General features: G+C 66.1%; 61 protein-coding genes (2 of these 61 cut by a window edge). 30 read left to right on the top strand and 31 right to left on the bottom strand.

The annotated features are described in order from the left end of the window. The 5 genes from GFY24_RS23365 to GFY24_RS23385 form a co-directional block, all read left to right on the top strand. Positions 1-894 carry the 3' portion of an enoyl-CoA hydratase gene (locus GFY24_RS23365; protein ID WP_309231231.1) on the top strand. It extends 6 nt beyond the left edge of the window, so 894 of the gene's 900 nt are visible here — the last part of the coding sequence; its start codon lies off the left edge, out of view; its stop codon occupies positions 892-894. Further along, a complete protein-coding gene (locus tag GFY24_RS23370) occupies positions 895-2,025 on the top strand; it encodes an acyl-CoA dehydrogenase family protein (RefSeq protein WP_309231232.1) in 1,131 nt (376 codons plus the stop codon). A gap of 17 nt (positions 2,026-2,042) precedes the next feature. Then, on the top strand, positions 2,043-3,089 hold the full coding sequence (locus GFY24_RS23375; protein WP_153807226.1) for an acyl-CoA dehydrogenase family protein: 1,047 nt from the start codon (positions 2,043-2,045) through the stop codon (positions 3,087-3,089). 49 nt (positions 3,090-3,138) lie between these two features. Beyond that, entirely contained in the window at positions 3,139-4,182 is a 1,044-nt protein-coding gene (locus GFY24_RS23380) for an acyl-CoA dehydrogenase family protein (protein ID WP_153807227.1), read from the top strand. A 174-nt stretch (positions 4,183-4,356) separates the two neighbouring features. Further along, positions 4,357-5,595, top strand: coding sequence for an MFS transporter (locus tag GFY24_RS23385; RefSeq protein ID WP_153807353.1), 1,239 nt, complete (start codon positions 4,357-4,359; stop codon positions 5,593-5,595). On the opposite strand, the gene GFY24_RS23390 is transcribed toward GFY24_RS23385, so the two are convergent. Then, the gene (locus GFY24_RS23390; RefSeq protein WP_153807228.1) at positions 5,581-6,108 is read right to left on the bottom strand and encodes an SRPBCC domain-containing protein; all 528 of its coding nucleotides are present in this window, start codon (positions 6,106-6,108) and stop codon (positions 5,581-5,583) included. The genes GFY24_RS23385 and GFY24_RS23390 overlap by 15 nt on opposite strands. A gap of 229 nt (positions 6,109-6,337) precedes the next feature. Between GFY24_RS23390 and GFY24_RS23395 the strand changes: the two genes are divergently transcribed. Further along, positions 6,338-6,661: a heavy metal-binding domain-containing protein gene (locus GFY24_RS23395; RefSeq protein ID WP_309231268.1), complete on the top strand. Its 324-nt coding sequence runs from the start codon at positions 6,338-6,340 to the stop codon at positions 6,659-6,661. 15 nt (positions 6,662-6,676) lie between these two features. Here GFY24_RS23395 and GFY24_RS23400 read toward each other — a convergent pair whose 3' ends face one another. Beyond that, positions 6,677-8,074 carry an amino acid permease gene (locus tag GFY24_RS23400; protein WP_228566587.1) on the bottom strand — a complete coding sequence of 466 codons (1,398 nt, stop codon included), beginning with the start codon at positions 8,072-8,074 and terminating at the stop codon, positions 6,677-6,679. Positions 8,075-8,163: 89 nt separating this feature from the next. Between GFY24_RS23400 and GFY24_RS23405 the strand changes: the two genes are divergently transcribed. Continuing rightward, positions 8,164-8,916: a DUF427 domain-containing protein gene (locus GFY24_RS23405; protein WP_153807230.1), complete on the top strand. Its 753-nt coding sequence runs from the start codon at positions 8,164-8,166 to the stop codon at positions 8,914-8,916. Next, on the top strand, positions 8,916-9,326 hold the full coding sequence (locus GFY24_RS23410) for a cupin domain-containing protein (RefSeq protein ID WP_153807231.1): 411 nt from the start codon (positions 8,916-8,918) through the stop codon (positions 9,324-9,326). Before GFY24_RS23405 ends, GFY24_RS23410 begins: the two co-directional genes overlap by 1 nt. A 48-nt stretch (positions 9,327-9,374) precedes the next feature. Here the strand turns inward: GFY24_RS23410 and GFY24_RS23415 are convergent, their stop codons facing one another. Then, a complete protein-coding gene (locus tag GFY24_RS23415) occupies positions 9,375-9,704 on the bottom strand; it encodes a hypothetical protein (protein ID WP_153807232.1) in 330 nt (109 codons plus the stop codon). Further along, positions 9,704-10,906 carry a Rieske 2Fe-2S domain-containing protein gene (locus tag GFY24_RS23420; protein WP_153807233.1) on the bottom strand — a complete coding sequence of 401 codons (1,203 nt, stop codon included), beginning with the start codon at positions 10,904-10,906 and terminating at the stop codon, positions 9,704-9,706. Before GFY24_RS23420 ends, GFY24_RS23415 begins: the two co-directional genes overlap by 1 nt. 214 nt (positions 10,907-11,120) lie before the next feature. On the opposite strand from GFY24_RS23420, the gene hsaA reads away from it, so the two are divergent. The 4 genes from hsaA to hsaB are packed head-to-tail and all read left to right on the top strand — an operon-like array spanning position 11,121 to position 14,711. Continuing rightward, positions 11,121-12,290 (top strand): 3-hydroxy-9,10-secoandrosta-1,3,5(10)-triene-9,17-dione monooxygenase oxygenase subunit, encoded by a 1,170-nt coding sequence (hsaA, locus tag GFY24_RS23425; RefSeq protein WP_153807234.1) that lies wholly within the window; start codon positions 11,121-11,123, stop codon positions 12,288-12,290. Between the two features lie 3 nt (positions 12,291-12,293). Beyond that, positions 12,294-13,196 carry a 4,5:9,10-diseco-3-hydroxy-5,9,17-trioxoandrosta-1(10),2-diene-4-oate hydrolase gene (gene hsaD, locus GFY24_RS23430; RefSeq protein WP_153807235.1) on the top strand — a complete coding sequence of 301 codons (903 nt, stop codon included), beginning with the start codon at positions 12,294-12,296 and terminating at the stop codon, positions 13,194-13,196. A 2-nt stretch (positions 13,197-13,198) separates the two neighbouring features. Beyond that, positions 13,199-14,098 (top strand): iron-dependent extradiol dioxygenase HsaC, encoded by a 900-nt coding sequence (gene hsaC, locus GFY24_RS23435; protein WP_153807236.1) that lies wholly within the window; start codon positions 13,199-13,201, stop codon positions 14,096-14,098. 34 nt (positions 14,099-14,132) lie between these two features. Further along, positions 14,133-14,711 carry a 3-hydroxy-9,10-secoandrosta-1,3,5(10)-triene-9,17-dione monooxygenase reductase subunit gene (gene hsaB, locus GFY24_RS23440; RefSeq protein WP_153807237.1) on the top strand — a complete coding sequence of 193 codons (579 nt, stop codon included), beginning with the start codon at positions 14,133-14,135 and terminating at the stop codon, positions 14,709-14,711. Between the two features lie 94 nt (positions 14,712-14,805). On the opposite strand, the gene GFY24_RS43390 is transcribed toward hsaB, so the two are convergent. From GFY24_RS43390 to GFY24_RS23455, 3 genes are all read right to left on the bottom strand, one after another. Next, positions 14,806-15,738 carry an AraC family transcriptional regulator gene (locus GFY24_RS43390; RefSeq protein ID WP_309231233.1) on the bottom strand — a complete coding sequence of 311 codons (933 nt, stop codon included), beginning with the start codon at positions 15,736-15,738 and terminating at the stop codon, positions 14,806-14,808. Between the two features lie 60 nt (positions 15,739-15,798). Next, positions 15,799-16,725, bottom strand: coding sequence for an NADP-dependent oxidoreductase (locus tag GFY24_RS23450; protein WP_153807238.1), 927 nt, complete (start codon positions 16,723-16,725; stop codon positions 15,799-15,801). 144 nt (positions 16,726-16,869) lie between these two features. Continuing rightward, a complete protein-coding gene (locus GFY24_RS23455) occupies positions 16,870-17,538 on the bottom strand; it encodes a hypothetical protein (protein ID WP_153807239.1) in 669 nt (222 codons plus the stop codon). Positions 17,539-17,635: 97 nt separating this feature from the next. Between GFY24_RS23455 and GFY24_RS23460 the strand changes: the two genes are divergently transcribed. The 4 genes from GFY24_RS23460 (at position 17,636) to GFY24_RS23475 (ending at position 20,621) form a co-directional block, all read left to right on the top strand. After that, positions 17,636-18,817 carry an acyl-CoA dehydrogenase family protein gene (locus GFY24_RS23460; protein WP_153807240.1) on the top strand — a complete coding sequence of 394 codons (1,182 nt, stop codon included), beginning with the start codon at positions 17,636-17,638 and terminating at the stop codon, positions 18,815-18,817. Between the two features lie 38 nt (positions 18,818-18,855). After that, positions 18,856-19,992 (top strand): acyl-CoA dehydrogenase family protein, encoded by a 1,137-nt coding sequence (locus GFY24_RS23465; RefSeq protein ID WP_153807241.1) that lies wholly within the window; start codon positions 18,856-18,858, stop codon positions 19,990-19,992. A gap of 49 nt (positions 19,993-20,041) precedes the next feature. Then, entirely contained in the window at positions 20,042-20,275 is a 234-nt protein-coding gene (locus GFY24_RS23470; RefSeq protein ID WP_153807242.1) for a DUF433 domain-containing protein, read from the top strand. A 76-nt stretch (positions 20,276-20,351) separates the two neighbouring features. Further along, positions 20,352-20,621 carry a hypothetical protein gene (locus tag GFY24_RS23475; RefSeq protein WP_153807243.1) on the top strand — a complete coding sequence of 90 codons (270 nt, stop codon included), beginning with the start codon at positions 20,352-20,354 and terminating at the stop codon, positions 20,619-20,621. Between the two features lie 20 nt (positions 20,622-20,641). On the opposite strand, the gene GFY24_RS23480 is transcribed toward GFY24_RS23475, so the two are convergent. Together GFY24_RS23480 and GFY24_RS23485 are read right to left on the bottom strand one after the other, a co-directional pair. Then, positions 20,642-20,809 carry a hypothetical protein gene (locus GFY24_RS23480; RefSeq protein ID WP_153807244.1) on the bottom strand — a complete coding sequence of 56 codons (168 nt, stop codon included), beginning with the start codon at positions 20,807-20,809 and terminating at the stop codon, positions 20,642-20,644. A gap of 31 nt (positions 20,810-20,840) precedes the next feature. Further along, positions 20,841-21,080 (bottom strand): glutaredoxin family protein, encoded by a 240-nt coding sequence (locus GFY24_RS23485; protein ID WP_153807245.1) that lies wholly within the window; start codon positions 21,078-21,080, stop codon positions 20,841-20,843. Between the two features lie 107 nt (positions 21,081-21,187). On the opposite strand from GFY24_RS23485, the gene GFY24_RS23490 reads away from it, so the two are divergent. Further along, entirely contained in the window at positions 21,188-21,397 is a 210-nt protein-coding gene (locus tag GFY24_RS23490) for a DUF433 domain-containing protein (protein WP_153807246.1), read from the top strand. A gap of 90 nt (positions 21,398-21,487) precedes the next feature. Here GFY24_RS23490 and dmpG read toward each other — a convergent pair whose 3' ends face one another. Genes dmpG through GFY24_RS23505 form a run of 3 tightly spaced genes read right to left on the bottom strand, consistent with a single transcriptional unit; the run spans position 21,488 to position 24,266 of the window. Continuing rightward, on the bottom strand, positions 21,488-22,540 hold the full coding sequence (gene dmpG, locus GFY24_RS23495) for a 4-hydroxy-2-oxovalerate aldolase (protein ID WP_153807247.1): 1,053 nt from the start codon (positions 22,538-22,540) through the stop codon (positions 21,488-21,490). Positions 22,541-22,552: 12 nt separating this feature from the next. Further along, complete coding sequence (locus tag GFY24_RS23500) at positions 22,553-23,458, bottom strand: acetaldehyde dehydrogenase (acetylating) (RefSeq protein WP_309231234.1); 906 nt, start codon at positions 23,456-23,458, stop codon at positions 22,553-22,555. Positions 23,459-23,480: 22 nt separating this feature from the next. Beyond that, positions 23,481-24,266 (bottom strand): 2-keto-4-pentenoate hydratase, encoded by a 786-nt coding sequence (locus tag GFY24_RS23505; protein ID WP_309231235.1) that lies wholly within the window; start codon positions 24,264-24,266, stop codon positions 23,481-23,483. Between the two features lie 151 nt (positions 24,267-24,417). Between GFY24_RS23505 and kstD the strand changes: the two genes are divergently transcribed. Both kstD and GFY24_RS23515 read left to right on the top strand, forming a co-directional pair. After that, positions 24,418-26,124 (top strand): 3-oxosteroid 1-dehydrogenase, encoded by a 1,707-nt coding sequence (gene kstD, locus GFY24_RS23510; RefSeq protein ID WP_153807249.1) that lies wholly within the window; start codon positions 24,418-24,420, stop codon positions 26,122-26,124. Positions 26,125-26,469: 345 nt separating this feature from the next. After that, a complete protein-coding gene (locus tag GFY24_RS23515; protein ID WP_153807250.1) occupies positions 26,470-27,333 on the top strand; it encodes a MaoC/PaaZ C-terminal domain-containing protein in 864 nt (287 codons plus the stop codon). Positions 27,334-27,466: 133 nt separating this feature from the next. On the opposite strand, the gene GFY24_RS23520 is transcribed toward GFY24_RS23515, so the two are convergent. Continuing rightward, positions 27,467-28,504, bottom strand: a complete 1,038-nt coding sequence (locus tag GFY24_RS23520) for an AraC family transcriptional regulator (RefSeq protein ID WP_153807251.1) — start codon at positions 28,502-28,504, stop codon at positions 27,467-27,469. A gap of 192 nt (positions 28,505-28,696) precedes the next feature. Between GFY24_RS23520 and GFY24_RS23525 the strand changes: the two genes are divergently transcribed. Continuing rightward, positions 28,697-29,044: a hypothetical protein gene (locus GFY24_RS23525; protein WP_153807252.1), complete on the top strand. Its 348-nt coding sequence runs from the start codon at positions 28,697-28,699 to the stop codon at positions 29,042-29,044. Positions 29,045-29,047: 3 nt separating this feature from the next. On the opposite strand, the gene GFY24_RS23530 is transcribed toward GFY24_RS23525, so the two are convergent. The 10 genes from GFY24_RS23530 to GFY24_RS23575 all read right to left on the bottom strand — a co-directional run bounded on the left by GFY24_RS23530 (position 29,048) and on the right by GFY24_RS23575 (position 37,977). Beyond that, complete coding sequence (locus GFY24_RS23530; protein WP_153807253.1) at positions 29,048-29,479, bottom strand: hypothetical protein; 432 nt, start codon at positions 29,477-29,479, stop codon at positions 29,048-29,050. Then, positions 29,476-30,750: a DUF58 domain-containing protein gene (locus tag GFY24_RS23535; protein WP_153807254.1), complete on the bottom strand. Its 1,275-nt coding sequence runs from the start codon at positions 30,748-30,750 to the stop codon at positions 29,476-29,478. Before GFY24_RS23535 ends, GFY24_RS23530 begins: the two co-directional genes overlap by 4 nt. Before the next feature lie 7 nt (positions 30,751-30,757). Beyond that, positions 30,758-31,708 (bottom strand): AAA family ATPase, encoded by a 951-nt coding sequence (locus GFY24_RS23540; protein ID WP_375336086.1) that lies wholly within the window; start codon positions 31,706-31,708, stop codon positions 30,758-30,760. Between the two features lie 39 nt (positions 31,709-31,747). Beyond that, entirely contained in the window at positions 31,748-32,251 is a 504-nt protein-coding gene (locus GFY24_RS23545) for a hypothetical protein (RefSeq protein WP_153807256.1), read from the bottom strand. After that, positions 32,248-33,192 (bottom strand): DUF4129 domain-containing protein, encoded by a 945-nt coding sequence (locus tag GFY24_RS23550; RefSeq protein WP_309231236.1) that lies wholly within the window; start codon positions 33,190-33,192, stop codon positions 32,248-32,250. Before GFY24_RS23550 ends, GFY24_RS23545 begins: the two co-directional genes overlap by 4 nt. Before the next feature lie 184 nt (positions 33,193-33,376). Continuing rightward, positions 33,377-34,849: a UDP-glucose/GDP-mannose dehydrogenase family protein gene (locus GFY24_RS23555; RefSeq protein WP_228566597.1), complete on the bottom strand. Its 1,473-nt coding sequence runs from the start codon at positions 34,847-34,849 to the stop codon at positions 33,377-33,379. Between the two features lie 2 nt (positions 34,850-34,851). After that, positions 34,852-36,066: a glycosyltransferase family 1 protein gene (locus GFY24_RS23560; RefSeq protein WP_153807257.1), complete on the bottom strand. Its 1,215-nt coding sequence runs from the start codon at positions 36,064-36,066 to the stop codon at positions 34,852-34,854. Between the two features lie 176 nt (positions 36,067-36,242). After that, a complete protein-coding gene (gene zapE / locus GFY24_RS23565) occupies positions 36,243-37,187 on the bottom strand; it encodes a cell division protein ZapE (protein ID WP_309231237.1) in 945 nt (314 codons plus the stop codon). A gap of 92 nt (positions 37,188-37,279) precedes the next feature. Next, the gene (locus GFY24_RS23570; RefSeq protein ID WP_309231238.1) at positions 37,280-37,588 is read right to left on the bottom strand and encodes a hypothetical protein; all 309 of its coding nucleotides are present in this window, start codon (positions 37,586-37,588) and stop codon (positions 37,280-37,282) included. 35 nt (positions 37,589-37,623) lie between these two features. After that, complete coding sequence (locus tag GFY24_RS23575; RefSeq protein ID WP_153807259.1) at positions 37,624-37,977, bottom strand: DoxX family protein; 354 nt, start codon at positions 37,975-37,977, stop codon at positions 37,624-37,626. Positions 37,978-38,204: 227 nt separating this feature from the next. Between GFY24_RS23575 and GFY24_RS23580 the strand changes: the two genes are divergently transcribed. The 3 genes from GFY24_RS23580 to GFY24_RS23590 all read left to right on the top strand — a co-directional run bounded on the left by GFY24_RS23580 (position 38,205) and on the right by GFY24_RS23590 (position 39,084). After that, positions 38,205-38,363, top strand: coding sequence for a hypothetical protein (locus GFY24_RS23580; protein WP_153807260.1), 159 nt, complete (start codon positions 38,205-38,207; stop codon positions 38,361-38,363). A gap of 89 nt (positions 38,364-38,452) precedes the next feature. After that, positions 38,453-38,653 (top strand): type II toxin-antitoxin system VapB family antitoxin, encoded by a 201-nt coding sequence (locus tag GFY24_RS43395; protein ID WP_375336092.1) that lies wholly within the window; start codon positions 38,453-38,455, stop codon positions 38,651-38,653. Then, complete coding sequence (locus GFY24_RS23590) at positions 38,650-39,084, top strand: PIN domain-containing protein (protein WP_153807262.1); 435 nt, start codon at positions 38,650-38,652, stop codon at positions 39,082-39,084. The genes GFY24_RS43395 and GFY24_RS23590 overlap by 4 nt, the downstream gene beginning before the upstream one ends. A gap of 59 nt (positions 39,085-39,143) precedes the next feature. On the opposite strand, the gene GFY24_RS23595 is transcribed toward GFY24_RS23590, so the two are convergent. Genes GFY24_RS23595 through GFY24_RS23620 form a run of 6 tightly spaced genes read right to left on the bottom strand, consistent with a single transcriptional unit; the run spans position 39,144 to position 46,105 of the window. After that, complete coding sequence (locus GFY24_RS23595; RefSeq protein ID WP_309231239.1) at positions 39,144-40,316, bottom strand: lipid-transfer protein; 1,173 nt, start codon at positions 40,314-40,316, stop codon at positions 39,144-39,146. Next, positions 40,313-40,732 (bottom strand): MaoC family dehydratase, encoded by a 420-nt coding sequence (locus tag GFY24_RS23600; protein ID WP_153807263.1) that lies wholly within the window; start codon positions 40,730-40,732, stop codon positions 40,313-40,315. The genes GFY24_RS23595 and GFY24_RS23600 overlap by 4 nt, the downstream gene beginning before the upstream one ends. Beyond that, positions 40,729-41,679: an OB-fold domain-containing protein gene (locus tag GFY24_RS23605; RefSeq protein ID WP_309231240.1), complete on the bottom strand. Its 951-nt coding sequence runs from the start codon at positions 41,677-41,679 to the stop codon at positions 40,729-40,731. Before GFY24_RS23605 ends, GFY24_RS23600 begins: the two co-directional genes overlap by 4 nt. A 12-nt stretch (positions 41,680-41,691) precedes the next feature. Then, a complete protein-coding gene (locus GFY24_RS23610) occupies positions 41,692-42,861 on the bottom strand; it encodes an acyl-CoA dehydrogenase family protein (RefSeq protein ID WP_153807264.1) in 1,170 nt (389 codons plus the stop codon). Next, positions 42,846-43,913, bottom strand: coding sequence for an acyl-CoA dehydrogenase family protein (locus GFY24_RS23615; protein WP_153807265.1), 1,068 nt, complete (start codon positions 43,911-43,913; stop codon positions 42,846-42,848). The genes GFY24_RS23610 and GFY24_RS23615 overlap by 16 nt, the downstream gene beginning before the upstream one ends. A gap of 26 nt (positions 43,914-43,939) precedes the next feature. Beyond that, the gene (locus tag GFY24_RS23620; protein ID WP_309231241.1) at positions 43,940-46,105 is read right to left on the bottom strand and encodes an acyl-CoA dehydrogenase family protein; all 2,166 of its coding nucleotides are present in this window, start codon (positions 46,103-46,105) and stop codon (positions 43,940-43,942) included. A gap of 160 nt (positions 46,106-46,265) precedes the next feature. Between GFY24_RS23620 and kstR the strand changes: the two genes are divergently transcribed. The 5 genes from kstR to GFY24_RS23645 all read left to right on the top strand — a co-directional run bounded on the left by kstR (position 46,266) and on the right by GFY24_RS23645 (position 52,715). Then, on the top strand, positions 46,266-46,919 hold the full coding sequence (gene kstR, locus GFY24_RS23625) for a cholesterol catabolism transcriptional regulator KstR (protein ID WP_153807266.1): 654 nt from the start codon (positions 46,266-46,268) through the stop codon (positions 46,917-46,919). Positions 46,920-47,181: 262 nt separating this feature from the next. Further along, a complete protein-coding gene (gene otsB / locus GFY24_RS23630; protein WP_309231242.1) occupies positions 47,182-49,752 on the top strand; it encodes a trehalose-phosphatase in 2,571 nt (856 codons plus the stop codon). A 193-nt stretch (positions 49,753-49,945) separates the two neighbouring features. Beyond that, positions 49,946-50,878 (top strand): metal ABC transporter solute-binding protein, Zn/Mn family, encoded by a 933-nt coding sequence (locus GFY24_RS23635; RefSeq protein ID WP_309231243.1) that lies wholly within the window; start codon positions 49,946-49,948, stop codon positions 50,876-50,878. 23 nt (positions 50,879-50,901) lie between these two features. Continuing rightward, positions 50,902-51,840: a metal ABC transporter ATP-binding protein gene (locus tag GFY24_RS23640; protein ID WP_153807268.1), complete on the top strand. Its 939-nt coding sequence runs from the start codon at positions 50,902-50,904 to the stop codon at positions 51,838-51,840. Further along, positions 51,837-52,715, top strand: coding sequence for a metal ABC transporter permease (locus tag GFY24_RS23645; protein ID WP_153807269.1), 879 nt, complete (start codon positions 51,837-51,839; stop codon positions 52,713-52,715). The genes GFY24_RS23640 and GFY24_RS23645 overlap by 4 nt, the downstream gene beginning before the upstream one ends. A 104-nt stretch (positions 52,716-52,819) precedes the next feature. Here GFY24_RS23645 and GFY24_RS23650 read toward each other — a convergent pair whose 3' ends face one another. Next, the gene (locus GFY24_RS23650) at positions 52,820-53,695 is read right to left on the bottom strand and encodes an A/G-specific adenine glycosylase (RefSeq protein WP_153807270.1); all 876 of its coding nucleotides are present in this window, start codon (positions 53,693-53,695) and stop codon (positions 52,820-52,822) included. Positions 53,696-53,807: 112 nt separating this feature from the next. Here GFY24_RS23650 and GFY24_RS23655 point away from each other — a divergent pair, with 112 nt between their 5' ends. Together GFY24_RS23655 and GFY24_RS23660 are read left to right on the top strand one after the other, a co-directional pair. Continuing rightward, a complete protein-coding gene (locus GFY24_RS23655; RefSeq protein ID WP_153807271.1) occupies positions 53,808-54,431 on the top strand; it encodes a carbonic anhydrase in 624 nt (207 codons plus the stop codon). A gap of 175 nt (positions 54,432-54,606) precedes the next feature. Further along, positions 54,607-55,287 (top strand): hypothetical protein, encoded by a 681-nt coding sequence (locus GFY24_RS23660; RefSeq protein ID WP_309231244.1) that lies wholly within the window; start codon positions 54,607-54,609, stop codon positions 55,285-55,287. A 101-nt stretch (positions 55,288-55,388) separates the two neighbouring features. On the opposite strand, the gene radA is transcribed toward GFY24_RS23660, so the two are convergent. Further along, positions 55,389-55,604 carry the 3' end of a DNA repair protein RadA gene (radA, locus tag GFY24_RS23665; RefSeq protein WP_309231245.1) on the bottom strand. Its footprint extends 1,188 nt past the window's final position, so 216 of the gene's 1,404 nt are visible here — the last part of the coding sequence; the start codon falls outside the window, past its right edge; its stop codon occupies positions 55,389-55,391.

The raw sequence follows: 55,604 nt of genomic DNA on the forward strand, positions 1-55,604 counted from the left end.
CAGGAACTGGGGCCGATCCCCGATGAGGGCGATGTCGTTCTCTACGAGAAGCGGGGACCGATCGCGGTCGTCACGCTGAACCGGCCGGACTACCGCAACGCACAGAACTCGGTCATGACCTACGCGCTCGACGCCGCCTTCGTGCGGGCCGTCGAGGACGCCGAGGTCAAGGTGATCGTATTGGCCGGGGCCGGCAAGCATTTCAGCGCCGGACACGATATCGGTACGCCGGGGCGCGACCATCACATCAAGTACGAGAACCAGGCCGCGCTGTGGTGGGACCACACCGACCGGCCGGGCGGTGACCAGCGGTTCGCGCGCGAGACCGAGGTCTACCTGAACATGTGCCGGCGCTGGCGGGAGATCCCCAAGCCGACCATCGCCATGGTGCAGGGCGCGTGCATCGCGGGCGCGCTGATGCTCGCGTGGTCGTGCGACATGATCGTCGCCTCCGAGGACGCGTTCTTCTCCGATCCCGTTGTGCGCATGGGTATTCCGGGTGTCGAGTACTTCGCGCACCCGTGGGTGCTGGGTCCGCGCCGCGCCAAGGAGATCCTGTTCACCGGTGACCGCTTCACCGCCGCACAGGCTTACGAGTGGGGCATGGTGAATCGCGTTGTGGAGCGCGAGAACCTGGAGACCGAGACCTTCGCGCTGGCCGAGAAGATCTCGGCCATGCCGCAATTCGGGTTGGCGCTGACCAAGAAGGCCGTCAACCAGTGCGAGGACCTCATGGGTATGCGCGCGGGTATGGATTCGGTGTTCGGGCTGCATCATTTCGCGCACGCACACAATGCCGAGATCGGCGCGGACTCGCTCGGCGGGATGAACGCCAAGTCCATGAAAGCCACCGCAACCACCACAGATGCCGCAGAGAAGAACGGGGCGAAGTAAGTGGATCTCGAATTCGACGCCAAGACAGAGGAATTCCGCCGCGAGGTGCGCGAGTTCCTGGCCGCCAATGTCCCCGCGACTCCGCTGCCGTCCATGGATACCGAGGAAGGCTTCGAGGCGCACCGGGCCTGGGAGGCCAAGCTGGCCGAGGCCCGCCTGTCCTGTGTCGCCTGGCCCGCCGAGTACGGCGGCCGCGATGCCTCGATGATCGAATGGGTCATCTTCGAGGAGGAGTACTACGCCGCCGGAGCCCCCGGCCGCGTCTCGCAGAACGGCATCTTCCTGCTCGCGCCGACGCTCTTCGAGCACGGTTCGCCCGAGCAGCTGGCCCGCATCATGCCGAGAATGGCTCGCGCCGATGACATTTGGGCACAGGCGTGGTCGGAGCCGGAGGCCGGTAGCGATCTCGCCGGTATCCGCTCCACCGCCAAGCGCACCGAGGGCGGCTGGCTGCTCAACGGCCAGAAGACCTGGAGTTCGCGGGCCTCGTACGCGGATTGGGGCTTCGGCCTGTTCCGCAGCGATCCGGAAGCCCAGCGGCACAAGGGACTCACCTACCTGATGTTCCCGCTCACCGCGGAAGGCATTACGGTGCGGCCGATTCCGCAGCTGGACGGCGAGCCCGGGTTCGCGGAGATCTTCCTCGACAATGTGTTCGTGCCGGACGCCGATGTGATCGGTGAGGCGCACAACGGCTGGAAGGTCGCCATGGCGACCTCCAGCAATGAGCGTGGCCTGTCGCTGCGTTCGCCGGGCCGGTTCAATGCCACCGCCGACAAGCTCATCGAGCTGTGGCAAGACGCTGCCGCCGAGACCGATACCGCGCTGCGGGAACGCGTGGTCGACGCCTGGGTCGGTGCCGAGGCGTACCGCCTGAACACCTGGGCCACCGTCACCCGGCTCGCCGACGGCGGTCAACTGGGCGCGGAATCGTCTGTGAACAAGGTGTTCTGGTCCGACCTGGATATCGCCATGCACGAGACCGCCCTGGATCTGCACGGTGCCGCCGCCGAACAGGAATCCGCCTGGACCGACGGTTACCTGTTCTCGCTGGCGGGCCCGATCTACGCCGGTACCAATGAGATCCAGCGCAATATCATCGCCGAACGCCTGCTCGGGCTGCCGCGCTAGTCACCCGGAGGACGAACATGCGATTCGCATTGACCGCAGAACAAATCGATTTCGCCGCCAGCCTGCGCAAGATGGGCGAGGCCGCCAAGACGCCCGGCGTCGTACGGGCCTGGGGCGCGGGCGATTCCACCGCAGGTAAGGCACTGCTCGGCCAACTGGCCGAGGCCGGTGCACTGGGCCTGACCATTACCGAGGAGAACGGCGGCTTCGGCGCGGGCCCGGTCGAGATGATCGTGGCCTTCACCGAGATCGGCCGCGCCGCCGCGCCCGGACCGCTGGTGGAGACCGCCGCCGCGATTCCCGCACTGCTGCAGGCACTTCCGGACTCCGCCGCGGCCGCCGAATGGCTGCCGCAGCTGGCCGAGGGAGCCAAACTGGGCACGCTCGCCGTGGCCGGTCCGGGTCGCGCCAGTGCGCTTTCCGCATCCGGCGCGCCGGTCGCCCTGGACGCCGATATCGCCGATCTGATCCTGCTCGCCGAGGGTGATCGGGTCTCCATCGCCACCGCGGGCGAGCAGGCCAAGTCCATCGACGCCGCCCGCCGCCTCTTCCCGCTGACCGCCGCTGCCGTCCTCGCCGAGGGCGAAGGCGTCAGCGCCGCAATCGATCTCGCCTTCGACACCGCGGCGCTCGCGGCGGCCGCCCAGCTGCTCGGCGCGGGCCGCGCCCTGCTGGACACCAGCGTCGAGTACGTGAAGCAGCGCCAGCAGTTCGGCAAGCCGATCGGCCAGTACCAGGCGATCAAGCATCACCTGGCCAATGTCCTCATCGATCTCGAGATGGCGCAGCCGCTGCTCTACCGCGCCGCACTCACATTGCAGGACGACAGCGATGCGACCATCCGTGCCCGCGATATCTCCGCGGCCAAGCTGGCCTGCGGTGAAGCGGCGTACCGGGCGGCCCGCATCGCCCTACAGGTGCACGGTGCGATCGGCTACACCGCCGAATGCGACCTGTCCCTCTGGCTGACCAAGGTCACCGCCCTGCGTTCCGCCTGGGGCACCCCGGATCTGCACCGCGCCCGCATCGCCGCCGCGCTGCGCACCGCGGGGACCGCCGCGTGAAAACGGTTGCACCCCTTCACCACCAGCTCGACCCGATGGGAGCCGACGCATGAGCATCACGGCCGATCAGCAGGAACTCGTCACCACCGTGCGCGCGGTGCTGGCCAAGCACGGCGACAGCGCGGCCATGCGGCGCGGGCTGGCAGCCGAGCGCGGCTATGACGAGCAGCTGTGGAGACTATTGTGCGAGCAGGTAGGCGTTGCGGCGCTTGCCATTCCGGAGGAGTTCGGCGGCGTCGGCGTCGGCCTGGTCGAATCCCTGCTCGTGGTGGAGGAACTCGGCCGCACCCTGGCCGCTCCGCCCATGCTCGGCTCGGCCGTGCTGGGTGTGCAGGCGCTGCTGCTCGCGGGCGATGCCGAGGCCAATGAGCGGCTACTGCCCGAGGTCGCCGAGGGTGTGCGCACGCTCGCGGTCTGCTGGGCCGGTCCACAGGGCTGGGACAGCTTCGGTGTGCGCGCCGAGGGCGAAACCGTCTCCGGCACCGCGCATTACGTCCTGGACGGCTCGCACGCGGACACCCTGCTGGTGCTCACCGCCGACGGTCTCTACGAGGTCGACGGTGCGGCCGCGGGCGTCACCCGCACCGTGGTGCCGACCATGGATCCGACTCGGCGACTGACGACGATCGAGTTCGCCTCGGCACCGGCCCGCGCACTGGGTGCGGTCGATATCGCGGCGCTGCGTGAAATCGCTTGGGCCGCAGTCACTGCCGAGCAGCTCGGGGCGGCCGAGCAGTGCCTGGACATGACGGTCGAATACAGCAAGTCCCGCGTACAGTTCGGCCGGCCCATCGGCAGCTTCCAGGCCCTCAAGCACCGGATGGCCGATATGTACGTGCTGGTCGAGTCGACCCGTTCGGTCGCCTACCTCGCCATCGCGGGACTGGCAGACGGCTCCGTCGAAGCCATCGATGTGGCCGCGGCGCGTATTCAGGCCACCACCACCCTCAATTCGGTGGTCTCGGAGACGGTCCAGATGCACGGCGGTATCGCCATCACCTGGGAGCACGACGCGCATCTGTTCTTCAAGCGCGCCCACGGTGACGCCCAGCTGTTCGGCACTCCGGCGCGGCCGCTGGCCCGCCCGGCATAGTCGGCATTCACTCGGCACAGGCCGGGATCGGCGCATAAGCGCTGGTCCCGGCCTGTGTTGTATTTCACCGCGGAAATATTGTTAGCAAAGGTAATTATATAGTTAGCTTATGCAACAATCGATGGGCATGCGCAATCAACCGCACTCCCAGATGAGGAACTGACCTTGAGCACAATGTCGGTTACGCGGCCCGCCATCGACGGACCTGCCAGCACCAAACAACCAAAATCCGTATGGGCCGTTGCCTTCGCCTCGGTCATCGCCTTCATGGGAATCGGCCTGGTCGACCCCATTCTGAAGCCGATCGGCGAGCAGCTGCATGCCTCACCCTCACAGGTGACGCTGCTGTTCACCAGCTATATGCTGGTCACCGGCATTGCCATGCTCATCACCGGCGTCGTCTCCAGCCGGTTCGGCGCGAAGAAGACACTGCTCGCCGGGCTCGCCATTATCGTCGTATTCGCCGCTCTCGCAGGCGCTTCCGGCACCGTCGGCCAGATTGACGGCTTCCGCGCGGGCTGGGGTCTGGGCAATGCCCTCTTCATCGCGACGGCGCTGGCCACCATTGTCGGCGCGGCCAGCGGCGGCACCGCCCGAGCCATCATCCTCTACGAGGCGGCCCTCGGTATCGGCATTGCCACCGGCCCGCTGGTCGGCGGCTTCCTCGGCCACTTCAGTTGGCGCGCACCATTCTTCGGCGTCTCGGTGCTGATGGCCATCGCGATCATCGCCCTGGTGTTCCTACTCCCCGAGGCCCCGAAACCCGCCAAGCCGACCTCCATCACCGCCCCCTTCAAGGCGCTGGCCTACCCCGGCCTGCTCCTGGTGAGCATCACCGCCCTGCTCTACAACTACGGCTTCTTCACCCTGCTCGCCTACACCCCATTCCCCCTGAACATGGGCACCTATTCCATCGGCTTCATCTTCTTCGGCTGGGGCCTGCTCCTGGCCTTCTCCTCGGTCTTCCTCGCACCAAAATTGCAGCGCGCCTTCGGAACCGTCCGAATGATGGCCCTGGCCCTGGCCTTGTTCGCCGTCGACCTGGCGGTTATGGCCCTGTTCGCCGACCACAAGCCCGTCCTGGTAATCGGCACGGTCATCTCGGGCCTATTCCTGGGCGTGAACAACACCCTCATCACCGAGGCCGTCATGGAATCCGCCCCGGTAGAACGAGCCACCGCCTCCGCCGCCTACAGCTTCGTCCGCTTCGCCGGCGGCGCCGCCGCCCCCTACCTGGCAGGCAAACTGGGCGAACACCACATGTCCCTCCCCTTCTGGGTAGGCGCAGCCTGCACCGCCGCCGCCGTAGCCGTCCTACTCTCCGGCCGAAAGCTGTTGGCCCACATGGACGATCACGCCCCAGCCACCCACTCCCCCGCCGAAGCCCAAGCCATCACCCTAGGCGACGACTGAACGATCTACTTCCATTGCGAGAGTGGAGGATTCCGCGGCGGTCTTCAGCATCGCCAGCATGGCGTCGTGGCCGGCGCGGAGTTTTTCGGAAGTGAAGAACAGGGGCAGCAGCGGGCCGGCGAGGGATTCCTCCATGGTTACACGGGTGCGGTTTGCGGATTCGGGGACGAGCAGGAGGCGGTCGATGGCTTTCATGATGCCCATGGAGACGCCGGTCCAGGCGAGTTCGCGTTCCGGGGTGACGGTGGCGAAGACGGCCTTGATTTTCGAACTGTGCAGCTTCCAGACGAAGGGGGCGTCGACTCGGATTTCGCCGAGTTCGAGGACCTCGGCGTCGGTGCGCCAGTTCGGCCAGTTGCGCATATCGGTGAGTAGGTGCCAGATGGTGGCGGCTGGGGCGTCGATGACAACCGTTGAGGCGGAGCGGACCTGGGCGTTCTCGTCCAGTCGGCCCTTTTTGGAGTAGTTCTCGTGCAGGTCGGCGGTGGAGGGTCCGGTGTACAGCAGGTTCATGATGCGCTCCGCGTGATTGGCGTTCCGTAACGAGATCAATGCTCTCTTTTTGGGCCGCCATTTGTCAAGAGCGGTGCTCTCGTTTCGAATTGGGTGCCCACCGACTTGGGCGTCGTACTATCCGGGCATGAATCAGCCCATGCCGCCGCAGCAGTTCCCGCCTCCGCAGCAAGGTCAGCCGCCTTATCAGCAGGGGATGCAGCAACAGCAACCGCCGCAGCAGTTTCCGATTCTGGTTTCGACCATGAACGATGTGCCGGGGAGCAAGGTGGTGCGGGTATTCGGCGAGGTCGCCGGATTGACCGTACGCAGCCGGGGGATTGGAGCGAATTTCAGTGCCGGCCTCAGGTCGCTGGGGGGCGGCGAGATTCACGAGTACACACAGTTGCTGTACCACTCGCGGCATGAGGCAGTCATGCGAATGTGCCAGCACGCCATGTACTTCGGCGCGAACGCGGTGATCGCCATGCGGTTCGACTGCAATGAAATCGCGAACACCATGAGTGAGGTCGCGGCCTATGGGACCGCGGTGCTGTTGGAGCCCGTCGAGTAGACGGGCTCCAATCCCTCAGTGCCGCAGCACTTCCACCTCGTACACGGGCGGCTTCTTGCCGAAGCGTTTGCGGAGGGGGTAGAGGGCTGCCACGAAAAGCAGGCTGATGGTGGAGGCCAGGAGCTGGTTGCGCTGGTCGGCTTTGGTGGCCATGGCCGCGAAGACCGCGAAGATGGCGATGATTACCGCCCACGAGATGTAGGGGTAGCCCCACATGCGGTAGGTGAGGGCGGCGGGGTCTTCTCGGCGGAGGCGGGCACGGAGTCGCAACTGGGAGAACATGATCGCGACATAGACGAAGGCCAGGACGACGCCGATGGAGTTCACCAGGAAGGTGAAGACCTGGTCCGGGGAGATGTAGGAGGCGATTACCGCACCCCAGGCCGCCACCGTGCCGAGCAGGACGGCGCGCGCCGGAACACCGCGCTTGTTCACCTTCACCAGGGCGGCGGGAGCGTCACCGTCGCGGGTGAGGACGTACAGCATGCGGGAAGAGACGTAGATGGCCGAATTCAGCACGGAGAGAACGGCTGTCAGGATGACGACCTGCATGATGGTGCCCGCGGCGGGGATGCCCATCCGGTCCAGGGCACTGACGAACGGGCTCTGCAGCACGTGCGCGTCATTCCACGGCAGGATGGTCACCACCAGGAAGATCGAGGCCACATAGAAGAGGCCGACCCGCCACAGCACATTATTGGTGGCGCGGGCGACGGCCTGGCCGGGCTCCTTCGACTCGGCGGCGGCGACGGTCACGATCTCGGTGCCGCCGAAGGCGAACATGACCACCACGATGGCGGAGAAGATGCCGGTAATGCCGTTCGGCGCGAATCCGCCGAATGCCGTCAGATTGCCGAACCCGCTCTCGGCGTCCGGCCGCAGCCCGAACACCCAGGCCGCGCCGATCACCAGGAACAGCACGATGGCAACGACTTTGATCGAGGCGAACCAGAATTCGAATTCGCCGAAGGATTTCACCGACACCAGATTGACTGCGGTCATGAGGGTCAGCAGCACCGCGGCGAGCACCCACTGCGGCAGATCGATCCAACTGGACAGAATCGCCGCGCCCGCGACGGCCTCCGCCCCGACCAGGATGACGTAGAGGTACCAGTACAGCCAGCCGATGGTGAATCCGGCGAACGGACCCATCGCCATCCGCGCGTATTCGGCGAGCGATCCGGCGACCGGGCGGGCCACCACCATTTCGCCGAGCGCGCGCATGACGCACAGCACCAGCAATCCGGCGGCGGCATAGGAGAGGATGGCGGCCGGTCCGGCGGTGCCGATCACCGAGCCGCTGCCGACGAAGAGTCCCGCGCCGATGGCGCCACCGATGGCCAGCATGGTCATGTGACGGCGGCGTAGCCCGGTCCGCAGCCCTTGCTGCTCGGTACTGATCGGATGGGACATCTAGCCGCCTTCAGATTGTTGCTCGGATGTTGCTCGAACACCATATCGGGGCAGGTCAGACCGGCGAAATCGGAGTACCTTCGGGAGGTATGTCCGAAACGAAGACGGATCCGGTGCGCGTTCTACCGTGCGCGAAACGAGTGCGTGTCTACCTGGGCGGCCAGCTGGTCGTCGACACCGTCAAAGCCAGCATGGTGTGGGAACACGCCTATTTCCCGACCTACTACTTCCCGGTCGATGAGCTGCGAGTGAAGCTGGAACCGACCGGCGACACCCGGCCCGCGAATCATCTGGGCACCCCCGTCGGCTTCGATGTCATCGCCGACGGGACCGTGGCCCCGGGCGCGGCCGTGCGCTACCTCGACTCCCCCACCCCGGAACTCCAGAACCTGGTGCGGCTCGACGCCAAAGCCATGGACGAATGGTTCGAGGAGGACGAACCCATCTACGGCCATCCGCGCGACCCCTTCCACCGCGTGGACATCCTCTCCAGCTCCCGGCATATTCGCGTCGAGGTGGCCGGGCAGACCGTGGCCGAATCCCACAACCCGCGCATCCTTTTCGAAACCGGCCTGCCCGCGCGCTATTACCTGCCGCTCACCGATATCCGCCTGGATCTTTTGCAGCACTCCGGCACTCGGACCATGTGCCCGTACAAGGGCAATGCCGAGTACTGGAGCCTGAAGCTCGGCGAGGACCTCTATCCGGACCTGGTGTGGATCTACCGCACCCCCGTCCCGGAGAGTCAGAAGATCGCGGGCTTCGCCAGCTTCTACAACGAGAAGGTCGACATCTACGTGGACGGGGTGCTCGAGTCCCGCCCGCAGAGCCCGTTCAGCTGATGAGCACCGAGAGGCCGAAGCTGGCCGCCGAATTGGATATGCTGCCGCATCCCGAGGGCGGCTGGTATCGCGAAACCTGGCGCAGTGCGGTGGAATTCGAGCCGGAGGGCTACTCGGGGCCGCGGGCGAGCGCGACGGCCATCTATTTCCTGCTGCTGCCCGGTGAGAAATCCGCACCACACACCGTGCGGTCGGAGGAGATCTGGTTCTGGCATCGGGGCGGTCCGCTGCTGCTGAACATCGGCGGCGAGGAGATCGTCCTCGGACCCGATGTCGAGCAGGGGCAGCGGCCCCAGGCGGTGGTCCCCGGTGGGGTGAGCCAGGCCGCCCGCCCGGCGGGTGAGGACTACGTGCTGGTGAGTTGTGTCGTCGCACCGGGTTTCGACTTCGCCGACTTCCGGCTGGACTGAACAGCGCCCCCGCCGTGGGAAGACGGCGGGGGCGCTGGACGGAAGCGGCTAGTCGTCGATTTCGAGCAGGCCCTCGGCCACGGCATGGTCGATGGTCTTCTCGAGGTTGGGGCAGGAGTCCGGTTTGCCGAAGATCGGCCCCGCCTCGGCCATTTTGCGGAACACCGGGCAGTGATCGGCCGGATTGACCGTCCACTGCACGGTTTTCTGGTTACTGCTGTGCTTGCGCACCAGTACTTCGGTTCCGCAGGACTGGCACGCGATCGGTGTCAGCCCGGACTCCATGTAGTGCTCTTTGTCCAGAGCCGTCTGGGCGCGCACCTGCGCCCGCCGCTCCGGACGGTCCGCGAAGTCGGGTGCTTTCGCCCAGACGGTCATCAGACGCTCGCCTCCGAAGCGGCGGCGTCTTCCTCGCGCTTCTTGCGCAGGTTCTCCTCGACCTCGATACTCCAGACCTCATTGGCCTTGGTGGTGTCGACCTCGAATTCGAAGCGCTGCGTCGACTTGGGGTCGATGTCCGCGACGTCCACGTAGAACTGGTCGTACCAGCGGCGCAGCTGGTAGACCGGGCCGTCTTCCTCGGTGAGGAGCGGGTTGTCGATCTTGGACTTGTGCTTCCAGATCTCGACGTCCTGCAGGAAGCCCTCTTCGATGCCCTCGGCCATCTTGTCGGCCAGGCCCTGTGCGGCGTCGTCCGGCAGACCCTTGGGCTTCTCCAGCGAGACGCCGTAGTTCAGCACGAACGAGTTCTGCGAGATCGGGTAGTGGCTGTTGATGAGGACGCTCTTGACCTCGAAGCCGCTGTAGATGTTCAGCAGCGGGTTCACCATGTACGACGGCCCGAAGTACGAAGCCTCGGACTTGAGCAGGGTGTCGCCCTTGATCTGGGCGGCCATGCCGATGTCCTTGCGCCCCACCGTGTTCAGGTACTGGGTGGCGACGTGGCCCTCGAACACGTTCTTGAAGAACGTCGGGAACGCGTAGTGGATGTAGAAGAAGTGCGCCATATCCACGACGTTGTCGATGATCTCGCGGCAGTTGGCGCCCTCGATCACGATCGAGTTCCAGGTCCACGGGGTCCAGCCGTCGGACATCTGCTCGAGCGGCTTGCCCTCGGCGTCGGTGTACGGGCCGTCGATGTACGGGATGGTGACCGCGTCGGTGGGCTTGCTGCCCTCGTGGTCCTGCCAGATGAAGAGCTGGCCGTTGCGCTCGAGGGTGGGCCAGGAGCGGGTGCGAGCCAGTGGCGGCACACGCTTGGCATAGGGGATGGCGGTGCATTTACCGTCGCCGCCCCAGCGCCAATCGTGGAACGGGCAGGCGATGGAATCGCCCTTGACCTCGCCCATCGACAGATCGCCGCCGAGATGCCGGCAGTAACCGTCGAGTATCTTCAGTTCACCCTTGCTGTCGGTGAAGACGACCAGCTTGGTACCGAAGATGTTGACCGCGTGTGGCTTGCCGTCACGGAAGGTGCTCGCGAGTCCGAGGCAATGCCAGCCACGGGCGTACCGGGTGGGCATGGCACCCACGTCGATCTCGCGAACCTTCCCACGGGGCCCCGGTGGGGTTGTTGACATCGTGATCCTCCTCTGGAAGTACTAGAACACGTTACAAAAAGGCGGCGCTTCACGCCAGTTGTATGACCAAACAATGGACAAAAGTCCTCGTGAGGCGAAGGACGGCCGCCAAACCTGTACGGCAGCCCTCTGTTCTCGACAGAAATAGGAACGTGTTCTAGTCTCAGAGACAAACGAGAACCGCCCGATTCACCAGGCAGGAGCAACTGGCGCGATGACGCAAGAAGTAGTTGAGCGGGTCGAGGCCCTGCTGCCCACTCTCCGCGAGCGGGCCCAGCAGGCAGAGGATCTCCGGCAGATCCCCGAAGAGTCCATCAAGGATCTGCAGACCGCCGGATTCTTCAAGCTGCTGCAGCCCAAGCAGTGGGGCGGATACGCCGCCGATCCGGTCGTCTTCTACGACACCGTGCGCAAGATCGCCAGCGCCTGCGGCTCCACCGGCTGGGTCGCCGGCATCATCGGCGTGCACAACTGGCACCTGGCGCTGTTCGATCAGCGTGCGCAGGAAGAGGTTTGGGGCGAGAACCCCGACGTCCGCATCTCCTCGTCCTACGCCCCCATGGGCGCGGGCCTGGTGACCGAGGACGGCACCGGCTACACCGTGAACGGTTCCTGGGCTTGGTCTTCCGGCTCCGGCCACGCGGACTGGGTGGTCGTCGGCGGCCCCGTGATCAAGAACGGCAAGCCGGTCGATTTCGGTAGCTTCCTGATCCCCCGCACCGAGTACGAGATCAAGGACGTCTGGAACGTCGTCGGTCTGCGCGGCACCGGCTCCAACACCATCGTGGTGGAGAACGTGTTCGTACCCAAGCACCGCTTCCTCAGCTTCCGCGCCATGGGCGAGCTGAAATCGCCTGGCCTGGAACAGAATACCGATCCGGTGTACAAGATGCCGTGGGGCACCATCCATCCCACCACCATCTCCACCCCCATCGTCGGAATGGCCTACGGCGCTTACGACGCGCATGTGGAGCACCAGGGCAAGCGCGTACGCGCCGCCTACGCCGGTGAGAACGCCAAGGACGATCCGTTCGGCAAGGTGCGTATCGCCGAGGCCGCCAGTGACATCGACGCCGCCTGGCGTCAGCTGTCCGGCAATGTCGCCGACGAGTACGCCTACGTGGTGAAGGGCGAGGAGGTGCCGTTCGACGTGCGCGCCCGCGCCCGCCGCGACCAGGTGCGCGCCACCGGCCGCGCCGTCGCCTCCATCGACAAGCTGTTCGAGGCCTCGGGTGCCACCGCCCTCGCCAATGGCACTCCGCTGCAGCGCTTCTGGCGTGACGCACACGCCGGTCGGGTGCACGCGGCCAATGACGCCGAGCGCGCCTACGTCATGTACGGCACGCACGCGTTCGGGCTGCCGATCACCGACACGATGGTGTAATCCATGACCACTGCATCCGATTCACGGCCCGCCGTGGTGGAAGACATCACCTTCGAGTCGACCTCGAAGTACGCCCAGGTCCGCCCCGATCTGAAGCTGCACTATCACGAGGCGGGCGTCGGCAACGGCCCCACCATCGTGCTGCTGCACGGCGGTGGTCCCGGCGCTTCGTCGTGGTCGAACTTCTCGAAGAACATTCCGGTGCTGGCACGTGAATTCCACGTGCTGGCGGTGGACCAGCCCGGCTTCGGGCTGTCCGACAAGCCCACCGAGCACCCGCAGTACTTCGTGCACTCGGCCTCGGCGCTCAAGGATCTCCTCGACACCCTGGGCATCATCGATCGCGTTCACCTGCTGGGCAATTCGCTCGGCGGTGGCGCGGCCACCCGATTCGCGCTCGACTACCCGGACCGCGCGGGCAAGCTGGTGCTGATGGGCCCGGGCGGGCTCTCCACCAACCTGTTCGCACCGGACCCCACCGAGGGCGTCAAACTGCTGTCGAAGTTCAATTACGAACCGACACAGGCGAATCTGGAAGCCTTCCTGCGGATCATGGTCTTCGACCAGAAGCTGATCACGCCGGAACTCGTCGCCGAACGCTTCGAATCGGCAAGTAAGCCGGAGTCTTTGGAAGCCACGCGTGCGATGGGTCGCTCCTTCGCCGGCGCGGACTTCGAGAAGGGCATGATCTGGCGCGACGCGTACAAGCTGCGTCAGCCCGTGCTGATGATCTGGGGCCGCGAGGACCGGGTGAACCCGATCGACGGCGCACTCGTGGCGCTGAAGATGGTCCCGCGCGTGCAACTGCACGTCTTCGGCGGCTGCGGCCACTGGGCCCAGCTGGAGAAGTTCGACGAATTCAACCGCCTGGCAACCGACTTCCTGCTCGGCGTCAAGGAGAAGTGAGCATGAGTATTCGAGCGCTCGGATACATGCGCATCGGGGCCACCGATATGGCGGCCTGGCGCGAGTACGGGCTCAAGGTGCTCGGCATGATGGAGGGCACCGGGCCCGACCCGGACGCCCTCTACCTGCGCATGGATGATTTCCCGGCGCGCCTGGTGATCGTGCCGAGCGATGTGGACCGGCTGCAGGTCTCCGGCTGGGAGGTGACCGATGCTCCTGCGCTGCAGGCACTTCGGGAGAAGCTTTCCAAGGCCGGCGTCGCGTTCCGCGAGGGCACCAAGCAGGAGTTCGCCGACCGTCGCGTCGAGGCGATGATCTCGTTCCAGGACCCGTCCGGCAATGTGCTGGAAGCCTTCCACGGCTCGCAGTACCTGGCACGGCGTTTCGTCAGCCCGTACGGGCACAAGTTCGTCACCGCCGAGCAGGGTCTGGGCCATGTCGTGCTGACCTGCGACGACGATGCCGCCGCGCAGGCGTTCTACCAGGACATCCTGGGCTTCCGGCTGCGCGACTCGATGAAGCTGCCGCCGCAGATGGTCGGCCGTCCCGCCGATGGTGATCCGGCCTGGCTGCGGTTCTACGGCTGCAACCCGCGTCATCACGCGCTGGCGTTCCTGCCCATGCCGAACCCGACCGGCATTGTGCATCTGATGGTCGAGGTGGAGAATTCCGACGATGTCGGCCTCTGCCTGGATCGCGCGATGCGCAAGAAGGTGAAGATGTCGGCCACCCTCGGACGGCATATCAATGACAAGATGCTGTCGTTCTACATGAAGACACCGGGCGGATTCGATATCGAATTCGGTTGTGAGGGTTTGGAAGTCGAGGACGAGTCCTGGATCGCACGGGAATCCACCGCGGTGAGCCTGTGGGGACACGACTTCACGGTCGGATTCAAGTAGCACGGGTTCCAGTAGCGAAAAGGGCGACAACGCAATGACAACGACGGACGACCAGCCCGAAATCGACGCACGTCAATTCCGGAATGTGCTGGGGCAGTTCTGCACCGGCATCACCGTCATCACCACCTTCGACGGGGACGGTGCGCCGATCGGCTTCGCCTGCCAGTCGTTCGCCGCGCTCTCCCTGGAACCGCCGCTGGTCCTGTTCTGCCCCACCAAGGCCTCCAAGTCCTGGGCGGCGATCGAGGCCAACGGCAAGTTCTGCGTGAATATCCTCGCCGAGGAACAGCAGTCGGTCTGCGCCCGCTTCGGCTCACGCGAACCCGACAAGTTCGCCGGAGTCCCCTGGAGCACTTCCGCTTTGGAGGTTCCGGTACTGGGCGACGCCCTGGCCACGATCCAGTGCACCGTGGATCAGGTCGTCGACGGCGGCGATCACTACATTGTGATCGGCCGTGTGCAGGCCCTGTCGGAATCCACCGATTCCGGCAGGCCTCTGCTCTTCTACCGCGGGCAGTACACCGCCATCGAACCGGAGAAGACCGTGCCCGCGCCCTGGCGTGCGGACCTGGAGCACTTCCTCACCACCACCACGCTCGATACCTGGCTGTGAGGCGGGACGCTCCGCACTGAATCAATACCGCACAGCGCCCCTGTGGAATTCATCCACAGGGGCGCTGTGCATTGTGGATGGCTGTGGACAACTACTACGCGGCGGTGCGCGCCTGACGCCGGTATTGCCCCGGTGCCAAACCGTATTCACGCTTGAATGCCTTGCCGAAGGCGAATTCCGAGCTGTACCCCGCGCGGGCGGCGACCGTATCCATGGACAGGTCGTCCTCGCGCAACAGACGCGCGGCGGTGGTGAGCCGCCAGCGGGTCAGGTACGCCAGCGGAGGCTCACCGACCATCGCATTGAACTTGCGGGCGAAGGCGGCGCGTGACAGTCCCACCCGGTCCGCCAGCGACTGCACGGTCCAGGCCGCGGACGGATCCTCATGCATGGCCGCCAAGGCCGGCGCGACGGCCGGATCACGCAGTGCCGCAGCCCATCCCGCGTCCGCCGACTGCGGCTGCTCCTCCACCCAGGCGCGCAGAATATAGAGCAGTAGCGAATCGATGAGCGCGGGCACGATGCCGTGCGAACCCATTCGCGGGTTGTCCAGTTCCGCGCCGAGCAAGGCGATGGCGGCGGCCAGTTCCGGGTGGCGACCGTGCCTCGCGGGCAGATAGATCACCTCCGGCAACTGCCGCAGCAGCGGATGCGGCCGCTGTCCGTCCAGGTGATAGTTGCCGCAGAGCAGGCTGGTGACCGGACCGTCCCCACCGAGCTGGACCGCGCCGACGGGCGGGCGCTGAATGTACTGATCCGGGCGCGGCACCGCCGGTGGAGTATCGGGATGGTCGGCGAGGATATGACCCGAGCCGTCGCGCACGAACACCACATCGCCGGGGCCGAGCGCGATCGGATCGGCGGTCTGTGCGGACGGGTATATCCAGCAGGTGCCGTGCAGCACGACATGGAATCCGGCGCCCGCCGTCCGCGGCAATCGCAGCGCCCACGGCGCACGCCCTTCGGTACGAACCGAATTCGGCGCGCCGGTCCGCATGGAGGCCAGCGCCTCGCTGAGCACATCCACGCTGCTCTCCTCACACTCCGGCACCCGAGTGCTCGGGTGCCGTCCCACTGTCCGATGCCCTCACTCGACGGTCAGTACGACCTTGCCGACAGTCTGCCCGGCCGCGACGATTTCGTGCGCCTTGCCCGCGTCCGCCAGCGGCAGCGTCTCGGCAATGGTCGGCCGGATCAGGCCGGCGTCGACCAGCTCCGCGATCGCCTCCAGCGCAGCGTAATCCGGCTCCACGGAGACTCCGGCGAAGCGCCGCCCGGACGCCTGGACCGTGGCCGCCAGCTCCCGGTTCACATGCTCGAGAATGCTCACCAGTACTCCGCCCGGCTTCAGCACCGACAGCGACCGCAGACCATCGGCCACCGAATCGAAGACCACATCCATATCCCGCACCGCCTCGGTGAAATCGGTTGTGCGGTAGTCGATTACCTCGTCGGCTCCGAGCCCGCGCACATAGTCGTGTTTGGCGGCACCGGCCAGCGCGATCACATACGCTCCGCGGGCCTTCGCGATCTGTACCGCCAGATGCCCGACGCCGCCGGCGGCCCGGTGGATCAGCACCCGGTCGCCTTCCTTGACAGCCGCCTTGTCCACCAGTCCCTGCCACGCGGTCAGCGCGGCCAGCGGCAATGCCGCGGCCTCGATGTGGTTCAGCGACTTGGGCTTTCGCGCCAACTGCCGGGACGGTGCCGCGACGTACTCCGCGTATCCGGTGGCCGCACGCGGGAAGAACGGCATACCGTAGACCTCTTCGCCGATCTCGTAGCGCGCGCCCGGCCCCGCCTCCTCGACCACGCCGGAGATATCCCAGCCGACCCCATACGGCGGCTGCCCCAGCAGCGGGAAGGCTCCGGACCGGACCGCCACATCCACCGGATTCACACCACTCGCATGCACCCGCACCAGCACCTCACCCGACAGCGGTTCCGGCCGCTCGATCTCGACCAGCTCCAGTACCTCGGGCCCGCCGAAGGTCTGCTGAATCACCGCGCGCATTGTCTTCTCCCTAACCACCGCTGTTCTCCGGCCACTCCGGCGAACCGAACAACGACAACGTTAGAGAGAAGACGAAAGACTCTGAATAGCTTAAAATCTCCAGTCTTTATCCGCACGTATCACCCGTGAGACGTGCGGCAGCAGCTACCCGAACAGTCCGAGCTGCGCGGCGCGCACACCCACCTGGAAGCGCGTGGTCACCTCGAGTCTCGACATGAGGTCCGCGACATTGCGCCGATACGTCCGCAGCGAGATATCCAGATTCCGCGCCGCCACCTCATCGGTGACCCCACTGTTCAAGGCATCCAGCACGGCCAGCGCCCGCTCGTCGAAACCCGCCTGCCCGAACCCCGGCCGCGACGCCAGCCGAGCAGCGGATTCCCATGTCATAGTGGCGAATTGGTGAATGACCCCGATCAACGCGGGATCCCGGACCATCACCATGTAGGGCCGCTGCGCCCCCGCCCCACTCCACAGCACCGCCGCATGCCGATCGATAATGAAGGTGTTCTGGAAGTCGTGACTGGACACCCGAATCTTCGGGCTGAGCGTCGAATCCTCCAGCAGCGGCTTTCGATCCCGCGAATCCAGGAAGTCCGGCGAATACAGCAGTCGAATCTGCTTCCCCGTCGACATCAACTCCCGCACCGCCAAATGCCCCAGCGCGTAATGGTCCTCCAGCCGCATCGGACTGGACACCGCCACCACCGCCTCGGTCCGCACCCGCTGCAGTAACTGCTGCACATCACTACCGAGATCCCCGCTCGGGCGAAGCCGGACTATGCCGGGCGCGATTACCGTGTGCTGCCGCATTTCCCCATCATGTGCCGACACCCAGCACTTTCGCCAGAGTTGGCAGCTTCATGTCACAGTCGGCGAAAGCCGTTCGCCGGCTGCCTACTTTCACGCCATGCAGATCAGTTTCACCGCGGAACAAGAGCGGTTGCGCAAGCAGCTCCGCGAGTACTTCACCGAGCTCATGACACCGGAGCTACGCGCCGGGCTCACCGGACCGGGCGGCGAATTCGGAGACGGCACCGCCTACAAGGAAATGGTCCGGACACTGGGACGGGACGGGTGGCTGGCACTCGGCTGGCCGCAGGAGTACGGCGGACAGCACCGGCCCATGGTGGAGCAGATGATCTTCACCGATGAAGCCGCGAAAGCAGGTGTGCCCATCCCCTACCTGACCATCAACACCGTCGGACCGACCATCATGCGTTACGGCACCGAGGCACAGAAGGCCGAGTACCTGCCGCGAATCGCCAAGGGCGAGTTGCACTTCGCCATCGGCTACTCCGAACCGGACGCCGGAACCGACCTGGCTTCGCTGCGCACCAGGGCCGTAAGGGACGGCGACGACTATGTGGTCAACGGCGAGAAGATGTGGACCAGCCTCATCGAATATGCCGACTACGTCTGGCTCGCGGCTCGCACCGACCCGAATGTCGGTAAACACCAGGGCATCTCGGTGTTCATCGTGCCGACGGACGCCGAGGGATTCTCCTGGACCAAGGTGCACACCATGGCCGGGGTCGGCACCAGCGCCACCTACTACTCGGGCGTGCGGGTACCCGCCACGAACCTGGTGGGCGGCTTGAACCAGGGGTGGTCGCTGATCACCAACCAGCTCAATCACGAGCGGGTTTCGCTCAGTTCCGCTGCCCCACTTCAGGAATCGCTCCGCCAGGTACGCGCCTGGGCACAGCGGACCCACCGCCCCGACGGCACCCGGGTCATCGACTCCGAATGGGTGCGCATCCACCTCGCCCGCGTCCACGCCCACGCCGAATACCTGAAACTCCGCAATTGGCGCACCGCCTGGGCCGCTCAATCAGGCGACCTGCGCCCCGAGGAGGCGTCGGCGACAAAAGTTTTCGGCACCGAATTCGCCACCGAGGCATACCGACTGCTTATGGAAGTACTGGGCACCGACGCCATAATCCGAGCCGACTCCCCCGGAGCCCTGCTGCGCGGCCGCATAGAGCGCTTCCACCGCTCCTCGCTGATCCTGACCTTCGGCGGCGGCATCAACGAGGTGCAGCGCGACATCATCGCCAAAACCGCACTGCGCCTGCCCGTAACCCGCTGACCGCAGCGAATACCACCCGCCAACTCTGCGAGGAACTCATGGATTTCGCCCATTCCGAGGCCCAGCAAGACCTTTCCGACCTCACCCGCGACCTGCTCTCCGACTGGTCATCCCGCAACCCCCACCCGACTACCACCGGATTCGAGCGGGCGCTCTGGTCCGCGGCGGCAGCGGCCGGACTACTCGAGGCAGCCCTGCCGACCACGGTGGGCGGCGGTGGATTCGGTGTGCTGGAACAGTGCAGCATCCTCATCGAAATCGGCCGCACCGTAGCCCCGTTGCCCTACCTCCCCACCATCTCCATCTGCGCCGCCACTCTCGCCCAATTCGGCACCGAACAGCAGATCGAGCGCTGGGTGGCTCCGGCCCTGCGCGGAGAAATCACGCTCGCGCCCGCGCTGGGCGACGCGACCACCCTCGGAGTCGGAGTGCGCGCCGTCCCGACCGAAAATGGTTGGCGCATAAGCGGATCACGAGGCGTAGTGCCCGCGGGCTCGTTCGCCGACGCCTTCCTGGTGGAGGCATCCACCGACTCCGGATCACTGCTGGCCATGGTCGACCGCACCACGGACGGCCTCGAGATCCAGGAGCAGCGCGTCGTAGACGCGAGCGACACAGCACTTCTCGAATTCGACAACCTCTTGATCAACGACGACGCGATCATCGGTGTGACACCCGGCGATGTCAGCCCACACTCGGGCGACTACACAGCCACAGTTCAGAATCCCGTTCGCTGGGCGCATCGGCGGTCAACCATCGCGTCCTGCGCCCACCAGCTCGGTGTCCTCGAACGGGCAGTGGAGATGACCGCCGCCTACGCCCGCGACCGCCACCAGTTCGGCAAGCCGATCGGCTCCTTCCAAGCGGTCCGCCAACGCCTCGCCGACGCCCACATCGACGTGGACGCCGTCCGCCTCGCCCTTTGGCAAGCGGCCTGGCTCGAATCCGAGGACCACCCCTGCGATTTCGAACTGGAGGTAGCCGCCTTCTGGTCAGCCGAAGCAGGCCACCGAGTAGCCCACACCGCCGTCCACATCCACGCCAGCACCGGCATCTACCTGCACTTCCCCCTCCACCGCTACTTCACCGCCGCCAAACGCACCGAATTCGCGACCGGCGGCGCCACGCCCCACCTCCGAATGCTCGGAGACCTTCTAGCCGCTGAACCTGCCTGACCTGCTCGTACATACCTGACGATTGCGGTGCTCTGTGTATGTTTGTGGCATGTCCCGATTGGACCGCATCACATCCGACCCCGAGATCTGTCACGGCAAGCCCGCAATACGTGGACTTCGCTACCCGGTGGAGATGCTGCTGGAATTGCTGGCGGCGGGGATGAGCACCGAAGACATCCTCGACGACTATCCCGATCTGGAAACCGAAGATATCCTCGCAGCGCTCGAGTACGCTGCCATCGTGACCGCTCAGCGCACCACGATTCCGTTCAACGCGGCGTGAAGTTCCTCGTAGATGCGCAGTGTTGTCGAACTCGGGCGAGACCGGCTGGTTGCCCATGCGAGCCGGGAATCCGACGGTGAAACAGGTTCGTGATTCCCTTGCCGAGGAACTGCCCTGGCTGATGTGGCTTCCCACGGATGCACGTACACAGTGTGCCGAGGAGTTGCACAGTCAGATGCTCGCCGGCACGGAAGCCATTCCGTCACTTACCGTTTCACAATTATTGAGGGAGTGGCAAGCTACCGCTGAAATCTACTCCGACCCCGAGCTTGCCCAGCGGCTACGCGGGCCGTTCGACACGACCGATGCGGTCGAGGTCGAACGCCCGAGTACCGTCGTCGGCTGACAGGGCGGACCCAGGCTCACCTAGGTGACAGGTGGGTTGTCCTCGATGTCCAGTCGCGATTCTCGCGCTACCGGCCGGATCGTCTTACCGAGTTCGTATGCCAGTCGTGTTGCCTCGCTGGCTTCTTCGGCTCCAGGCTCACATATCCGACGATCGCGGATCTCCGCCCATTCGGAATGCTCAGCCATGGCTCTATCTTCCTCGGCGGGCTGGAGAGTGTCAGGCGTTTACGGCGGCGGCGAGGTCTGCGTTGGTGGGTTCGATGAGGATTGTGCCGTTGGGGAAGACGACTACGGGGATGTTCTTGCGGCCGTCGGCCAGTTCGATGGCTTTGGTGCGGGCGGCGGCGTCGTGTTCTACGTCAACCTCGGTGAATGGGACGTGGTTCTCGCGCAGCCAGGTCTTCGCGCGGCGGCAGTCGCCGCACCAGTCGGCTCCGTACAGCACGATCTCGTCCATGGGTCGAGGGTAGAGGAGTCCGGTGGTGGGGTTTGGGGCGGATAACCACAGGGTGCGATCACCGCATCCACAGAGAACGGTTACTGTCCGCCCCTAGAATTCGGGGCATGTCCAATCTGGAGCGCATCACCTCCGATCCGGCCGTCTGCTCCGGCAAACCGGTCATTCGGGGGATGCGCTATCCCGTAGAGATGGTGCTCGAATTATTGGCGGCCGGGATGCCGGTCGAGGAGATTCTCGGCGACCATCCCGATCTCGAGGCCGACGATGTGTACGCCGCCCTCGGATACGCCGCGCTGGTGGTCGCCGCCCCTTGAACAGGGCGGATATGAGCGGCGTGGCATGAAAAGACGAGCTGGGCCGCAACCGGAGAGTGGTTGCGGCCCAGCTCGTTATGCACCAGCGGATCAGGCGGTGACCGCCGCCTTCTCGCGCTGGAGTTCCAGGGCGATATCGATGAGCTGGTCTTCCTGGCCACCGACGAGCTTGCGCTTACCCGCGCGGACCAGCATCTCCGCGGCGGAGACACCGTAGCGCTCGGCCTGACGCTCGGCGTGCCGCAGGAACGAGGAGTAGACACCCGCGTAACCCATCATCAGGGCCTGACGGTCCAGGAGGCATTCGCTCGGCATGGCCGGGCGGACAACATCTTCGGCGGCGTCGGTGATGGCGAAGAAGTCGACACCGGTCTTGACGCCGAGCTTGTCGCAGACGCCGATGAACGCCTCGACGGGCAGGTTGCCCGCGCCCGCGCCGAAGCGGCGAGCCGAACCGTCGATCTGGGTGGCACCGGCGCGCACGGCGTACACCGAGTTCGCGACGGCCAGGCCCAGGTTCTCATGGCCGTGGAAGCCGACCTGCGCGTCATTGCCGAGCTCGGCGACGAGCGCGGAGACGCGGTCCGAAACCTGTTCCAGCACAAGGGCACCGGCGGAGTCGACGACGTACACGCACTGGCAGCCCGCGTCGGCCATGATGCGGGCCTGCTTGGCCAGGTTCTCCGGGGTGGTGGAGTGCGCCATCATCAGGAAGCCGACGGTCTCCAGGCCCAGGTCACGGGCGTACCCGAAGTGCTGGATGGAGACATCGGCCTCGGTGCAGTGGGTCGCGATGCGGCAGATGGACGCACCGTTGTCCTGCGAGATATTGATGTCTTCCTTGATGCCCACACCGGGCAGCATGAGGAAGGCGATCTTGGCCTGCTTGGCGGTCTCCGCGGCGGCCTTGATCAGTTCCTGCTCGGGGGTTTTGGAGAACCCGTAGTTGAACGAGGAACCCGCCAGGCCGTCACCGTGGGTGACCTCGATGACCGGCACGCCGGAGTTGTCAAGGGCCGCAACGATATCGCGCACCTCGGTGACGGTGAACTGGTGACGCTTGTGATGCGAACCGTCACGCAGCGAGGTGTCGGTGACCCGCACATCGATTTCGCCCGAGTAGGGCTTCAGCACATTGTTCATGGTCGAATCTCCTTACACCCGAGCCGAAATGATTTGATCGGCCATCACATTGCCGACCTGGGTCGCGGCGGCGGTCATGATGTCCAGGTTGCCCGCGTACGGCGGCAGGAAGTCGCCCGCGCCCTCGACCTCGACGAAGATCGAAACCTTCGCCATACCACCGGAAACCAGTGACGGGTCGTCGAACTGCGGCTCGTTCAGCAGCCGGTAGCCGGGCACGTACTGCTGGATCGCCTTCTCCATCTCGTGGACGGAGGCGGTGATGGCATCGCGGTCGGCATCCTCGGGGATGGCGCAGAAGATGGTGTCGCGCATGATCATCGGCGGCTCGGCCGGGTTCAGAATGATGATCGCCTTGCCGCGCTGCGCTCCACCAATGGTCTCAACACCTTTGGAGGTGGTCTTGGTGAATTCGTCGATGTTGGCACGGGTTCCGGGACCGGCCGACACCGAGGAAACCGACGCCACGATCTCGGCGTAAGCCACGGGAACGACACGCGAAACGGCGGCCACCATCGGGATCGTCGCCTGACCACCACAGGTGATCATGTTGACGTTCGGTGCGTCCCGCAGCGAATCCAGGTTCACCGGCGGAATGACGGCCGGGCCGACGGCGGCGGGGGTGAGGTCGACGGCGCGGATACCCGCGGCCTCGTACTTGGGCGCGTACGCGCGGTGCACATACGCGGAGGTGGCCTCGAACAGCAGATCGGGCTTCTCGTCAAGGGCGAGTAGCCAATCCGCGCCTTCGGCGGAGGTCTCGAGACCCAGTCCGCGGGCGCGCTTGAGCCCCTCGGAGTCCGGGTCGATACCGATCATCCAGCGCGGTTCGATCTTGTCCGAACGCAGCAGCTTGTACAGCAGATCGGTGCTGATATTGCCGGAGCCGACGATGGCTGCGGTGACTTTGCCAGTCACAACTTTCTCCTACTCGGTTGTGTCAGCTGAAACGCAGACGAACTGATCCGAGTCCGGCGAACTCGGCGGTGAAGTCGTCGCCCGGGCGGGCGTCGATGGCGCGGGTGCAGGATCCGGGCAGCACGATGTCGCCCTTCTTCAGCCGGACACCGAACGAGGCGACCTTGCGGGCCAGCCACGCGACGCCGATGGTCGGATCACCGAGCACGGCGTCGGAGCGGCCCTCGGCCACGACCTCGCCATTGCGGGTGAGTACCGCGTCGATCTTCTTGATATCCAGCTCATTCGGAGCGACGCGCTCCTTACCGAGCACCCAGCCGGCGGAAGAGGCATTGTCGGCGATGGTGTCACACAGCCCGATCTTCCAGTCCTTGATGCGGGTGTCGATGAGTTCGATGGAGGGTGCGTACGCGACTGTGGCGTTCAGCACATCCTCTTCGGTGCAATCCTCGCCGGGCAGGTCCGCGCCGAGCACGAAACCGACCTCGACCTCGACCCGCGGGTAGAGGAACTGGGAGGTGTCCACCGGGACGTCTTCGAAGACCTCCATCTCGGCGAGCAGATGCCCGTAGTCGGGCTCGTCGACACCCATCATCTGCTGCATGGCGGCCGAGGACAGGCCCACCTTGTGCCCGATGATGCGGGCTCCGGCCGAGGTCCGGCGCCGGATATTCAGCAGCTGGATCTCGTAGGCGTCGACCACGTCGATGTCGGGATAGCGCGCGACCAGCGGGTCGAGCGGAATACGATCCCGCTCAGCCAGGGCGAGCTCTTCTGCCAGTTCACTCCGTAGCGCGTCGGTCAGCACGCTGATTCCTTCCATCAAAGGGGCCGGCCGGTGGCCATGCAGTTACGAGACTAGAAACTGAAACGAGTTTTTGTGAAGTAAATCGCCTCAGCAGTCCCATCTGCCAGACCAACATAGACCAAACCAGGATTGATTCTATAACGTGTTCTACATGACTGATCGGGATTACGACGTGGTGGTGGTCGGCAGCGGTGCCGCCGGTATGACCGCCGCCCTCACCGCCGCACACCGCGGTCTGCGCGTGGTGCTCATCGAGAAGGCCGCCCACTACGGCGGATCGACCGCTCGCTCCGGCGGTGGCGTCTGGATCCCGGGCAACAAGGCACTCAAGGCCTCGGGACGCCCCGACGACCGCGAGGAAGCCCGCACCTACCTGCGCAGCATCATCGGCGATGTGGTGCCCGCCGACAAGATCGATACCTATATCGACCGCGGCGCAGAGGCTTTCGACTTCGTGCTGGACCACTCCGCCCTGAAGATGAAGTGGGTACCGGGCTACTCCGACTACTACCCGGAGGCACCGGGCGGCAAGGCGGACGGCCGCTCCTGCGAACCCAAGCCGCTCAACCTCAAGATCCTCGGCAACGAACGCTTCAACCTGGAACCGGCCTACTCCAAGGCTCCGCTGAATGTCGTTATCCTGCAGGCCGATTACAAGAAGCTGAACCTGCTGCGCCGCCACCCCATCGGCTTCGCCACGGTACTGCGCGTCGGAACCCGTTGGGCCTGGGGCAAAGTCACCGGCAAGGCACTGGTCGGCATGGGCCAGGCGATCATCGGCGGCCTGCGCAAGGGCCTGATGGACGCGAATGTGCCTGTGCTGCTGAACACTCCGCTCACCGGACTGGTCATCGAGAACGGAGCCATCACCGGCGTCGAGGCCGAGCAGAACGGCGAGACCGTACGCTTCAACGCCAAGTACGGCGTCATCCTGGGCGCGGGCGGCTTCGAGCACAACGCCGATATGCGGCACAAGTACCAGCGTGAACCCATCACCACCGAATGGACCACCGGCGCCACCGCCAATACCGGCGACGCGATTCGCGCGGGCTTGGAAGCCGGTGCGGCAGTGGACTTCATGGAGGACGCCTGGTGGGGTCCGACCACCATGAAGGGTCAGGGCAAGCCGTGGTTCGCCCTCGCCGAGCGCAATCTGCCCGGCTGTATCATCGTCAACGCCGAAGGCAAGCGATTCGGTAATGAGTCCGCTCCTTACGTCGAAGCTGTGCACACCATGTACGGCGGCGAATACGGGCAGGGTGAGGGCCCCGGCGAGAACGTGCCCTCATGGCTGGTGTTCGACCAGCGCTACCGGAGTCGCTACATCTTCGCTGGTCTGCAGCCCGGTCAGCGTTTTCCGTCCCGCTGGATGGAAAACGACAACATCGTGGTCGCGCCGACCTTGGCCGAGCTCGCCGAGAAGATGGGCGTGCCCGCCGACACCTTGGGCTCGACCGTCGAACGCTTCAACGGATTCGTCGAGGGCGGTGTCGACGAGGACTTCAACCGCGGTAAGAGCGCATACGACCGCTACTACGGCGACCCGACCATCAAGCCGAACCCGTGCCTGAACAAGCTCGAGGTCGGCCCGTTCTACGGCGTGCGGATGTACCCGGGCGATCTGGGCACCAAGGGTGGTCTGGTCACCGATAACGACGGCCGGGTGCTGCGCGAGGACGGGACCGTCATCGACGGCCTCTACGCCGCGGGCAATACCTCGTCACCGGTGATGGGTCACACCTACGCCGGTCCCGGCGCGACCATCGGCCCCGCGATCGCCTTCGGCTACCTGGCCGCTCTCGATATCGCCGCCAAGGCGAAGAACGGGCAGCCGGTCTCGGCCGAGCAGAACTCCTGAACCGTCCCAACCCGGTTCAGGACGGGTTGGGCGCGAATCCGGGTCACGTCGGATGCGCGCCCAACCCACCCCGCCGGACCGCCGCCACCGGAACCCCCTGCCCGGCGTCGGCGGCCCGGCCAACTTCAGACCCCGCCCCGTCATCCCGGCGCGTTTCTGGCCGGGATCCACCCCGGCGACCGATCAACCAACGTGGATCCCGGCCAAAAGCATGCCGGGATGACGAAGGCCGGTAAGTATCCCGGCGAGCGGGCGCGATGCTTGCTTACCGCCGGAATGCGTCGCAGGATCGGACCCGAGTGGGTCCCTGGGTGACCGCCCACCGATCTCACGAGGAGACAATTCATGCCCATCGATCCGAATATCGCGCTCGGCGCGCAGCTTCCGTCCGTCGACTTCAGTTGGACGCCGTCGGATGTGCAGCTGTACAACCTGGCGCTGGGTGCGGGCGCGCGCTGGACCGAGCCCGCCGAACTGCGTTATGTGGATGACCGGAATCCGCAAGTTCTGCCCTCTTTCGCTACGGTCGCACCGTTCTTCCACGAGACCGAGCCGCCGAAGGTGCAGTTCCCGGGTGTCGATATCGACCTCGCGAAGGTGGTGCACGGCAGCCAGGAAATCGTGGTGCACCGGCCGATTCCGGCCTCGGGCAAGGCGATTTTCGAGCGCCGGATCAGCGAGATCTGGGACAAGGGCTCGGCCGCGGTCATCTGGCAGGAGCACACCGCCACCAGCTCGGACGGTGAATTGCTGTGGACCGCACGCTCTTCCATCTTCGCCAAGGGTGAGGGCGGCTTCGGTGGCGATCGCGGGCCGTCGGCCAAGACCGAACTGCCCGACCACGCACCGGATTTCGATGTGCTGACCCCGACGCTGCCGCAGCAGGCGCTGCTGTACCGCATGTGCGGTGACCGCAATCCGCTGCACTCGGACCCGGAATTCGCCCGTAATGCCGGATTCCCCAACCCGATTCTGCACGGCCTGTGCACCTACGGCCTGGTCCTGAAGACCGCCACCGATGCCGTGCTCGGCTCGGATGCCGCCCGCGTCACCGGATTCCGCGCCCGCTTCGCCGGGGTCCTCTACCCGGGTGAGACCCTGCGCACCCGCATCTGGCAGGCCGACGGCGAACTCCTCATCGCCGCAACGGTTGTCGAACGCGACGACGCGCCCGTGCTGGCCGACGTGGTGCTCACCCACACCGCGTAAAGCACCCGAAACAACTGGGCCGCGACCGATTTCCGGTCGCGGCCCATGCTGTTTTCGGTCACCGTAACGTCTCCGGGCGATCGGAATTTTTCAATCGCCAGATTGCTTTCGGGGTCCGATCGCCCGATCGCGTTCAGCTCACCCGAGCCGACACCCGGCCGCGGTTCTCTCGCGCGAACACCCCCGGCGACTGCCCCTTCCAAGCACGGAACGCCGAGGTGAAGGCCGAGACGCTGGCGTAGCCGAGCCGAATCGCGGCCTGCTCCACCGTCAACCCGGTAATGAGCAGCTCCTCCGCGAGCATGCCGATGGTCTCGGTGGTGAGTTCACGAAAAGTGGTGCCCTCGTCCGCGAGTCGGCGACGCAGCGTGCGCACGCTGAGGTCCAATTCGGCGGCTATGCGCGATTGGTCCGCTATGCCGCCCCGGCTGATGAGCAACTGCCGCACCCGGCCGCTGATGCCCACCCTGCTGCGACGGCGCTGCATGAGGTCGGCGCACTGCTGTTCATAGAAGCGCGCGGTGGCCGAATTCGACTGTGGCAGTTGCAGACTCTGGATATCGGCCGGTCCCGTGACCACCGAGCGGGCGGCATTGAACACCACCTCCTCCACCCCGAGCATGGCCCCGAACATCTCGTAGACCGCATGCGGCGGAAAGGCCACCACCACCCGGGTGATGGGCGGCCGCATGGGCAGGACGTCCTGCTGAATTGTCCAGATCGCCGCCACATCGCGCTCCACCGCGAAGCGGCGCACCTCGCGCGGAACTTCACTGTCGTCCCGAACAATTGAGACATCCGGGCCATCCACCACCAGGTGATGCCGGGCCACGGTGAACGACAGATCCGCGTACCGCAGCGCCAAACGCACCGCGTCGCGCACCGTCGGACAGCTCATCAATGCGAAGCCGAGCACCCCCAAGCTGGGCGGATGGCACAGCAGCCCGGCCATCAACCCCATGCCGGGTTCATCGCCGACGCCGGCCACCACATTGCGCATGAGGGCCAATTCCTGCCCCAGCGTGATCTCGGCGGTGGCGTCGAGCAGATCACCCTCGCGAATCCCGGTGCCGCGCAGGAGCGCAGGCGTCGGTGTCCCCCGGCCCGACGCGAACTCGACCAGCAGTGCCGCACTGGTTATGGAACGCAACTGCGCCTGGCCGTCGGTCACAGGAAAATCTTCGCAAACTCTCGGCGTACTTCGGACCGGAACCGATCGGTAAGTTGCTGTTATAGGCCGAAATTCGGCTGTTTCTGACCTATGAAGTACTGGAACAAGTAACGCCTTCGGCCTTATGGTGAATATCTGGCGAACTACCTCTGATACTCCACGCTACAACCGAAACATGGAGAAGGTGAACCAATGGCCGGCTGGCAGGTGTTCACAGCTACCCTGGCAATGCTCACGATTATGGCCGTCACGGTCGTGAGTCTGCATCAACCGCATCGCGATCCGGACAGACTCTCGGTGGATCGGATACGCGAGCGAATCAGCAACGAGCACACCGCATCCGCCGATCCCGTGCTGTCCACCTCGGCCTGGTCGCACGGCGCGCCGGACCATCAACTCGATGTGCAGGAGGCACACCGCACCATGCAGCAGCACCGTCGCTGCGTGGTCGGTGAATGCGACCGCAAGGGAGCGGCTTTCCGCGCCCTCGTCGACGCCGGGCGCATCAAACCGACACGAATGCCACCGGCTCTGCAATAACGGTCAGCGGGCGGGCCTTTCGTCCACCAGTCCTCGAATGATCAAGGCGTACAGCAGGATCACCGTTATCGGCGCCACGATCGGAATCCAGGACAGGCCCGCGGGCAACAGTGTCGCGGCTCCGGCGGCCACGGTGAAGACCAGGGCGCCCGCCACCGAGGGGATGGTGGTGGGGACCACCCCCACCGGCGCCGACACCGTCGCGGTATTGAGCAGGTAGGTGGTGGCGACCAATCCGATCGCCCCGGCAACCAGCGCACCGGTATCGGTGAACGTCAGCACGGCCAGTGCCGCCAGCACCGCGCCGACCGCGCTCACCCGCCACCGCCAACCCGCCACCGCGAGTACGAGAGTGGGCGCAGCCGCCCAGGGCAACACCAGGGCGACCCCGAGGGTGAGCAGTAGACCGGATAGCACCGCGAGGAATCTGGTCATCGGCGCACCCGCACGGTGCGACGCGGCTGCGGCAGCAACCGCATGATCTGATCCAGTCTGGCGTCCTGCGGCCACGGCACGATATCCACGCCGACCGTGCTCATATCTCGGTACATGGAGGTGCGCTCCAGCTGCCACATACGCGCCAGGGTGGAGTCCAGCCCGTCCCGGAACGGCGGGCCGCGCAGCACGTCCACCACCACCACGACATGCCCGCGCTTGCGCAGATCGATGAGCGCCAAGGCGAATTGGGTATCCAGCAGCGTGGAGAAGGCCACCACCACCGCGCCGATCGGCACGGCCGTGTGCGGTGCCAGCGAGCCCTGGGTGGCGATATGTTCATCGCCCACATCCAGCACGGTGTCGACAATGCGGTAGAACTGGCGGCGGCCGATATCCGGGCGCAGCCAGCGCGGTGAACTACCCAGGCAGACAACGGCGGTGCGGTCACCGGACTGCAGCGCCGACTGCGCCACCTGCGCCGCACCGCGCACCGACAGCTCCAGCGAATCCGAGGCCGGACCCGGGGCCTGCAGCGAGGTATCCACCAGCACAACGACATCCGCCGCCCGGTTGGTGAATCGCTCGGTCACGAACAAGCGCCCGCGCCGGGCGCTGACCGCCCAGTTCACCGTGCGCAGCTGATCACCCGGCGCGTACGCCCGCACATCCGCGAACTCCACACCCGGCCCGTGCCGGCGGGTCAGATGCGCGCCGATCCGCTCCGGAAGTTCGGTGCGCGGCAACCGCATTCGCTGCGGATCGGTGATCGGATACACGTACACCTGCCCTGCGGGCAACTGCACCGAAGCCACCGCCAGCCCCGCCGGACTCAAAGCGGTCACCCGCACCGGCACCGGATACCGCCCCCACCGCGACGCGGACAATGCGATCCGCATCCCCGCGGGCGCGGCCCCGGAGTCGAAAGCCTCCTCCACCCGCATCTCCATGCCGTGCACCGGCTGAGAATGCAAACGCAGCAACGCATGCCCGCTCTCGACGAACGCGGCCGCGGTCAACACCACTTCCTCGGTCTCGAAGCATCGCAGCACCCCGACCCCGTCCACCTGAATCCTGGTGCGCGACAGCTGAAGTGGCGCGGTAGCCAATACCCCGAGCATCGGCGCCGCGAACACCACCAACTGCCAATGCCCGAAAACCACGGCCGCCACCAGCGCCGGCACTGAGACAGCCGCCAGCATGAACACCAACGGCGCAGGCCGCCAACGCAATTCGGTCTCGGTGGCGGTACTGAGGTCGCGGTGCTTCATGTGCGCCTCATGCGGGGGTGGCGCGGGGGACGGGGAGCCTGCGCAGGAGTTCGGCTATGACGTCCTCGCCGCGGATGCGGCGGACCCACATTTCCGGGCGCAGGGTGATGCGGTGCGCCATGGCCGGGATGGCCAGGGCCTTGACATCCTCGGGGACCACATAGTCACGACCGTTGAGAAGGGCGCGGGCGCGGGCCATTTGGACCAGGTCGAGTTCGGCTCGGGGGCTCGCGCCCACCTCGACCTGGGGGTGGCCGCGGGTGGCGGAGGCGAGCGAGACGACATAGCCGACGACATCCGGATGCACCGTCACGAATTCGACGGATTGCCGCATCTCCAGCAGGCCCTCGGCATCGACGACCTGGCCGATCTGGGCGGGCTGCGAGCCGCGTTCCAGGCGGCGGCGGATCATCTGCATCTCATCGCTCTCGGAGAGATAGCCGAGCCGCAATTGCATGGCGAAACGGTCCAACTGGGCCTCGGGCAGCGGATAGGTGCCCTCGTACTCGATCGGATTGTCCGTGGCCATGACGATGAAAGGCTGTGGTAGCGGGAAGGTTTCACCGTCGATCGAGACCTGGCCCTCGCCCATGGCCTCCAGCAGCGCCGCCTGCGTCTTGGGCGGGGTGCGGTTGATCTCGTCGGCCAGCAGCATATTGGTGAAGACCGGTCCGCGCCGGAAACTGAAACGGCCCGAATGCATGTCGTAGATGGTGGAGCCGATCAGATCGGCGGGCAGCAGGTCCGGGGTGAACTGCACCCGGGTGAAGTTCAGGCCCAGCGCCGTCGCGAACGAGCGCGCGATCAGGGTCTTGCCGAGCCCGGGCAGATCCTCGATGAGGATATGCCCGCCCGCCAGCACCGCGATCATGATGAGCTGCAGTTCATCCCGCTTGCCCACCACCACCCGGCCCATTTCCCGCAGCACCGCGTCGGTGCGCTTGACGGTCAAGTCCATCGGTGAGGTCATATCAGTACTCGCATATCGAAAACCCGTTCACATGTTCTGGAGGCGACGCAGGATCTCGTCCAGCGCCGGTCGGCCCGGCGCCGGATTCGACTGATCGCGCGGCGCCGCGTTAGCGGGGTCCACCCACCGCCACAGTTCGGGTCCGAACTGCAGTAGCCCGGCCGCCTCGGTGGCACGCCGGTTCTTGTTCATGCGGTGGCCGCTGGTGAGCTCGAATTCCTTGGCCAGCAATGGCCGCAGATGCCGGTCCCAGTCCGCGCGGGTGCCCTCGGAGCGGTCGGCGAGCATCTGCGCGCGGGCCTGCCAGCGATTCAGCATTTCGGCCGGGCCATTGTCGATTTCATGGTCCTCGGGGCCGGTGGGCCCGTATCGGCGGGCGCGGTCCAGCAGTGACCAGACCAGCAGCCCCAGCACTCCGGCGACCGGGATGCCCGCAATGGGCAGCAGGGTATTGCGCTCATTGTTCAAGGCGATCAGTTCGAAGAGTCCGGCCAGGATCAGCCCGACCACCACGATCGCTGCCCGGTTCATGACGTCGCCGCCTCTCCCTGCAAATCCGCCAGGACTATTCGCAGTAGCTGTTCGGCCCGCATGCGCTGCCACTCCAGCATGGAGTGCGGGCTGAAGCGGGCTTCCTCGAAAAGTGCCACCAACTCTCGCGCCGAGGCATCGCGCAGGAAGCCGCGGTCGAAGGCGCGCGCCAGCACCTCCGAAGGGGTGTCCGAGGCCAGTGGCGCGACCTCCCGCGCCTGTGCCAGACCGCTTTCCATGGCGACATAGCAGGCGATGATGGCGGTGCGCGGATCCTGACCGGGCGCGGTCATGGCGGCCAGACCCATCTCCGCGACCTTGGCCAGCGAGACCGCCTCGGTCGGGGCACCGGCCACCGTCCCGGCGATTCTCGGCTCTGGGCGGCGGGTGGAGCCGACCGCGACCACCACCAGACCGGTCATGGCGACCAGGACCAGCACGATCGCGCCGATGCCCACCAGCAGCAGGACGGTTCCGCTGAGCGGAGGTTCGGGCAGGCTGTCCGGTGGCGGCGCAAGGGTCTGCACCGGTGTGGCCCCGCTGGTACCGGGCGGTTGGGTCGAAACCGTCTGTTCCGCCTGATCATCGCGGCCGGGGCCGACCAGGTAGATGGAGAGCACCGCGGTGAGCACCAGTGCGATGGCCGCGAATCCGATCAGGATCAGCAGGCCCAGTCGCGGTAGTCCGGAGCGGTCCCGTGCCCGCTCCGGTTCCGGCATGGACAGCGGCAGACGGTGCTGACTGTTGATCACCCCGGCCGCCAGAATCACCACCGAGACCAGCAGCAGCACCGGCATGAGCGCCAGTGTCACCGCCGAGGGTGTACCCGGGGTGGATGGTCCCCCGGTGCCGGGGATGTAGCCGCGCAGAGCGACGACAGCCAGCATCAGCAGGGCGATCAATCCGATCGCCCGCGATGCCAGCGTCCCCACTCCAGTCACGCGTACCCCTAACCAGAGTCCTGCAAATCAGGCACATAGTTACATGCCGGTAGGTCCGGTTGGGGCGAATTCGCAAACACCGATTACATGTGGTTCCCGCATATATCGGCACTCGAGGTGTGGCTACCACACCGCATGTGCCCCGGTAGTAAGACGGGCAATCCGACCCCGGCCCGAAATGGAGCTACGCCGAGCGACGGACCCGCGCACGCAGCCTGGTCAGCGCCGAATCCGCCAGTGCGGCAGGCGCTTCCGGAGCCCGCCGGGCGTTCCGGAGCAAACCCGGACGCAATGCCTCCGGCGGTGCGGGCGCCCGGGATGCGGGACGCTCCACCGGATTGCGGGATTCCACCAGCCGCCCGAGCGCCCGGAAGTCCCAGCCGGCAGCCAGCCACGGTTCCGGGTCGAGCGCATTTCGGGCATCGATGAGCGTGCGCCCGCGCGCCACCGTGCGCAGGAACGCCGGATCAAGGTCCCTGAACTCACTCCACTCGGTCAGGTGCAGCACCACATCCGCCTCATGCAGCGCCGCCGCGGCGGTGGCGGCGTAGACCAGCTGCGGGGCGATCGCCCGCGCCGGCGCCGTCGCCGCCGGATCGAAGGCGGTCACCTGCACGCCGGCGGCCTGCAGCCGAATCGCCACATCCAGTGCGGGCGAATCACGCACATCGTCCGAGAGCGGTTTGAAGGCGATACCGAGAATCCCTACCCGATGAGAACCGGTGGCGTGCAATAGATCCAGTGTCTCGCGCACCACCCGCTCGCGGCGGCGCAGATTGATGGTGTCGATATCGCGCAGGAAATCCACCGTCTCGGCGGCCCCGAGTTCACCCGCGCGGGCGATCAGCGCGCGCACATCCTTGGGCAGACAGCCGCCGCCGTAACCCAGGCCCGCGCCGAGGAATTTGCGGCCGATGCGATCGTCATGACCGAGCGCGTCCGCCAGCAGCGTCACATCCGCGCCGGTGAGCTCGCACAGTTCGGCCATGGCATTGATGAACGAAATCTTGGTCGCCAGAAAGGCATTCGCGGAGACCTTGATCAACTCTGCGGTGGGCAGATTGGTGATCACCACCGGCGCGCCCGCCGCGATCGGGGTCGCGTAGACCTGCCGCAGCGCCCACTCCGCATCCGGTGTGGTCACGCCGAAGACCAGGCGATTCGGGCTCAGCGTGTCGCGCACCGCGTGCCCCTCGCGCAGGAACTCCGGATTCCAGGCCAGATCCACCGAGATACCGGCCGGGGCCAGCTCGGCAATGCGCGCGGTGAGCGCCTCGGCGGTACCGACCGGCACCGTCGACTTGCCGACGATCAGGCAATTGCGGGTCAGATGCGGCACCAGACCCTCGAGCGCGGAGTGCAGCTGGGACAGATCCGCCGCGCCATTCGGCCCGGGAGGTGTTCCCACACAAAGGAAATGGACATCGGCGAAGCGGGCGGCGGCCACCAGCGAGGTGCCGAACCGCAGTCGCCCGGACCGCACATGACCGGCCAGCAACTCCGGCAGCCCGGGTTCGTGGAAGGGAACCCGGCCCGCCGAGAGCGCGGCCGCCTTGGCCGGATTGTTGTCCACGCCGAGCACGTCGAAGCCGAGTTCGGCCATGCCCGCGGCATGCGTGGCGCCGAGGTAGCCGGTGCCGATGACGGAGATGCGCAGCATCAGGAGGCCTCCTTGGAGAGCGGGCTGCGGAGGTCGCCATCGCCTGGCAGTCGGCGGCGTTCCGCGATCACTTCGCGGTAGTGGCGAATCAGCAGATCGTTCACGGCCGCCCAGGAGCGGTCGCGCACGCTGCGCTGAGCGGTCTGCGCGGTCTGCGCGCGCAGCTCGGTGTCCTCGACGAGGCGGCGGACCAGGGCCACCATGGCCTCGGCATCGCCCGGGGGATAAAGGAATCCGGCTCCGGGAATGACCACATCGATGGGTCCGCCGGAGCGCGGCGCGACCACCGGCACACCGGAGGCCATGGCCTCCTGCGCTGCCTGGCAATAGGTTTCGTGCCGGCCGGTGTGCACGAAGACATCCAGGGAGGCGTACGCCGCACCCAATTCGGCACCGTGCATAACGCCCAAGAACTCCGCGCCGGGCAATAGCTTGCGCAGCCGCTTCTCCTCGGGGCCGCCGCCGACGATCACCAGTCGCACATCGGGCAACGGGAGCAAGTGCGCGAGTAGCTCGAGCTCCTTCTCCGGAGCCAGGCGGCCGATATACCCGATGAGGGTTTCACCGTTGGGGGCCAAGCGATTTCGCAGCTCGTCCGAGCGCCGGAAGGGGCCGAACTGCTCCAGGTCGACGCCGCGTGGCCAGCGTGCCAAGCCGGGTACGCCCATCAGCTCCAACTGCCGCAGGCTCGCGGTGGAGGGGGCTAGGGTGCGATCCACCTGCAGGTGGATGCGGCGGGTGAGGGCGGCCATGGTGCGCACGCCGCCGGGCAGGTCGTAGCGTTCGGCGAAACCGACCAGATCGGTTTGGTAAATGGCAACGGTCGGCACCCCGAGCTCGGCCGCGACCCGCGCCGCCTGATAACCCAGCGTTGCCGGGGAGGCGATATGCACGACGTCGGGTTCGAACTCGCGCATCACCTTGCGCAGGCGACGGCGCGTCTCCAGGCCGATCCGGAAGTCGCGATAGAACGGCAGCCGGGCCCCGCGCACCACACGCACCCGGAATCCGGCGTACTTGGCGGGACCCGTCGGAGCCATCAGCACCGCTTCGTGCCCTTTGGCGGCAAGGTGATCCAGCACCCGCCGCACCGAATTGGTGACGCCGTTGACCTGGGGAAGGAAGGATTCGGCGACCACCAGCACACGCAGTCGGCCGCCGGGGATGCTCGGGTGGCGGGTCGTGGAACCCCTGGCCTGCTCGCGGATTCGCATCGGTCCCCTCCGGTTCGGTGCTGCCTCCTGAATGCACGGTAGGAAGCCGCCCGCAACGCCAGCCCCCCTCCGCGTAGACGGCACGTGAACCGTTTCCGTCGATCAAGTCGACGTGTTCACCCGAGCGTCGCCACCCCGTCGCGCACCGGTCCCGCGCACCGGAAACGGGCCGGTCGCTACCGCGCCGGCACCGGTGTGGCCAACTCGCTCAACCGGCTCAGCGTGCGGTACAGATCCGGCACCCGGGCGACCTGAGCACCCAGTTCCGCCAATGGAACCCGCGCATACAGCGAGAGTTCCAGGTCAGCGTCGTAGAGCACATCGACCAGATTCACGAAGCGCATCACCCAGTCGGGTGGGATGGAATCCATCGGCGGAACCTCACACAGGGTCCATTTCCTGAACTGCCGCGCGAGTTCCAGGAAATCGGCCGCCGACACCGGGATACCGCAGAGCTCCGCGAAATCGACTGTCAGTTCCCCGTTTTCGGCCGAGCGCGCGTGCAGTAGCCGGTGCGCGACCGGCACCTCCACCAGTCCGGTGGTCGCGCACGCACCGACGGTGTAGTGGCCGGCCGCGAATCCGGTGTGCCGTCCGCCGAGTCGCCGGTAGTCCTGCGGTCCGTTCACCGAAAGGACATCGAGGTGCTCGACGATCCGGTCGATGGTCGGCACGAACATGGGATGCCACAGCGGATTCGGCATCAACTCCCGCGGCGGGTAGTTCGAGGTCACCACCAGCGTGATGTGCCGGGCGAACAGCAGATCGAGCAGCCGCGCCACCAGCCGGGCATCGCCCGCGTCGTGCACATGGAATTCGTCGAAGCAGATCAGCTCGGCATCCCCGAGCAGCGCCGCCGCCGAGGCGTCGATATTGCCGTACTCGTGAATGCCGGCATTGAGCCGGGCGAAGAAGCTGTGGAAGTGGAAGCGCCGCTTGTGCTCCGCAGGCACCGATTCGAAGAACCGATTCATCAGCATGGTCTTGCCGCGCCCCGGCCCGCCGTACAGGTACAGCCCGCGCGGCCGCCGCCACCGCCTACCGACCCGCGCGGCAATGGCATCGAGCCGATCCGCGGCCACCTGCTGATCGTGATCCAGAACGATATCGCTGGTCTGCACGGCAATCTCCTGCGCTCGAATCAAGTTCCTCTATATTTATAGAGTCTGCTCGATTCGCGCGGGGACGAAGGTGACCGCTTACACAGGCGATCTCAGAGTCGGTGCGAGATATGCAGATCCGGCCACGGCGGCCGCTTGAACACCGCGGCGGTGGCGAATGCGGCCGCCACGAATCCGGTCAGCACCCCGATGAGCGCGATCCGCCCGGCATCCACGGTGGACTCCCACCTCACCTCGCCCCCGTGCAGCACGAACACCCCCAGCGGCCTCGGCCGCGACCACGGGAACGCCCCGCTCCCCGTCACCGCAATCACGGTGGTTCCGTCCGCCGTCTCGTACGGTTCCCCGAACACCACCGAATCACCTTCGCCGGGAAGCCTTTTCATTCGATCCTGCAGCACGGCCGCACCCCTTCCGCAATCGGTTTCCCCCAAAACTACGCTCGGACCGCAAGCTGCAGCACCAGAGTCGCGATGGCCGGAACCATGTACAGCACCGGGAACACGGTCGTCTTGTACGAGCGCGCCCGAATCGTGGTGATCACCGCCCCCGCGAAGTAGAGGATCACCCCGATCGCGGCGGCGATCCCGATAACGGGAATGAAGAACCCGACAACCAGTCCGAGCGCCCCGGCCCCCTTCGCCAGTGCCAGCGAGTTCCACCACGACCGCGGCACCCCGTACTGGATCAGCGGATCAACCACGAATTCCTGCTTCGTGAACAGCGAATACGCCGAGAACCCGATCCACAGCGCCGCCGCGACCCCCACGATGTGATATGCGATATTCATCGAAATCCCTTGCCTTCCAACACCGTTCATTCACGCTTCGCATTTCGAGGCGCGTCTGCAATGAGGACGACATAGCCTGCCCAGGTGTGACATCCCGAGCGGACGTTCCGATCACCCGCATCCCCAACCCCGCCGTAACCTGGCCTTATGACCGACCCGGAGCGCCCCGAAGACGGCTGGGGCTACGACTTCAACCTCTACCGCCTCTTCCACCGAAAGTGACACCCATGAGCCAAGATGCGGAACACCTTGCCGCACTGCGGATTCAGCAACATTCCGAGCCGCTGCGACTTCGTCGCTTCGACAGCGGTGACCCCACCCTTGCCGAGCACGTCGACCAATACCTCGCGAACGATTTCGGCAGAGGTCATCAGCGGCACTCCTAGACCTGTCCACACCCTGGTCGGCGTCGAATCACCTCCAGCAGTATTGCCGCTTATATAGCTGGAGACATATCGTGGGACATATGAAAACGATGATCGACCTGAACGACGAGGCCCTGGCACTGGCTGCCAAGGAACTGGGGACCACGACGAAGAAGGACACGGTCAACGCCGCGTTGGAGTTCGTGGCTCAGCGTCGGCGCCGGATCGAGCAGGTGCTCAATGATCCGTACGGATTCGGCGTCGGTCCGGATATCGATGATCCGGAGGTTATGGGCAAGGCGCGCCGTTGATCGAGGCCACCCCACTTCGACTGCATCTCATAGACACCTCTGCAGCCGCCCGGCTGCGGCACGAGCCGGTTCGGAATGTGCTCGCCGGGCTCATCGCCGACCGCGCCGCCGCGACCTGCGTCACCGTCGATCTGGAAGCTGGATACTCCGGCCGCAATCTCGCCGACGTCCAGAACATCGCACAGCGCCGCCGCGCCCTCTATCTGAATCTCCCGATCAATGAGACCATTGCCGACCGCGCCCGCGAGGTGCAACAGCTGATGGCCCGTCAGGGATTGCATCGTGCCGCGGGCATTGTCGATCTGTTGACTGCCGCGGTCGCGGAGTACCACGGAGCGGTCCTGGTCCACTACGACGCCGATTTCGAGCACATCGCCACCGTGACCCGGCAACCGCACGTCTGGGTCGTGCCACCCGGAAGTGTCGACTGACCTGAAACACGAAATGCCTGAGCGAGACGGGATCTCGCTCAGGCATTCGGGGTGGCTGGTCAGTTGGAGCTGAGGACCAGGCCGGAGGTCGGGACGCCGGTGCCGGCGGTGACGACGATATTGCGAAGGTCCGCGACCTGATTCACCGAGGTGCCGCGGATTTGGCGGACGCCTTCGGCTATGCCGTTCATGCCGTGGATGTAGGCCTCGCCGAGTTGGCCGCCGTGGGTGTTCAGCGGGAGGCGGCCGCCTACTTCGAGGGCACCGTCCTTGATGAAGTCCTTTGCCTCGCCCCGGCCGCAGAAGCCGAGTTCCTCGAGCTGCATGAGGACGAAGGGGGTGAAGTGGTCGTAGAGGATGGCTGCTTGCATATCCTCTGGGCGGAGACCACTTTGGGCCCACAGCTGATCGCCTACCAGGCCCATTTCCGGGAGGCCGGTCATGGCGTCACGGTAGTAGCTGGTCATGACGTACTGGTCCGCGCCGGAACCCTGTGCGGCACCGAGGATTACAGCCGGCTTGTTCGGAAGGTCCTTGGCGCGTTCGGCACTCGTGACAACGATGGCCACACCGCCGTCGGTCTCCTGGCAGCAGTCCAGCAGGTGCAGGGGTTCTGCGATCCAGCGGGACGCCTGGTGCTCTTCCAGAGTGATCGGCTTGCCGTAGAAGTGCGCGTTCGGGTTTACGGCGGCGTGCTTGCGGTCGGTGACCGCGATGGTGCCGAAATCCGCGCTGGTGGCGCCGTATACGTGCATGTAGCGGCGCGCGACCATGGCCACCTGGGCGGCGGGGGTGCCGAGGCCGTGGGTGTAGGAGAACGCGTTGTCCACGCCCGAGGACGTGGCATTGCCCGCCAGCTGGGTGGAGAACTGGCCGAAGCGGTGACCGGAGCGCTCGTTGAAAGCCCGGTATGCCACAACGACATCCGCGACACCGGTGGCCACGGCCATGGCGGCCTGCTGCACGGTGGCAGCGGCCGCGCCGCCGCCGAACGGGATATTGCTGAAGAACTTCAGGCTCGGGATACCGGCGGCCCGGGCCACGGCGGCCTGGGTATTGGTGTCCATGGTGAAGGTCGTCAGGCCGTCCACATCGGCGGGGGTGAGTCCGGCGTCGGCGAGGGCGGCGGTGACCGCCTCGGCGGCCAGGCGCAGTTCACTGCGGCCGGAATCCTTGGAGAAGTCGGTGGCGCCGATGCCTACTATGGCAGCGCGCCCGCTCAGACCCGTCACGCGCGTGCCTCCTGAAGCGAGATAACGGCTTTCGCCGTGATGTGGTCGCCGAGGCTGTCCTTGCCGACCACGTCGATGGTGATATCGGTGCCCTCGACGGCCGAGACCGCGCCGGACAGGGTGAGGGTGTCACCCGCGTACAGCGGCACACCCAGGCGCAGCGAAATGGACTTCACCCGGGCGGCCGGACCGGCCCAGTCGGTGACGAAACGCTGCACCAGACCGGTATCGGTGAGGATGTTCACGAAGATGGTCTTGGACCCGCGCTGCACCGCCTTCTCCGGATCGTGGTGCACATCCTGGAAGTCGCGGGTCGCCAGCGCCGAGGAGACCACGAAGGTGGGGTCGGCGTGAATCACCAACTCCGGCAGGACGGTTCCGACCTGCACGGCATCGAGTTGCACGGTGGAGGTCATCGAACAGCCTTCCAATAGGGCACGGTGTTGTCGTCGTCGATGGCCTCGAACCCGACCTCGACGGCCTGCCCGATCGCCACCTCGGCGGGATCGATGCCGCGCAGCTCACCGAGCATGCGCACGCCCTCTTCGAGCTCGACCAGCGCGACCACGAACGGCAGCGCCCGGCCGGGCACCTTCGGGGCATGGTGCACAACGAAACTGAAGACGGTGCCGCGACCGGAGGCCACGACGTAGTCGGTCTCCTTGGCCTTGTCCTGCCAGATGGCGGGCACCGGCGGATGCTGCAGCGTGCCGTCCGGCCGCCGCTGAATCCGCAGTTCGCCGAGTTTTGTTCCGGCCCAGAAGAATTCGGTGTCGTGCGAGACGACCGGCTTCACGCGCTTGGCGAGATCCGCCGCCGGATCGGCCTTGGGAGCCGCACCCGTGCCCGGCTTGAACTTCAGCAGCCGGAACAGCATTTCGGTGACGAGCTCATCGCCGACATACCAATTGGTGCGGTAGGTGAGGAACCAGCCGTCGCCCAGACCCGTACGCTTCGGCCCCACAATGGAATCCAGCGAGGACCGCACCGCGACCTGCTCGCCGACTTCGAGGTACCGGTGGTAGGTCTGATCACAGTTGGTGGCGACCACCGAGGTGTATCCGGCGGCATCGAGCAGCTCATTGGTGACCGTCATCGGGTCGTCCTCGGGCCGAGACCCGGTGAGCCCCAACATGGTCCACACCTGCGCCATGGCGGGCGGAGCGACGATGCCGGCATGCCCGGCCGCGATAGCGGCGGCCTCGTCGACATAGATCGGGTTGGTGTCCCCGATCCCCTCCACCCAGTTGTTGATCATGGGCTGGTTGACCGGATCGCGGCCCAGGCGCGGGGAGGACTCCCCGGCCTGCTTGATCTTCTCTGCGGCCGCCAGGATCTCCTCGGCCGTGAAGCTTTGCGTCACTGTCGAATTCCTCTATCTCGGTACGCGCGGCAGGCGCAGGCCCATTTGGGCGATGAGTTCGCGCATGATCTCGTTGACGCCGCCGCCGAAGGTCACCACCAGGTTCTGCTTGGTGCGCCGGTCCAGCCAGACCAGCAGTTCGGCGGTGGCCGCATCGGCGGGATCGCCGTAGCGCCCGACAATCTCCTCGGCCAGGCGTCCGGCCTCCTGCAGCGCCTCGGTGGAGTACACCTTGGTCGCGGAGGCATCGGCGATCACATCGGCCGGATCGGCATCGGGGCGTTCCATATTGGAGGCCACCTGCCAGTTCAGCAGTTCATTGAGCCGCACCATGGCGTGCAGGCGGCCCAGTGCGCGCCGCACCCCGCTCTCGCCGAGCACGCCCTGCTTCTGCGCCCATTCGTGCACCCGGGTGTAGAGCTGTTCGATCTTGCCGGACGGTCCCAGGCTGACCCGCTCGTGATTGAGCTGGGTGGTGATGAGCTTCCAGCCCTTGTCGACCTCGCCGACGATCATGTTCGCGGGGACGCGCACATTGTCGAAGTAGGTGGCATTGGTGTGATGCGCACCGTCGGCGGTGATGATCGGCGTCCAGGAGTAGCCCGGATCCTTGGTGTCCACGATCAGGATCGTGATACCGCGATGCCGTGAGTCCACCGTGCCGGTGCGCACGGCCAGCCAGACGTAGTCGGCCTCGTGTGCTCCGGTGGTGAAGATCTTCTGCCCGTTGACGATCCAGTCACCGTTCGCGTCCTGCACCGCGCTGGTGCGCAGTGCGGCCAGGTCGGTGCCGGCATCCGGTTCGGAATAGCCGATGGCGAAATGGATGTCGCCGGTGAGGATTCCGGGCAGGAACTTCTGCTTCTGCTCCGGCGTGCCGTAGGACTGCAACGCCGGTCCGACGGTCAGCAGCGTGACGAGCGGGACGGGCACATCGGCCCGGACCGCCTCGTTGTAGAAGATCTGCTGTTCCAGCGGGCCGAAACCCTGGCCGCCGTACTCCTTCGGCCAGCCCACACCCAGTTTGCCGTCCGCACCCATGCGCTTGACTACCGCGCGATAGGCGTCGCCGTGCCGGTTGCCCAGCATCTCGTTCTCCTCTTCGGGAGTGACGAGACCGGAGAAGTACGAACGCAATTCGTCACGTAGGCGACGCTGCTCGGCGGTCAGTTCGATGAACATCTGGCTCCCAAACGGTCCAGCCGGAACGATTCGCCGCCCAGCCAGCGTGCGATGTCCTTGGCCTGTGAGTAGTAGCGGTGCAGTGGATGCGTCATATCGACGCCGAGACCACCGTGCAGGTGATGACACTTCTGCATGGCGGCGGGCAGCTCCGAGGCCACCGTGTACGCCAAAACGTCCAGATCATCTTCGGTGCGCTCACGGTGTTCGGCGTTGTCCGAATCTTGTGCGAGCGCCCAATTGGCGGAGGCGGCGGCTGCGTGCAGCGTCCGCGAGACCACGTAGACATCGGCGATCTGCTGTGCGACGGCCTGGAATTCGGCCAGCGGACGACCGAACTGCTGCCGGGTGCGCACATGCTCGGCGGTCAGCGCGATCACACCCTTGAGCAGACCGTCGGCGACCGCGCCGATACCGGCCAGTGCGAACCGATGCAATTCGGCGATACCGTCCGGCAGCAACTGCCCGGCCGGAATCCGCACATCCTCGAAGCGCAGCGAAAACTCCGGCACGCCATCGGATGTCGGGCTGGCGGTCTTGGTGATGCCCGGTGCGTCACCGTCGATCACCGCGATACCGGCATCGGTCGGCACCAGAATCCAGCGCGCGGTATCGGCGTACGGCACCGCCACCTTGTTGCCGGTGATGCGCACGGCGTCGCCATCGGCAACCGCGACGGTCTCCGGCTTCACGGTGAACGGCGAGCCCGCCTCGTGCAGCGCGGCGGTGAGCACCGCGCCATCGGCGACGGCGGGAAACACCTGCTCCGCCACCGCATCCGGTACGCCGATCGCCAGCAGCGGCAGCACGCCGAAGGCGAGCGTGCTCAGCGCCGGAATCTGTACCGCGTCGGTGGCGAGTTCGGTCAGCATGGCGGAAACCTCCAGCAGACCCATCTCGTCACCGCCGAAGCGTTCGGGCAGGGGCACGGCCAGTAGCCCGCTGCCGGAGAAGATCGGCCAGAGCGCGATATCGCGTGCGCTTTCACGCTCCAGCAAACTTACAACTACCTCGGCGACAGCATCTTGGCTCTCGTCCCGCGTGAAGTCCAATTCATTACTCCCGGTTGAGGTGTGGGCTAACCGTGCGATTCGCGCGGTAGCCCGAGAATTCGTTCACCGGCGACGGTCAACAGAATCTGCTCGGTGCCGCCAGCAATGGACAAACAGCGCGTGAGCAGGAATTCCTTCACCACATCGGTTTCCAAGGCACCCGCCGGGCCCGCCACTTCGACGGCGAATTCGGCGACTGCCTGCCGGTGTCTGACACCGACCAGTTTGCGCACGCTGCTCTGCGGACCCGGATCTCCACCGGATAGCAGTTTCTGCGCCGCACGAGCATCCAGCAAAGTTCCAGCGATCGATTCGGCGACGAGTCCGCCGAGTTTGTCCGCCACCAGTTCCGCACCCGGACCGGATTTCGGCGCGGCGGCGATCAGGGCCTCGAGTTCGTCCCCGATTCCCTTGCCGCCCATGGCGACCCGCTCGGCCGACAGCGTCGACCGCGCGATCTTCCAGCCGTTCTCCAGCTGCCCGACCAGGCAATCATCCGGCACGAAGACATCATCGAGGAAGACCTCGTTGAATCGCGCCTCACCGGTGATCTCGACCAACGGGCGAATATCGATACCCGCGCTCTTCATATCGACCAGGAAGTAGCTGATGCCCTTGTGCTTGGGCGCGGCCGGATCGGTGCGCGCCAGGCAGATACCCCAGGTCGCCTTGTCCGCCAGCGAAGTCCAGACCTTCTGACCGCGCAGCTTCCAGCCACCCTCGACCCGCTCGGCCACCGTGCGCAGCGCGGCCAGATCGGACCCGGCCTCCGGCTCGGAGAAGAGCTGGCACCAGATGACCTCACCGGTCAGCGTGGGCAGCGCGTAGCGCTCGATCTGCTCGGGCGAACCCCATTGCAACAGCGTCGGAATCGCCCAGTTGGCAATCGCGAGCTCCGGCAACGTGATTCCGGCCTTGCGAATCTGATCATCGATCCAGGTGCGCTGGATCGGACCCGCGCCCCGGCCGTACGGCGCGGGCCAGTGCGAGGCCAGCAACCCGGACGCGGCCAGCGCGTCCCGCTGTTCGGCCTCGGACAGCGCGGCGATCTTGGTGAGCTCGGCGGCCAGCACCGCGGCTTCGGCGGCATCCAAACCGACGGCGTCCCAATTGGGTTCGCCCTCGGCGCCACCGGAGGCGGCCCCCAAATCCAGGCCCACCGTGCGGCGCACACCCTGCACGGTCAATTCGGTGACTCGTGCCCGCCAACGCGCGGAACCGCCCAGCAACTGCCGCATGGCGGTCGCCCGGCGCAAATACAGATGCGCGTCGTGTTCCCAGGTGAAACCAATTCCACCCAGAACCTGAATGCAATCCTTGGCGGTCTCGACCGCGGCGTCCAGGGCAATGGACAACGCGACGGCCGCGGAGAGCGGAAGTTCCGCGGACTCGGCATCAACGGCGGCGGCCGCATCGGCGGCAACCGCGCGAATCTGTTCGGCGCGGCACAGCATCCACGCGCAAATATGTTTCACCGCTTGGAATTCGCCGATCTTGCGCCCGAATTGTTCACGCACCTTGGCGTATTCGGTCGCGGTCTCCAAACACCAGCCGGCAATACCGGCGGCCTCGGCGGCAATCAGCGTGGCGGCGATATCGAGCACCGACAGGGCCGGTTCGAACAGGCGGTCAGCCGCGACAGCAACTTCCGCGCATACGACCCGGGCGAGCGGAACGGTGGGATCCATGCCGGGCAGCGGCTCCACCCGCAGACCGGCGGAATCGGCGTCGACCAGCGCCCACAGGTGGCGGTCGCCATCGCGCACCGGCAGCAACAGCGCGGTGCCGGGGGCAGCCCCGAGTACCGCGTCCCACTCACCGGACAGGCGGATACCGGATGCGTCGGGCGATATTGCGATTTCGCCCTCGAGCGCAATACCGCACGGCGTATTCTCGTCGAGCATCTCCCCGGCAACGAGGCCGGCGAGGGCCGTCGAGAGCACTGGACCGCCCACAAGATCATGCGCCGCCTGCTCCACCAGGACAGCGAGATCTCCGACGGAACAACCCGCTCCACCGGCCTCTTCCGGTACCGCGACCCGGAAAATTCCGAGATCGGCGAGGCGCGACCAGTATTCGCGCCAGAAATCCGACCCACCGGAACGCATTGTTGCAATTGGGCGGACCGCTGCCGCCCATCCACGCATGGACTCCTGGACGGCTTTATGCTCGTCAGTGGTGGCTATGGTCACACTCCATACCGCCTTTCCGGGGTGACTTCCACTCCTAGAACATGTTCTAATGTTCGAGCCGGGCGTAAGTCAAGCGCCGCCGTATCGCGGTACGAACTCGTAGCCGGCCGACGCCGGTGAGATGAATCGAACGATTCGTGCAGGAAAGGACTTTCAACCGATGGCCAGTCCCTCCCGATCGCAGTCCGCCGATGGCGCCGGGCCTGCGAGTACCGGGCGCACCGCGCCCGTGACCACACTCAGCGAGGAGGACCTGAGCTCGGCAGCGCAACGTGACCGGCGCAAGCGCATTCTCGATGCGACCCTCGCACTGGCCTCCAAGGGCGGCTACGACGCGGTGCAGATGCGCGCGGTCGCCGAACGCGCCGATGTCGCCGTCGGCACCCTGTACCGGTACTTCCCGTCCAAGGTGCACCTGCTCGTCTCGGCCCTGGCCCGCGAATTCGAACAGCTCGAAGGCCGCCGCAAGCCGCTCCCCGGTGGCGACCCCCGCGAGCGCATGCACCTGATGCTCACCCAGATCACCCGCGCCATGCAGCGCGATCCGCTGCTCACCGAGGCCATGACGCGAGCGTTCATGTTCGCCGACGCCTCCGCCGCGGCCGAGGTCGATCGGGTCGGCAAGGTGATGGACCGCTTCTTCGCCCGCGCGCTCTCCGACGAGGTACCCGATGAGCGCCAGCTCGCCATCGCCCGCGTCATAAGCGATGTGTGGCTGTCGAATCTCGTTGCGTGGCTGACCCGCCGGGCCTCGGCCACCGATGTGACCGAGCGTCTCGAGCTCACCGTCGATCTGCTCATCGGGAACAAGTAAGCGCAAACGCAAGCCGGGCTTTCGCACGAATGACAGCGGGGCCGACCATCCACCAGGACCGGTCGGCCCCGTTGCGCTTTTCCGGAACTTCCCTCGTCAAGGCATGAAAGTTGTTCTGCACGAGCGGTAATCGGACATCGTGTGAACCGCGGGAAAGTGTCTTGTAAACGTCTTGTGTCACCGTCAGAAACGAGCGGGCAATCATCACCCAGTAGAGTCACGCTCGCCCTGAAAAATCTCCTCCGATCACTAGGTTGGATGCGTGAGCGCACAGGATTTGCCACTGGAACTTCGCCGTGCGTTGGCGGCTGTCGCCCGAGTGCCACGGCTGCTGGTCGCTTCGGACTATGACGGGACCATCGCGCCCATCGTGTCCGACCCCGCGAAGGCCTATCCCCATAGGGAGTCCGTGAGTGCGTTGCGCGCGCTCGCCGGACTCACCGGTACCACCGCCGCCGTCATCTCCGGACGGGCGCTGCGTGATCTCGCGGCCCTGTCCCGGCTGCCCGTAGAGGTGCAGTTGATCGGAAGTCACGGTTCCGAATTCGATGTCGGATTCGTGCACGCCATCGACAATGACGCCAAACAGCTACTGCGCGAAGTGCAGTCGACGCTGACCCAGATCGCACAGGACAATCCCGGTGCGTCGGTCGAGACCAAACCGGCCAGCATCGCACTGCACGTGCGCAATGCCAGTCCCGAAATCGGCCGTCGCGCAGTGGTTCAGGTCCGTCAGGGTCCGGGCAGCTGGGTCGGCGTACAGACCACCGAGGGCAAGGAAGTCATCGAACTCGCGGTCGTCGAGACCGACAAGGGCGCGGCCCTGGATATCGTCCGGCATCAGCAGGGCGCCTCCGCCGCGGTCTTCTTCGGCGATGACGTCACCGACGAGAAGGCGTTCAAGCGCCTCTCCGGACCGGACGTCGGCATCAAGGTCGGCGACGGTGAGAGCCTCGCCAAATATCACGTATCCAGCACCGAGGATGTCTCCACGGCCCTCGCCTTCCTGCTCGAGGAGCGGCGCACCTGGCTGGCAGGAGCCTCCGCCCCTCGAATCGAACGGCTGACCATGCTGGCCAGCCCGCGCTCCAAAGCCCTTGTCACACCGGACGGCACCATCACCTGGCTGTGCCATCCCGAACCCGATTCGGCCGCGGTCTTCGCGCACCTGCTCGGCGGAGCGGGCGCGGGCCACTTCAGCATTCAGCCCGAACGCACCGGCCTGCCGCTCTCGCAGCGGTACAAGGACGGCACCATGACCGTCGAAACCCGTTGGGCCAGTCTGCAAGTGGTGGATTACCTACCGCACGATGTGGTGCCGGAGCGGACCGACCTCACCCGTGTCATCACCGGTGACGCCAAGGCGGTCATCACCTTCGCACCGCGACCCGAATTCGGTCAGGTGCCGGTGCGCATCGTGCGCGACAGCGCCGGACTGCGCGTGCAGGGCACCAATGATCCACTCGTACTGCGCTCCCCGGGCGTGGACTGGGTCATTATCGACGAGGGCAATCACCACACCGCCCGCGCCGTCGTGGACCCGCGACAGGGCCCGATCGTGCTCGAAATGCGCTGCGGCACCTCCGATCTCGCGCCCTGCATGACACCCGAGGCGGACCGGCGACGCGAAGCCGAACGGTACTGGGCGGATTGGGCCGGGGAACTGGAACTTCCGCCGCTCAAACCGGATCTGATGAAACGCTCCGCGCTCACCCTGCGCGGACTCGTGCACGCACCGTCCGGATCGATTCTGGCGGCGGCCACCACCTCGCTGCCCGAGGACATCGGCGGCGTGCGCAACTGGGACTACCGCTACTGCTGGCTGCGCGACGCCTCGCTCACCGCGTCCGCGCTGGTATCGCTCGGCTCGGTCGGCGAGGCCGAGGAACTGCTCGCCTGGGTGCACCGGGTCCTGGAAACCCTGCCCGGACCCGAGCGATTGCACCCGCTGTATACGCTCTACGGCGAAACCCTGCCGCCCGAGGCCGTCATCGACCAGCTGCCCGGCTACGCCGGTTCCCGGCCGGTCCGCGTCGGCAACGCGGCGAATATGCAGGTGCAGCTCGACGTGTTCGGACCCATCGTCGACCTCATCTCACAACTCGCGCACACCCGCGAACGCAAGGGCATCACCGACCCGAAAAAGGCGCTGCCGGACCCGGATTGGGAGCTCGTGCACGCCATGGTCTCCGCCGTACAGCGGCGCTGGCGCGAACCCGACCACGGCATCTGGGAGATCCGCGGCAACCCGCGGCACCACGTGTACTCCAAGGTCATGGGCTGGCTCACCGCCGATCGGGCGATTACCCTCGCCCGGCAATTCGACCGGCCCATCGAACCCGACTGGGAGAAACTGCGCGACACCATCGCCGGTGAGGTCAGGGTCGAGGGCTGGAGCGAAGAGGTCCAGTCCTACACCGCCGCCTACGACGGCACCGACCTGGACGCCGCCACCCTGCACATCGGGCTGAGCGGTCTGATCGATCCGTCCGACCCGCGCTTCGCCGCCACCGTCGTGGCGACCGAAGCCGAATTGCGCAGTGGCTCAACGGTGTACCGCTACCACCACGACGACGGACTGCCCGGCGGCGAGGGTGGCTTCCACCTCTGCGCCGCCTGGCTGGTCGAGGCGTACCTGCTCATCGGCAAGCGCGAGGACGCCGAGGCGCTCTTCGCCCAACTCGTCGACGTGGCAGGACCTACCGGACTCCTGTCCGAGGAGTACGACCCGGTCGCCGAACGATCGCTCGGCAACCACCCGCAGGCCTACAGCCACCTAGGCCTGCTCCGCTGCGCCCAGCTGCTCAGCCAGCCGGTCGCGGCAATGACGTAGCGCGCAACCGAAACGACGTAAGCCGAAAGAACCCCGTGAACACTGTTCGCGGGGTTCTTTGCTGTTCGGGGACGTCTGAAACGTGTCCACCACCACACCGACCGGTCTGGGTTGGGTCGAAGCGGGCACTTGCGCTACCTTTTAATGGCAATCGTTTTCGTTTCTGTTAAGAGTGTTTCAGGAGTACCGTCGCGTGACCAGAAGCTTTGCCAAGGGATTCGCCGTGCTCGCCGCCGGACTAGCCACCGTCGCCACCCTGAGCGCCTGCGGATCCTCGAAGACCGATTCCGGACTGACCATCGTCGCCTCCACCAACGTCTGGGGAGATATCGCCAAGACCGTCGCGGGCCCCGACGCCAAGGTCGAATCCCTGATCGACGACCCGGCCCTCGACCCGCACTCGCACGAGGTCAGCCCGGTACAGGCCGCGCAGATCAGCGACGCCGACCTCATCGTCTACAACGGCGGCGGCTACGACGAATTCATCGACAAGGCCATCTCCGGCAAGAACAAGCGCACCGTCAACGCCGTGGACATCGCCGGCGAGGACTCGCACGGCGGCGAAGCCGGCACTGCGAAGACCGAGACCGGTCACGATCACTCCGGCGGTAACGAGCACGTCTGGTACGACGCGCATATCGTCGGCCACGTCGCCGAGCACATTGCCGAAACCCTCGGCGCCATCGACCCGGACCACAAGCAGGGCTACGCCGATCGCGCCGTCGCCTTCGCCGCCCAGCTGAGCGGTATCGAGGCCATTACCGCCGAGATCGCCGCCGAGCACCCGAACCAGCCGGTCCTGCAGACCGAGCCGCTCGCCTACTACATGCTGCTCGACGCCAAGGCCGCCGATCGCACCCCGCACGCCTTCCAGGAGGCCATCGAGCAGGGCACCGACCCCTCCCCCTCCGATGTGGCGGCGGTCCGGGACCTGCTGTCCGGCAAGCAGGTTCGTGCGCTGGTCTACAACATCCAGACCGAGGACAAGATCACCGAAGACGTGCGGGCAATCGCCCAGTCCGCTGGTATCCCGGTCGTCGAGATCACCGAAACCCTCCCTCGGGGCCTGGATTACATCCAATGGATGACCCGCAATGCCCAGGCCCTCGCCACGGCCCTCGCCTAGTCCTCGCAGCCGGGAGCAGCACCATGAAAGCCGACCCAGTCGTCGAAACATTCATCACCCCAACGGAATCCGTCGACAGCCCACGCCCGGTGCCGACCAGCGCACCGAAATCCACTCCTGCGGTGCGGCTTTCGAACGCACGACTGGCGTACGGGCAGCGGACACTGTGGTCCGGACTGGATCTCGAGGTGACACCGGGCGAATTCATCGCGGTGCTCGGACCCAACGGGTCGGGTAAGACGTCGCTGCTGAAGATGCTGCTGGGCCAGGTCGCACTCTCCGAGGGCACCGCCGAGATCGCGGGTTCGCCCGCGCGACTGGGCAATTCGGATATCGGTTACGTGCCGCAGCAGAAGACCATGGACTCCGGAGTGCAATTGCGCGGCGTCGATCTGGTCGGGCTCGGCGTGGACGGGCACCGCTGGGGACTCGGCTTCCGCGGGCGCAAGGAACGCAAACGCCGAGTGGCACAGGCGATCGCGGATGTCGGCGCGGAGAAGTACGCGTACGCGCCCATCGACGCGCTCTCCGGCGGCGAACAGCAGCGACTACGCGTGGCGCAAGCGCTCGCGGGCGATCCGCGCGTACTGCTCTGCGATGAGCCCCTGCTCTCGCTCGACCTCGCCAATCAACGCCTCGTCTCCGAGCTCATCGACAAGCGGCGGCGCACCCACGACACCGCGGTGCTCTTCGTGACGCACGAGATCAATCCCATTCTGCCGCTGGTGGATCGGGTCCTGTACCTGGTCGACGGCAAATTCCGGATCGGCACCCCCGACGAGGTGATGACCTCCGAGGTGCTGTCCGAGCTCTACCGCACCGAGGTCGATGTGCTGCGCGTACGCGGCCGGCTCGTGGTCGTCGGCACCGGCGATGTCATGGACGCCCTCGGCGAAGCCGGCGGCCACTGCCACGGCGGCGATGACCACAGCCGCGCCGAAACCGATGGGGCGCACGCATGATCGACAAACTCTCCGGCGTCCTCTCGAAGATGTTCGACTTCTCCACCACCGCACACCTGATGGGCTACGACTTCGTCCAGCAGGCGGTGCTGGCGGCGGCACTGCTCGGCCTGCTCGCCGGTGCCATCGGGCCGCTGATCATCAGCCGTCAGATGTCCTTCGCGGTACACGGCACCAGCGAGCTCTCACTCACCGGCGCGGCGGCGGCACTGCTCGCCGGGGTCGGCGTGGGCGTCGGCGCGATCGCGGGCTCGGTGGTCGCCGCGGTCCTGTTCGGCGTGCTGGGTTCCCGTGCCCGCGAACGGGATTCGGTCATCGCCGTGGTGCTGTCCTTCGGCCTCGGCCTGTCGGTGCTGTTCCTGTGGCTCGGCCCCGAACGCGCGGGCTCGAAATTCTCGCTGCTCACCGGTCAGGTGGTGAGCGTCGGTTACAGCGGCCTCACCCTGCTGACCACCTGCACCGTCGGCGTCCTGATCGTGCTGGCCGCCGTCTACCGCCCGCTGCTGTTCGCCAGCTCCGACCCGGAAGTCGCGGTGGCACGCGGGGTTCCGGTGCGCGCTCTTTCCATCGTGTTCGCCGTCCTGCTCGGCATCACCGCCGCCTTCGGCGTCCAGATCGTCGGCGCACTCCTGGTACTGGCGCTGCTCATCACCCCCGCCGCGGCCGCCGCCCAACTCACGGCGAGCCCGGTCCGCGCAACGATTCTCGCGATCGTCTTCGCGGAAACCGCCGCGGTGGGCGGCATCCTGCTCTCCCTGGCCCCCGGCGTCCCGGTATCGACCTTCGTCACCACCATCTCGTTCACCATCTACCTGGTCTGCCGAGTCATCGGTTCCCGCACCAGAACCCGCCGCCGCGCACTGGTCACCGCCTGACCCATCCACTCGCGATCTGCCGCGTGAGGGGCCGCAGATCGCGAACGGGACCTGATGGCGGTGTGGCTACTCGCAAGCCGCCGTCAGGTCCCGTTGATCTTGGTTTACGCGCCGCCCTCACCCGCGAGGGCGAAGAGGCCGTCGGGGGTCTGCTCGATCAGGCCGTCCGTGAGGAGGGAGTCCAGGGCGCGGTCGCGTTGGCCGGTGTCGCGAGTCCAGGCCAGATCCAAGCGGATTCGCTCGACGGGGCCGGAGGCGTCGCGGAGTACATCCAGGAGGCGGCCGCGCGCCTGACGGTCGGTGCCCTCGTACTTCTGGGTGCGGCGCACCACATCCGAGGCGGGGCGGCCCGCGGTGATCCAGGCGCAGGACGGGAGTGGGCAGCGTTCGCAGTCGGGGGTGCGGGCGGTGCAGATGGTCGCGCCGAGCTCCATGAGGGCCGCGGAGAAGACGGCGGCGCGGTCCACCCGAACGGGGAGCAGGGCCGCGGTTTCGCCCAGATCGCGGGCGGCGGGATTGCCCGCTTCGGCGCGGCCGTGCACCGCGCGCGCCACCACACGGCGAACATTGGTGTCCACCACCGGGACTCGCTGACCATAGGCGAAACAGGCCACCGCACGAGCGGTGTAGTCGCCGATACCGGGCAGGCTCAGCAGTACATCCACATCGGCAGGCACCTCGTCGCCGTGCTGTTCGGCGAGTACGCGCGCGCACTCGTGCAGGCGCAGCGCGCGCCGGGGGTAGCCGAGTTTGCCCCAGGCCCGCAATACTTCACCCTGTGGCGCGGCGGCCATGGCCGAGGGCACCGGCCAGCGCGCCACCCATTCACGCCAAATGGGTTCCACCCGCACGACGGGGGTCTGCTGCAGCATGATCTCGCTCATCAAGATCTGCCAGGCGGTCACGCCCGAACGTCGCCACGGCAGGTCACGAGCGGTTTCCCGATACCAGTCGATGAGAGTATCGCTGTCCATGGTCATTCGATCCTTGTCACCAGCTCACCGGTTCGGCAGTCGCACGGCCAGAACGTAGTTGCCGGACCTTAACGTCCCGGACTCGCCGGTAACCGCTCCGATATGGAAAATGAGACACATGCCGCATAACAACCCGATCAGCGCCTGGAAAGCTCTCCGCGAAGGCAATGAACGCTTCGTCAACGGGACGTTGCAGCATCCTAGCCAAAGCGCCTTCGATCGAGCCAAGCTCCTCGGCGGTCAGCAACCCGGCGCGATTCTGTTCGGCTGCGGCGACTCCCGCGTGGCCGCCGAGATCATCTTCGATCAGGGACTCGGCGATATGTTCGTGGTGCGCACCGCGGGTCACGTGGTGGACTCCTCGGTCCTCGGCTCCATCGAATACGGCGTGCAGGTACTGCACGTTCCGCTCATCGTGGTGCTCGGGCACGACAGCTGCGGCGCGGTCCGCGCCACCATCGACGCCCTGGACCACGGCAATGTGCCCGGCGGATTCATTCGCAGTGTGGTGGAGCGCGTCACCCCGTCCATTCTGATCGGCCGCCGCGAGGGGCTGAGCTCGGTCGACGAGCTGGAGGCCCGGCACGTCGAGGAGACCGCCCGCCTGCTCATGCAGCGCTCGATGATCATCTCCCAGCGCGTGGCGACCGGCGAATGCGCCATCGCCTGCGTCACTTACAACCTCGCGGAGGGGCAGACCAGGCTGCACCGCGTGATCGGCAATATCGGCGAGGTCGTCTAGCCTTCGAGCGCCGAGATCGCCTGTGCCCGCTGCGAATACGACGGACACGGTTTTCGAGAGTGAGCTGGTCGCCCGCATAAAACGCCGAAATGTACCTGGCACGTGGGCTCTTTCACCTCCGACACGCCGAGACCCTGCGGCGGACACACCCGACGGTGCCCTTACCGTTGTCAGCGTGCTGGAACCGAATGGACCACTGCCGCCGGAAATCTACTGGCGCCGTCGCCTGGTCGCGATCGGCGCGATCGCGGTCGCCCTGCTACTGGTGATCTGGGTGGCCTTCGCGCTATTGCGCAGCGGCGGCGGTGAGGAGAAGAAAGCCGACGCCAAAGTGCCCACCTCCGCTCCCGGCGCGACCAACAAACCCGCCGGGAGCTCCTCGGGTGCACCCGATTCGGGCTCGGCCAAACCGTCGGCGAGCACCGTCAGCGGTAGCGCGGCCCCGATCGCGGGCGCGGGTGCGGGCCAGTGCTCGGATCAGTCGCTGGCCGTGAAGGTGAATGTCGGGCAGCCCACCTACAAGACCGGTGAGCAGCCGGTCTTCGGCATTGTCATCACCAATATCTCCAGCTCGGCGTGTGAGCGGGATATGGGTTCGGGCCTGCAGCTGGTTTCGGTGCAATCCCTCGACGGCCAGCGCCGCCTCTGGGCCTCCACCGACTGCTACCCGGACGGCACCCCCGATATGCGCACCCTCATGCCCGGCCAGCAGGCGGCCTTCACCGTCACCTGGTCCGGCTCCACCTCCCAGCCCGGCTGCGCCGGCGAACGTGTCCCGGTACCCGCGGGCCCCTACACCGTTGTCGCCCAACTGGGTTCGGTGCGCAGCGCACCGGAACCCTTCAATATCGCCTGATACGAGCAGCTTTCAGCACGAAGGCCGGATCCCGAATGGGATCCGGCCTTCGCCGTTGGAACAGAACCGTTTCCGGCGCGGAGTCCGGATTCGGCGGTTCGTCAGTCCTCCTCGGCCCCGGCCTTCGCCCGGGCGCGGCGCGGGTGCCGCAGCCCGCTGGCGGCAAGGGCCGCACTGAGATCCGCGACCTCGTGCACCTTGATGGTGCGACCCGCTCGATCCACACCGGTCGGCACCAGCGCCTCGGTGAACCCCAGCCGCTCCGCCTCGGCCAGGCGGCGGGTCAATCCGGTCACCTGCCGCACCTCGCCCGCCAG

The sequence above is a fragment of the Nocardia sp. SYP-A9097 genome, assembly GCF_009649815.1.
Taxonomy (GTDB): Bacteria; Actinomycetota; Actinomycetes; order Mycobacteriales; family Mycobacteriaceae; genus Nocardia.

What these genes read in the sequence shown, in the direction of transcription:
- GFY24_RS23375 (WP_153807226.1), top strand. Translation starts at nt 2,043, where the DNA reads ATGCGATTCGCATTGACCGCAGAACAAATCGATTTCGCCGCCAGCCTG.
- GFY24_RS23380 (WP_153807227.1), top strand. Translation starts at nt 3,139, where the DNA reads ATGAGCATCACGGCCGATCAGCAGGAACTCGTCACCACCGTGCGCGCG.
- GFY24_RS23385 (WP_153807353.1), top strand. Translation starts at nt 4,357, where the DNA reads ATGTCGGTTACGCGGCCCGCCATCGACGGACCTGCCAGCACCAAACAA.
- GFY24_RS23390 (WP_153807228.1), bottom strand. Translation starts at nt 6,108, where the DNA reads ATGAACCTGCTGTACACCGGACCCTCCACCGCCGACCTGCACGAGAAC.
- GFY24_RS23400 (WP_228566587.1), bottom strand. Translation starts at nt 8,074, where the DNA reads ATGTCCCATCCGATCAGTACCGAGCAGCAAGGGCTGCGGACCGGGCTA.
- GFY24_RS23405 (WP_153807230.1), top strand. Translation starts at nt 8,164, where the DNA reads ATGTCCGAAACGAAGACGGATCCGGTGCGCGTTCTACCGTGCGCGAAA.
- GFY24_RS23410 (WP_153807231.1), top strand. Translation starts at nt 8,916, where the DNA reads ATGAGCACCGAGAGGCCGAAGCTGGCCGCCGAATTGGATATGCTGCCG.
- GFY24_RS23415 (WP_153807232.1), bottom strand. Translation starts at nt 9,704, where the DNA reads ATGACCGTCTGGGCGAAAGCACCCGACTTCGCGGACCGTCCGGAGCGG.
- GFY24_RS23420 (WP_153807233.1), bottom strand. Translation starts at nt 10,906, where the DNA reads ATGTCAACAACCCCACCGGGGCCCCGTGGGAAGGTTCGCGAGATCGAC.
- hsaA (WP_153807234.1), top strand. Translation starts at nt 11,121, where the DNA reads ATGACGCAAGAAGTAGTTGAGCGGGTCGAGGCCCTGCTGCCCACTCTC.
- hsaD (WP_153807235.1), top strand. Translation starts at nt 12,294, where the DNA reads ATGACCACTGCATCCGATTCACGGCCCGCCGTGGTGGAAGACATCACC.
- hsaC (WP_153807236.1), top strand. Translation starts at nt 13,199, where the DNA reads ATGAGTATTCGAGCGCTCGGATACATGCGCATCGGGGCCACCGATATG.
- hsaB (WP_153807237.1), top strand. Translation starts at nt 14,133, where the DNA reads ATGACAACGACGGACGACCAGCCCGAAATCGACGCACGTCAATTCCGG.
- GFY24_RS23450 (WP_153807238.1), bottom strand. Translation starts at nt 16,725, where the DNA reads ATGCGCGCGGTGATTCAGCAGACCTTCGGCGGGCCCGAGGTACTGGAG.
- GFY24_RS23455 (WP_153807239.1), bottom strand. Translation starts at nt 17,538, where the DNA reads ATGCGGCAGCACACGGTAATCGCGCCCGGCATAGTCCGGCTTCGCCCG.
- GFY24_RS23460 (WP_153807240.1), top strand. Translation starts at nt 17,636, where the DNA reads ATGCAGATCAGTTTCACCGCGGAACAAGAGCGGTTGCGCAAGCAGCTC.
- GFY24_RS23465 (WP_153807241.1), top strand. Translation starts at nt 18,856, where the DNA reads ATGGATTTCGCCCATTCCGAGGCCCAGCAAGACCTTTCCGACCTCACC.
- GFY24_RS23470 (WP_153807242.1), top strand. Translation starts at nt 20,042, where the DNA reads ATGTCCCGATTGGACCGCATCACATCCGACCCCGAGATCTGTCACGGC.
- GFY24_RS23480 (WP_153807244.1), bottom strand. Translation starts at nt 20,809, where the DNA reads ATGGCTGAGCATTCCGAATGGGCGGAGATCCGCGATCGTCGGATATGT.
- GFY24_RS23485 (WP_153807245.1), bottom strand. Translation starts at nt 21,080, where the DNA reads ATGGACGAGATCGTGCTGTACGGAGCCGACTGGTGCGGCGACTGCCGC.
- GFY24_RS23490 (WP_153807246.1), top strand. Translation starts at nt 21,188, where the DNA reads ATGTCCAATCTGGAGCGCATCACCTCCGATCCGGCCGTCTGCTCCGGC.
- dmpG (WP_153807247.1), bottom strand. Translation starts at nt 22,540, where the DNA reads ATGAACAATGTGCTGAAGCCCTACTCGGGCGAAATCGATGTGCGGGTC.
- kstD (WP_153807249.1), top strand. Translation starts at nt 24,418, where the DNA reads ATGACTGATCGGGATTACGACGTGGTGGTGGTCGGCAGCGGTGCCGCC.
- GFY24_RS23515 (WP_153807250.1), top strand. Translation starts at nt 26,470, where the DNA reads ATGCCCATCGATCCGAATATCGCGCTCGGCGCGCAGCTTCCGTCCGTC.
- GFY24_RS23525 (WP_153807252.1), top strand. Translation starts at nt 28,697, where the DNA reads ATGGCCGGCTGGCAGGTGTTCACAGCTACCCTGGCAATGCTCACGATT.
- GFY24_RS23530 (WP_153807253.1), bottom strand. Translation starts at nt 29,479, where the DNA reads ATGACCAGATTCCTCGCGGTGCTATCCGGTCTACTGCTCACCCTCGGG.
- GFY24_RS23535 (WP_153807254.1), bottom strand. Translation starts at nt 30,750, where the DNA reads ATGAAGCACCGCGACCTCAGTACCGCCACCGAGACCGAATTGCGTTGG.
- GFY24_RS23540 (WP_375336086.1), bottom strand. Translation starts at nt 31,708, where the DNA reads ATGGACTTGACCGTCAAGCGCACCGACGCGGTGCTGCGGGAAATGGGC.
- GFY24_RS23545 (WP_153807256.1), bottom strand. Translation starts at nt 32,251, where the DNA reads ATGAACCGGGCAGCGATCGTGGTGGTCGGGCTGATCCTGGCCGGACTC.
- GFY24_RS23560 (WP_153807257.1), bottom strand. Translation starts at nt 36,066, where the DNA reads ATGCGAATCCGCGAGCAGGCCAGGGGTTCCACGACCCGCCACCCGAGC.
- GFY24_RS23575 (WP_153807259.1), bottom strand. Translation starts at nt 37,977, where the DNA reads ATGAATATCGCATATCACATCGTGGGGGTCGCGGCGGCGCTGTGGATC.
- GFY24_RS23580 (WP_153807260.1), top strand. Translation starts at nt 38,205, where the DNA reads ATGAGCCAAGATGCGGAACACCTTGCCGCACTGCGGATTCAGCAACAT.
- GFY24_RS43395 (WP_375336092.1), top strand. Translation starts at nt 38,453, where the DNA reads ATGATCGACCTGAACGACGAGGCCCTGGCACTGGCTGCCAAGGAACTG.
- GFY24_RS23600 (WP_153807263.1), bottom strand. Translation starts at nt 40,732, where the DNA reads ATGACCTCCACCGTGCAACTCGATGCCGTGCAGGTCGGAACCGTCCTG.
- GFY24_RS23610 (WP_153807264.1), bottom strand. Translation starts at nt 42,861, where the DNA reads ATGTTCATCGAACTGACCGCCGAGCAGCGTCGCCTACGTGACGAATTG.
- kstR (WP_153807266.1), top strand. Translation starts at nt 46,266, where the DNA reads ATGGCCAGTCCCTCCCGATCGCAGTCCGCCGATGGCGCCGGGCCTGCG.
- GFY24_RS23640 (WP_153807268.1), top strand. Translation starts at nt 50,902, where the DNA reads ATGAAAGCCGACCCAGTCGTCGAAACATTCATCACCCCAACGGAATCC.
- GFY24_RS23645 (WP_153807269.1), top strand. Translation starts at nt 51,837, where the DNA reads ATGATCGACAAACTCTCCGGCGTCCTCTCGAAGATGTTCGACTTCTCC.
- GFY24_RS23650 (WP_153807270.1), bottom strand. Translation starts at nt 53,695, where the DNA reads ATGACCATGGACAGCGATACTCTCATCGACTGGTATCGGGAAACCGCT.
- GFY24_RS23655 (WP_153807271.1), top strand. Translation starts at nt 53,808, where the DNA reads ATGCCGCATAACAACCCGATCAGCGCCTGGAAAGCTCTCCGCGAAGGC.